51 protein-coding genes and 1 riboswitch (2 of these 52 only partly in view) are annotated in these 56622 nt (G+C 62.9%); of the genes, 20 read left to right on the forward strand and 31 right to left on the reverse strand.

All coding sequences use genetic code 11. From position 1 onward, the window contains the following. From FCL40_RS00260 to FCL40_RS00275, 4 genes are all read left to right on the forward strand, one after another. Nucleotides 1-491, forward strand: the 3' portion of a protein-coding gene (locus FCL40_RS00260) for a TorD/DmsD family molecular chaperone (RefSeq protein WP_136850190.1). Its footprint begins 103 nt before the window's first position; the window shows 491 of its 594 coding nt (coding positions 104-594); the start codon falls outside the window, past its left edge; its stop codon occupies nt 489-491. Nucleotides 492-550: 59 nt separating this feature from the next. Continuing rightward, the gene (locus tag FCL40_RS00265) at nt 551-1513 is read left to right on the forward strand and encodes a formate dehydrogenase subunit gamma (RefSeq protein WP_136850192.1); all 963 of its coding nucleotides are present in this window, start codon (nt 551-553) and stop codon (nt 1511-1513) included. A gap of 134 nt (nt 1514-1647) precedes the next feature. Beyond that, the gene (locus tag FCL40_RS00270) at nt 1648-2709 is read left to right on the forward strand and encodes a porin (protein ID WP_205729072.1); all 1062 of its coding nucleotides are present in this window, start codon (nt 1648-1650) and stop codon (nt 2707-2709) included. A 156-nt stretch (nt 2710-2865) separates the two neighbouring features. Then, nucleotides 2866-3486, forward strand: a complete 621-nt coding sequence (locus tag FCL40_RS00275; RefSeq protein WP_136850196.1) for a cupin domain-containing protein — start codon at nt 2866-2868, stop codon at nt 3484-3486. Nucleotides 3487-3581: 95 nt separating this feature from the next. Here FCL40_RS00275 and prpF read toward each other — a convergent pair whose 3' ends face one another. The 8 genes from prpF to FCL40_RS00315 all read right to left on the reverse strand — a co-directional run bounded on the left by prpF (nt 3582) and on the right by FCL40_RS00315 (nt 13947). Then, complete coding sequence (gene prpF, locus FCL40_RS00280; RefSeq protein ID WP_136850198.1) at nt 3582-4772, reverse strand: 2-methylaconitate cis-trans isomerase PrpF; 1191 nt, start codon at nt 4770-4772, stop codon at nt 3582-3584. Between the two features lie 60 nt (nt 4773-4832). Continuing rightward, nucleotides 4833-7445, reverse strand: coding sequence for a Fe/S-dependent 2-methylisocitrate dehydratase AcnD (gene acnD / locus FCL40_RS00285; protein ID WP_136850200.1), 2613 nt, complete (start codon nt 7443-7445; stop codon nt 4833-4835). A 67-nt stretch (nt 7446-7512) separates the two neighbouring features. Continuing rightward, on the reverse strand, nt 7513-8637 hold the full coding sequence (prpC, locus tag FCL40_RS00290; RefSeq protein WP_136850202.1) for a bifunctional 2-methylcitrate synthase/citrate synthase: 1125 nt from the start codon (nt 8635-8637) through the stop codon (nt 7513-7515). A gap of 42 nt (nt 8638-8679) precedes the next feature. Next, nucleotides 8680-9564, reverse strand: a complete 885-nt coding sequence (gene prpB, locus FCL40_RS00295; RefSeq protein WP_136850204.1) for a methylisocitrate lyase — start codon at nt 9562-9564, stop codon at nt 8680-8682. Then, complete coding sequence (locus FCL40_RS00300; RefSeq protein ID WP_136850206.1) at nt 9561-10235, reverse strand: GntR family transcriptional regulator; 675 nt, start codon at nt 10233-10235, stop codon at nt 9561-9563. Before FCL40_RS00300 ends, prpB begins: the two co-directional genes overlap by 4 nt. Before the next feature lie 285 nt (nt 10236-10520). Then, nucleotides 10521-11459: an acyltransferase gene (locus tag FCL40_RS00305; RefSeq protein WP_136850208.1), complete on the reverse strand. Its 939-nt coding sequence runs from the start codon at nt 11457-11459 to the stop codon at nt 10521-10523. A gap of 3 nt (nt 11460-11462) precedes the next feature. Continuing rightward, complete coding sequence (locus FCL40_RS00310; RefSeq protein ID WP_136850210.1) at nt 11463-12350, reverse strand: acyltransferase; 888 nt, start codon at nt 12348-12350, stop codon at nt 11463-11465. Between the two features lie 79 nt (nt 12351-12429). Next, nucleotides 12430-13947 carry a YifB family Mg chelatase-like AAA ATPase gene (locus FCL40_RS00315; protein WP_136850212.1) on the reverse strand — a complete coding sequence of 506 codons (1518 nt, stop codon included), beginning with the start codon at nt 13945-13947 and terminating at the stop codon, nt 12430-12432. 409 nt (nt 13948-14356) lie between these two features. Between FCL40_RS00315 and ilvC the strand changes: the two genes are divergently transcribed. The 9 genes from ilvC (at nt 14357) to FCL40_RS00360 (ending at nt 27391) form a co-directional block, all read left to right on the forward strand. After that, the gene (gene ilvC, locus FCL40_RS00320) at nt 14357-15355 is read left to right on the forward strand and encodes a ketol-acid reductoisomerase (protein ID WP_136850214.1); all 999 of its coding nucleotides are present in this window, start codon (nt 14357-14359) and stop codon (nt 15353-15355) included. A gap of 4 nt (nt 15356-15359) precedes the next feature. After that, a complete protein-coding gene (gene ilvG, locus FCL40_RS00325) occupies nt 15360-17012 on the forward strand; it encodes an acetolactate synthase 2 catalytic subunit (protein WP_136850216.1) in 1653 nt (550 codons plus the stop codon). After that, nucleotides 17009-17260: an acetolactate synthase 2 small subunit gene (gene ilvM, locus FCL40_RS00330; protein ID WP_136850218.1), complete on the forward strand. Its 252-nt coding sequence runs from the start codon at nt 17009-17011 to the stop codon at nt 17258-17260. Before ilvG ends, ilvM begins: the two co-directional genes overlap by 4 nt. 11 nt (nt 17261-17271) lie before the next feature. After that, nucleotides 17272-18249 carry a branched-chain amino acid transaminase gene (locus FCL40_RS00335; protein ID WP_205729073.1) on the forward strand — a complete coding sequence of 326 codons (978 nt, stop codon included), beginning with the start codon at nt 17272-17274 and terminating at the stop codon, nt 18247-18249. Nucleotides 18250-18266: 17 nt separating this feature from the next. Then, on the forward strand, nt 18267-20102 hold the full coding sequence (gene ilvD / locus FCL40_RS00340) for a dihydroxy-acid dehydratase (RefSeq protein ID WP_136850222.1): 1836 nt from the start codon (nt 18267-18269) through the stop codon (nt 20100-20102). Beyond that, nucleotides 20102-21640 (forward strand): threonine ammonia-lyase, biosynthetic, encoded by a 1539-nt coding sequence (gene ilvA / locus FCL40_RS00345; protein WP_136850224.1) that lies wholly within the window; start codon nt 20102-20104, stop codon nt 21638-21640. The genes ilvD and ilvA overlap by 1 nt, the downstream gene beginning before the upstream one ends. 277 nt (nt 21641-21917) lie before the next feature. Beyond that, on the forward strand, nt 21918-23000 hold the full coding sequence (locus FCL40_RS00350; protein WP_136850226.1) for an efflux RND transporter periplasmic adaptor subunit: 1083 nt from the start codon (nt 21918-21920) through the stop codon (nt 22998-23000). A 9-nt stretch (nt 23001-23009) separates the two neighbouring features. Further along, the gene (locus FCL40_RS00355; RefSeq protein ID WP_136850228.1) at nt 23010-26081 is read left to right on the forward strand and encodes an efflux RND transporter permease subunit; all 3072 of its coding nucleotides are present in this window, start codon (nt 23010-23012) and stop codon (nt 26079-26081) included. A 191-nt stretch (nt 26082-26272) separates the two neighbouring features. Further along, nucleotides 26273-27391 carry a pyridoxal-phosphate-dependent aminotransferase family protein gene (locus FCL40_RS00360; RefSeq protein ID WP_136850230.1) on the forward strand — a complete coding sequence of 373 codons (1119 nt, stop codon included), beginning with the start codon at nt 26273-26275 and terminating at the stop codon, nt 27389-27391. 61 nt (nt 27392-27452) lie between these two features. Here the strand turns inward: FCL40_RS00360 and FCL40_RS00365 are convergent, their stop codons facing one another. Both FCL40_RS00365 and FCL40_RS00370 read right to left on the reverse strand, forming a co-directional pair. Further along, nucleotides 27453-28382 (reverse strand): alpha/beta fold hydrolase, encoded by a 930-nt coding sequence (locus FCL40_RS00365; protein WP_169306952.1) that lies wholly within the window; start codon nt 28380-28382, stop codon nt 27453-27455. A 50-nt stretch (nt 28383-28432) separates the two neighbouring features. Beyond that, nucleotides 28433-28738, reverse strand: a complete 306-nt coding sequence (locus FCL40_RS00370) for a DUF1244 domain-containing protein (RefSeq protein ID WP_136850234.1) — start codon at nt 28736-28738, stop codon at nt 28433-28435. A 118-nt stretch (nt 28739-28856) separates the two neighbouring features. On the opposite strand from FCL40_RS00370, the gene FCL40_RS00375 reads away from it, so the two are divergent. Beyond that, complete coding sequence (locus FCL40_RS00375) at nt 28857-29663, forward strand: alpha/beta fold hydrolase (protein WP_169306953.1); 807 nt, start codon at nt 28857-28859, stop codon at nt 29661-29663. 41 nt (nt 29664-29704) lie between these two features. Here the strand turns inward: FCL40_RS00375 and FCL40_RS00380 are convergent, their stop codons facing one another. Next, complete coding sequence (locus FCL40_RS00380) at nt 29705-31447, reverse strand: DUF885 domain-containing protein (protein ID WP_136850238.1); 1743 nt, start codon at nt 31445-31447, stop codon at nt 29705-29707. A 299-nt stretch (nt 31448-31746) separates the two neighbouring features. Between FCL40_RS00380 and add the strand changes: the two genes are divergently transcribed. Further along, nucleotides 31747-32751, forward strand: a complete 1005-nt coding sequence (add, locus tag FCL40_RS00385) for an adenosine deaminase (protein WP_136850240.1) — start codon at nt 31747-31749, stop codon at nt 32749-32751. 49 nt (nt 32752-32800) lie between these two features. Here the strand turns inward: add and hemN are convergent, their stop codons facing one another. From hemN to FCL40_RS00405, 4 genes are all read right to left on the reverse strand, one after another. After that, a complete protein-coding gene (hemN, locus tag FCL40_RS00390) occupies nt 32801-34216 on the reverse strand; it encodes an oxygen-independent coproporphyrinogen III oxidase (RefSeq protein WP_136850242.1) in 1416 nt (471 codons plus the stop codon). Between the two features lie 282 nt (nt 34217-34498). After that, on the reverse strand, nt 34499-35017 hold the full coding sequence (yihI, locus tag FCL40_RS00395) for a Der GTPase-activating protein YihI (protein WP_136850244.1): 519 nt from the start codon (nt 35015-35017) through the stop codon (nt 34499-34501). A gap of 36 nt (nt 35018-35053) precedes the next feature. Beyond that, the gene (locus FCL40_RS00400; RefSeq protein ID WP_136850246.1) at nt 35054-35689 is read right to left on the reverse strand and encodes a class I SAM-dependent methyltransferase; all 636 of its coding nucleotides are present in this window, start codon (nt 35687-35689) and stop codon (nt 35054-35056) included. A gap of 811 nt (nt 35690-36500) precedes the next feature. After that, nucleotides 36501-37130 carry a c-type cytochrome gene (locus FCL40_RS00405; protein ID WP_136850248.1) on the reverse strand — a complete coding sequence of 210 codons (630 nt, stop codon included), beginning with the start codon at nt 37128-37130 and terminating at the stop codon, nt 36501-36503. Nucleotides 37131-37301: 171 nt separating this feature from the next. Between FCL40_RS00405 and yihA the strand changes: the two genes are divergently transcribed. Beyond that, nucleotides 37302-37928: a ribosome biogenesis GTP-binding protein YihA/YsxC gene (gene yihA, locus FCL40_RS00410; protein WP_136850249.1), complete on the forward strand. Its 627-nt coding sequence runs from the start codon at nt 37302-37304 to the stop codon at nt 37926-37928. A gap of 757 nt (nt 37929-38685) precedes the next feature. Here yihA and polA read toward each other — a convergent pair. Continuing rightward, nucleotides 38686-41430, reverse strand: coding sequence for a DNA polymerase I (gene polA / locus FCL40_RS00415; RefSeq protein WP_136850251.1), 2745 nt, complete (start codon nt 41428-41430; stop codon nt 38686-38688). Nucleotides 41431-41890: 460 nt separating this feature from the next. Between polA and elbB the strand changes: the two genes are divergently transcribed. Further along, complete coding sequence (gene elbB, locus FCL40_RS00420) at nt 41891-42547, forward strand: isoprenoid biosynthesis glyoxalase ElbB (protein ID WP_136850253.1); 657 nt, start codon at nt 41891-41893, stop codon at nt 42545-42547. A gap of 169 nt (nt 42548-42716) precedes the next feature. On the opposite strand, the gene FCL40_RS00425 is transcribed toward elbB, so the two are convergent. The 3 genes from FCL40_RS00425 to FCL40_RS00435 are packed head-to-tail and all read right to left on the reverse strand — an operon-like array spanning nt 42717 to nt 44465. Beyond that, nucleotides 42717-43148, reverse strand: a complete 432-nt coding sequence (locus FCL40_RS00425) for a GNAT family N-acetyltransferase (RefSeq protein WP_136850255.1) — start codon at nt 43146-43148, stop codon at nt 42717-42719. A 7-nt stretch (nt 43149-43155) separates the two neighbouring features. Continuing rightward, complete coding sequence (locus tag FCL40_RS00430) at nt 43156-43800, reverse strand: HD domain-containing protein (RefSeq protein WP_136850257.1); 645 nt, start codon at nt 43798-43800, stop codon at nt 43156-43158. Then, nucleotides 43800-44465, reverse strand: a complete 666-nt coding sequence (locus FCL40_RS00435; protein WP_136850259.1) for a 7-cyano-7-deazaguanine/7-aminomethyl-7-deazaguanine transporter — start codon at nt 44463-44465, stop codon at nt 43800-43802. Before FCL40_RS00435 ends, FCL40_RS00430 begins: the two co-directional genes overlap by 1 nt. A 263-nt stretch (nt 44466-44728) precedes the next feature. On the opposite strand from FCL40_RS00435, the gene moeA reads away from it, so the two are divergent. Next, complete coding sequence (moeA, locus tag FCL40_RS00440) at nt 44729-45979, forward strand: molybdopterin molybdotransferase MoeA (RefSeq protein ID WP_136850261.1); 1251 nt, start codon at nt 44729-44731, stop codon at nt 45977-45979. Continuing rightward, entirely contained in the window at nt 45979-46725 is a 747-nt protein-coding gene (moeB, locus tag FCL40_RS00445; RefSeq protein WP_136850263.1) for a molybdopterin-synthase adenylyltransferase MoeB, read from the forward strand. The genes moeA and moeB overlap by 1 nt, the downstream gene beginning before the upstream one ends. A 60-nt stretch (nt 46726-46785) precedes the next feature. Here moeB and FCL40_RS00450 read toward each other — a convergent pair whose 3' ends face one another. The 10 genes from FCL40_RS00450 to moaA all read right to left on the reverse strand — a co-directional run bounded on the left by FCL40_RS00450 (nt 46786) and on the right by moaA (nt 52727). Beyond that, the gene (locus FCL40_RS00450) at nt 46786-46953 is read right to left on the reverse strand and encodes a YqaE/Pmp3 family membrane protein (protein ID WP_136850265.1); all 168 of its coding nucleotides are present in this window, start codon (nt 46951-46953) and stop codon (nt 46786-46788) included. Between the two features lie 42 nt (nt 46954-46995). Next, a complete protein-coding gene (locus FCL40_RS00455; RefSeq protein ID WP_136850267.1) occupies nt 46996-47655 on the reverse strand; it encodes a TIGR01621 family pseudouridine synthase in 660 nt (219 codons plus the stop codon). A 74-nt stretch (nt 47656-47729) separates the two neighbouring features. Further along, nucleotides 47730-48548 (reverse strand): ATP-binding cassette domain-containing protein, encoded by an 819-nt coding sequence (locus FCL40_RS00460; protein WP_136850269.1) that lies wholly within the window; start codon nt 48546-48548, stop codon nt 47730-47732. Nucleotides 48549-48550: 2 nt separating this feature from the next. Beyond that, on the reverse strand, nt 48551-49237 hold the full coding sequence (gene modB / locus FCL40_RS00465) for a molybdate ABC transporter permease subunit (protein ID WP_205729065.1): 687 nt from the start codon (nt 49235-49237) through the stop codon (nt 48551-48553). Beyond that, complete coding sequence (gene modA, locus FCL40_RS00470; protein WP_136850271.1) at nt 49221-49964, reverse strand: molybdate ABC transporter substrate-binding protein; 744 nt, start codon at nt 49962-49964, stop codon at nt 49221-49223. The genes modB and modA overlap by 17 nt, the downstream gene beginning before the upstream one ends. 2 nt (nt 49965-49966) lie before the next feature. Continuing rightward, on the reverse strand, nt 49967-50419 hold the full coding sequence (gene moaE, locus FCL40_RS00475; protein WP_136850272.1) for a molybdopterin synthase catalytic subunit MoaE: 453 nt from the start codon (nt 50417-50419) through the stop codon (nt 49967-49969). Nucleotides 50420-50421: 2 nt separating this feature from the next. Continuing rightward, nucleotides 50422-50670: a molybdopterin synthase sulfur carrier subunit gene (moaD, locus tag FCL40_RS00480; RefSeq protein WP_028107929.1), complete on the reverse strand. Its 249-nt coding sequence runs from the start codon at nt 50668-50670 to the stop codon at nt 50422-50424. Nucleotide 50671: 1 nt separating this feature from the next. Then, nucleotides 50672-51157 carry a cyclic pyranopterin monophosphate synthase MoaC gene (gene moaC / locus FCL40_RS00485; protein WP_136850274.1) on the reverse strand — a complete coding sequence of 162 codons (486 nt, stop codon included), beginning with the start codon at nt 51155-51157 and terminating at the stop codon, nt 50672-50674. Then, the gene (gene moaB, locus FCL40_RS00490) at nt 51154-51681 is read right to left on the reverse strand and encodes a molybdenum cofactor biosynthesis protein B (RefSeq protein WP_136850276.1); all 528 of its coding nucleotides are present in this window, start codon (nt 51679-51681) and stop codon (nt 51154-51156) included. Before moaB ends, moaC begins: the two co-directional genes overlap by 4 nt. Before the next feature lie 65 nt (nt 51682-51746). Further along, the gene (gene moaA, locus FCL40_RS00495) at nt 51747-52727 is read right to left on the reverse strand and encodes a GTP 3',8-cyclase MoaA (RefSeq protein WP_136850278.1); all 981 of its coding nucleotides are present in this window, start codon (nt 52725-52727) and stop codon (nt 51747-51749) included. Further along, nucleotides 52716-52849, reverse strand: a riboswitch (molybdenum cofactor riboswitch). Its footprint overlaps the gene before it by 12 nt. A gap of 210 nt (nt 52850-53059) precedes the next feature. Here moaA and FCL40_RS00500 point away from each other — a divergent pair. After that, entirely contained in the window at nt 53060-54691 is a 1632-nt protein-coding gene (locus tag FCL40_RS00500; protein WP_136850280.1) for an electron transfer flavoprotein-ubiquinone oxidoreductase, read from the forward strand. Between the two features lie 57 nt (nt 54692-54748). Here the strand turns inward: FCL40_RS00500 and FCL40_RS00505 are convergent, their stop codons facing one another. Both FCL40_RS00505 and FCL40_RS00510 read right to left on the reverse strand, forming a co-directional pair. Then, nucleotides 54749-55801 (reverse strand): GGDEF domain-containing protein, encoded by a 1053-nt coding sequence (locus tag FCL40_RS00505; protein ID WP_136850282.1) that lies wholly within the window; start codon nt 55799-55801, stop codon nt 54749-54751. A 4-nt stretch (nt 55802-55805) separates the two neighbouring features. Then, nucleotides 55806-56622, reverse strand: the 3' portion of a protein-coding gene (locus tag FCL40_RS00510; protein ID WP_136850284.1) for a PfkB family carbohydrate kinase. The gene runs 29 nt beyond the window's last position; only the last 817 of its 846 coding nucleotides appear in the window; its start codon lies beyond the right edge, outside the window — the gene reads right to left on this strand; its stop codon occupies nt 55806-55808.

The raw sequence follows: 56622 nt of genomic DNA on the forward strand, positions 1-56622 counted from the left end.
ATCTCGAGGCCGGTGAAGGCAACGATGCGTTGCTGTCCGAGGCGCGCCGCCATCTGGAGGCGCCCATGGAGTTGGAGTGTGACTTCAACCGCATGTGTATCGGGCCGACTCGCCTGCTGGTGCCGCCCTATGAGTCCGTCCACCGCGCCAGCGGCCGGCAGATCAACACCGAAGAGACCGTGGCGGTGGCTGATTTCTATCAGCACATCGGCCTGGTGATCGACGAGAAGTTGAGCGAGCCGGCGGACTTTATCGGCAATGAGCTGGAGTTCCTCTACTGCCTGGAGGCCCTGGCCCATCAGCACCGCAAACAGGGCAACGATGACACCGTCGCCGAGCTCGAGGCGCTGGCCGGGGAGTTCCTCGACAAGCACCTGGGCACCTGGTACCAGGCCTTCACCGACGGCATGCGCGAGCACGCCCAGCTGGAGTTCTGGCGCCTGTACGCGGTGGCGCTGCATCAGTTCCTGTCATCCCGAATAACTCATTAATTTCCCGGGGAGGAGACTCCCCGCCTGTAAGGCGCCGGTTTGGCTCCTAAGGATATGAGATGAAACGTTTTATTGCTTTACTTCAGATGGTGCTGGTGGCGGCGTTCGCCGGCCAGGCCGTGGCCGCGGAAAAGGCCCAGCTGCAACCCCAGCAGTGGCAACCCATCCAGGAGATCACCATCGCCGGTGACATCCCTGAGCTGCGTGGCATGCCGGTCTCTCCGGACCTGCCTGTGGTGAACCCTGCCGTCAACGAAGGCTACCTGCAGACCCTGTCCCCCGCTTCCTACTGGGCCGATCTGCTGACCTACTCCTTCTTCGGCATGATCGCCCTGCTGGCGCTGTTCGTGATGATCAACGGCAAGTCCAAGCTGCACGGCGGCTTCTCCGGCAACAAGGTTGACCGTTGGAGCGGCATGGACATCTTCGTTCACTGGCTGGGCGGCATCGCCTGTCTGCTGCTGATCATCACCGGCCTGATCATGGGTGCCGGTCGCTTCCTGCTGGAGCCCAACATGGGCGTCAGCCACTGGGTCGGCGTGATCAACACCTCCGTGTCCCTGCACGATATGATGGCCTGGCCCTTCATCATCGGTTGGGCGGTGATGGTGCTGAAGTGGCTGCCTAAGCAGCTGCCTGAAGCCTGTGACGCCGCCTGGTTCGCCAAGGCCGGTGGTTACCTGAACTTCGGTCCCTTCAAGGGTCAGCACCCCGACGCGGGCTTTGCCAACGCCGGTGAGAAGCTGTGGTTCTGGACCTTCGCCATCTGCGGCGCCCTGATCGTGGGTTCCGGCCTGGTGATGATGTTCCCCAGCCTGGTGGAGACCAAAGACGCGTCCAACCTGAGCCTGGTGCTGCACCTGGTGAGCGCGGCCATCATCGGCGCCTTCGCCGTGGTCCACATCTTCATGGCCACCGTGATGTCCGAAGGCGGCATGGAGTGCATGGTCACCGGTAAGTGTGACGAGAACTGGGCCAAGCAACACCACAACCTGTGGTTCAAGCAGGTCAGCAACTCCTAAGACGATACCGGGGGCGCTAGCGTCCCCGGTCTCTCCCGGCCCCACCCGGGGCCGATTCATTGAATTTGAGCCGTCCACCTCTCCCCGCGAGCAGGTGCGGTCCCGTAGTACCTAACGGATAGAGAATAATGACAATGAACACCAAGATGACTCTGATTGCCGGCGCCGTTGCCGCCCTCTCTTTCAATGCCCTGGCTGCCGACTCCCTGGAGGAGCAGGTTCGCGTTCTGTCTGAGCGTGTCCAGCAGCTGGAGCAGCAGGGCCCCCAGGTGGCCGAAGGCACCACCTTCAACCTGTATGGCAGCCTGCGCCCCACTTTCAACTACCTGGAGTCCGGTGATGACTCCAAGTGGGACGTGCATGACGCCCTCTCCCGTGTTGGCATCAAGGCCACCACCGAACTGAGCAATGGCTGGGTAGCCATCGCCCAGGGTGAGTGGAGCGTGGATATCTCCCACAACGGTGACTTCGGCAAGGCCCGCCGGGCCTACGTGGCCCTGGCCACCCCTTACGGTCAGCTGGGCATCGGTAAGCAGCGTCCTGCTCAGTACACCCTGGTGGCCGAGTACGTGGATATCTTCAACCACGGTAACAGCCCCTTCGCCTATGACGCAGAGAGCCCCTTCTTCGTCGACAACTTCGTGACCTACAAGCTGGAGAAGATGGGCTTCACCCTGATGGCCGGCGCCCAGATCAGCGGCGACAAGGGTGACGACAACGCCGACCTGGTGAACGTGGGTCTGGGTTACGACCTGGATGGCCTGCACCTGGGTCTGGGGTACGTGGCCGCCGATCGCCTGGATGGCAGCAACCAGGTGATCGGCGACGACAACACCCTGGGTGGGGTGGTGGCCTACAGCTTCGACAATGGCCTCTACCTGGCCGCCGCCTACCAGGACAAGGACTACAACCTGGACGGCGCCGCCGACCGCAGCGGCAGCACCCTGGACACCGCCCTGGCCTACCCCTTCGCCGATCACTATAGGGTGAAGCTGGGCTACTTCATCTTTGATGATGGCGTGAAGGGCATCAGCAGCAACGACTACGACGGCTACAACACCACCCTGGAGTGGCAGGCCGCCAGCAACCTGCGTCTGCACGTCGAATACCTGGTCAAGGACTTTGATAACGCCGACAAGGACAGCTCCATCGCTGTCGGTATGCGTTACGACTTCGACATGGGCTGGAACTTCTAAGTCCAGCGGCTCACCCCTGTGAGGGCCAGTTTTCCCGGCAGGTCCTCTCACTTTTCACCATCCCCCCTTCAGGGCGACCTTCGGGCCGCCCTTTTTTGATCCTGGCCGTCACCGCGGCGATACTTAAAAGATCGGCCTGCTGCTAAGGAGAGAGTGATGCTGCCGCTGAATATGGCCTTCGACAAGCCATTGGTGATCGATACCCGGACGTTGCCCTGGCAGGCGTCCCCCTCGCCCGGAGTCTGGCGCAAACGGCTGGAGTGCGTGGCCGAAGAGCTGGGGCATGTGACCAGCCTGGTGCGCTACGAGCCGGGCAGCCGTTTTCCCAATCACGGCCATCCCGCCGGTGAGGAGTTGCTGGTGCTGGAGGGGGTGTTCAGCGACGAGAGTGGCCACTTCGAGGCGGGCAGCTACCTGCGCAATCCGCCGGGCAGCGGCCATGCCCCGGGCAGTGAACCCGGTTGCGTGCTGCTGGTGAAGCTGTGCCAGTTTGCCGAGGATGACGGTCAGTCGCTGGTGATCCCCGGCCTGCTGGGGTCTCCCAGCCGAGAACTGCACCGCCATGGTGCGGAGCGGGTGTGCTGGTTCCGGCTGCAGCCCGGTGAGGATCTGCCGCCCCAGCCCTTCTCCTGTGAGTTTTTCCTGGTGGATGGCGCCCTTGAGGGGCCGCGACATCGACTATCCGGCGGCCACTGGTGCCGCTTCCCCGCCGGGGTATGCCCGCCGCTGCGCGCCAAGCAACCCAGCTTGGTTTGGCTGAAGTCAGGCCACTTTTAACCACAGACAACCACCGGTTTCCGAAGCGCCGCTGGCGCGGCCCGGGGAGAGAAAAAGCCCGGCGGTGGCCGGGCAGAGATTGGGAAGGAAGTGGTTTACAGGGTGTCGCCTGGGACCCGCACCCAGCCCTCCATCAACACCCGGGCGCTACGGCTCATGATGGCCGAGTCCACCCGCCATTGGCCCTGCTGCCGGCTGGCCTTCGCGCCCACCTTGAGGGTGCCCGAGGGGTGGCCGAAGCGGACGAAGCTGCGCTCGCCGCCGCCGGCGGCCAGGTTCACCAGGGTGCCGGGGATGGCGGCGGCGGTGCCGATGGCCACCGCCGCGGTGCCCATCATGGCGTGGTGCAGCTTGCCCATGGAGAGCGCCCGCACATTGAGGTCGATGCTGTCGGCGCCGATCCCCTTGCCGCTGGAGGCGGTGTAGCTCTTCGGCGGGGCGACGAAGGCGATCTTGGGGGTGTGCTGGCGGGACGCCGCCTCGCTCACCTCCCTGATCAGTCCCATCTTCATTGCGCCGATGGCCCGCAGCGCCTCGAACCGTTCCAGGGCGGCGGGATCGCCGTTGATCGCCTCCTGCAGTTCGGTGCCGTCGTAGCCCAGGGCCTCGGCATTGAGGAACAGGGTGGGGATACCGGCGTTGATCAGCGTCGCTTCAAGTTTGCCCCCGGCGACCAGGGACTCGGGCACCTCCAGGGTGTCCACCAGGTTGCCGGTGGGGAACATCGCCCCGTCGCCGTCGGCGGGATCCAGGAAGCTCACCTCCACCTCGGCGGCAGGGAAGGTCACCCCATCCAGTTCGAAGTCGCCGGTCTCCTGCACCTGGCCGGCGGTGATCGGCACCCTGGCGATGATGGTCTTGCGGATGTTGGCCTGCCAGATGCGCACGGTGGCGATGCCGTTGTCCGGAATCCGGGTCGGGTCCACCAGGCCGTTGCTGATGGCGAAGGCGCCCACGGCGGCGGTGAGGTTGCCGCAGTTGCCGCTCCAGTCGATGAAGGGCTTGTCGATGGCCACCTGGCCAAACAGGTAGTCCACGTCGTGGTTGGCCTGGGTGCTCCTGGCCAGGATCACCGTCTTGCTGGTGCTGGAAGTGGCTCCGCCCATGCCGTCGGTGTGCTTGCCGTAGGGATCGGGGCTACCGATCACTCTCAGCAGCAGGGCATCCCGGGCCGGACCCGGCTGCTGGGCAGCCTCCGGCAAGTCGGTGAGGCTGAAGAACACCCCCTTGCTGGTGCCGCCGCGCATGTAGGTGGCGGGAACTCTGATTTGCGGTGGAAACGCCATGGTTTCTCCTTGACTTGGGAGGGCGGTCAGGCCGCCCTCCTGCGGTTGTTCAGGCCGGACTCAGCTGGCCGCTTCCGAGGCCAGGAAATCCTTGGCGAAGCGCTGCAGCACGCCGCCGGCCTCATAGACGGACACCTCCTCGGCGGTGTCCAGACGGCAGGTGACCGGCACCTCCAGGGTGTCACCGTCGGCACGGTGGATCAGCAGCGCCAGGGTGGCCCCGGGGGTGCGCTCGCCGACGACGTCGTAGACCTCGCTGCCATCCAGCCCCAGGGTCAGTCGGGTGGTGCCCGGTTTGAACTCCAGCGGCAGCACGCCCATGCCCACCAGGTTGGTGCGGTGAATGCGTTCGAAGCCCTCGGCGACGATCGCCTCCACCCCGGCCAGACGTACCCCTTTGGCGGCCCAGTCACGGCTGGAGCCCTGGCCGTAGTCGGCCCCGGCGACGATGATCAGCGGCTGCTTGCGATCCATGTAGGCCTCGATCGCTTCCCACATGCGGGTGACCTGACCCTCCGGCTCGATGCGGGCCAGGGAGCCCTGGCGGATCTCACCCTGCTCATCCCGAACCATCTCGTTGAGCAGCTTGGGATTGGCGAAGGTGGCCCGCTGGGCGGTGAGGTGATCACCGCGGTGGGTGGCGTAGGAGTTGAAGTCCTCCTCCGGCAGGCCCATCTTCGCCAGGTACTCGCCGGCGGCAGAGCTGGCCAGGATGGCGTTGGAGGGGGAGAGGTGATCGGTGGTGATGTTGTCACCCAGCACCGCCAGGGGGCGCATCCCCTTGAGGCTGCGCTCACCCGCCAGCGCGCCCTCCCAGTAGGGGGGGCGGCGGATGTAGGTGCTCATGGGGCGCCAGTCATACAGGGGGTTGTTCTGTTCGCCGTAGTCGACGCTGAGATCGAACATCGGCTCGTACACCTTGCGGAACTGCTCCGGCTTCACATACTGGCCGACGATGGCGTCGATCTCCTCGTCCGAAGGCCACAGCTCCTTGAGGGTCACCGGCTTGCCCTGGGAGTCATGGCCCAGTACATCCTGTTCGATATCGAAGCGCACCGTGCCGGCGATGGCGTAGGCCACCACCAGCGGTGGTGACGCCAAAAATGCCTGCTTGGCGTAGGGGTGGATGCGGCCATCGAAGTTGCGGTTGCCGGAGAGCACCGCGGTGGCGTACAGGTCTCGATCGATGATCTCCTGCTGAATGGCGGGATCCAGGGCGCCGCTCATGCCGTTACAGGTGGTGCAGGCGAAGGCGACAATGCCGAAACCCAGCTTCTCCAGCTCCGGCAGCAGCCCCGCCTCCTCCAGGTAGAGTTGGGCCACCTTGGAGCCGGGGGCGAAGGAGGACTTCACCCAGGGTTTGCGCACCAGTCCCAGTGCGTTGGCTTTCTTGGCCAGCAGGCCGGCGGCCACCACGTTCCTGGGGTTGGAGGTGTTGGTGCAGCTGGTGATGGCGGCGATGATCACCGCGCCATCGGGCAGTTTGCCCTCGGCTTCCTCCGCCTGGGCGGCGGCCAGATTGCCGGCGATGCCGCGTTCGGCCAGATCCGCCGTGGGCAGGCGGCGGTGGGGGTTGGAGGGGCCGGCCATGTTGCGGCAGACGCTGGAGAGGTTGAACTCCAGCACCCGCTCATACTTCGCCCCGGTCAGGTCGTCGGCCCACAGGCCGGTGGTCTTGGCGTACTGCTCCACCAGCTTCACCTGCTCCGGATCCCGGCCGGTGAGGGTCAGGTAGTCCAGGGTCTGCTGGTCGATGTAGAACATGCCGGCGGTGGCGCCGAACTCCGGGGTCATATTGGAGATGGTGGCGCGGTCGCCGATGGTGAGATCCGCCGCGCCGTCGCCGAAGAACTCCAGGTAGGCGGACACCACCCGCTGCTTGCGCAGGAACTCGGTGATCGCCAGCACGATGTCGGTGGCGGTGATCCCAGGTTGGCGCTTGCCGGTCAGGCGCACGCCGACGATCTCGGGCAGGCGCATCATCGAGGCGCGGCCCAGCATCACGTTCTCCGCCTCCAGTCCGCCGACGCCGATGGCGATCACCCCCAGGGCGTCCACATGAGGGGTGTGGCTGTCGGTGCCGACACAGGTGTCGGGGAAGGCGACGCCGTCGCGGCACTGGATAACCGGGGACATCTTCTCCAGGTTGATCTGGTGCATGATGCCGTTTCCGGCAGGGATGACGTCGACGTTCTTAAAGGCGGTCTTGGTCCACTCGATGAAGTGGAATCTGTCCTCGTTGCGGCGATCCTCGATGGCGCGGTTCTTCTCGAAGGCGTCCGGATCGAAACCGGCATGCTCTACCGCCAGGGAGTGGTCGACGATCAGCTGGGTGGGCACCACCGGGTTGACCTTGGCGGGGTCGCCCCCCTGATCGGCGATGGCGTCCCTCAGGCCCGCCAGATCCACCAGGGCGGTCTGGCCGAGGATGTCGTGGCACACCACCCGGGCCGGATACCAGGGGAAGTCCAGGTCGCGCTTGCGATGGATGATTTGGGTCAGGGCGTCGGTGAGGCTGGCGGGATCGCAGCGGCGCACCAGTTGCTCCGCCAGTATCCTGGAGGTGTAGGGCAGGGTGGCGTAGCTGCCGGGGCTGATGGCCTCCACCGCGGCCCGGGTGTCGAAGTAGTCGAGGCCGGTGCCGGGCAGGGGTTTACGGAATTCTGTGTTCATAGTCTCTACCCAATGAGTGAAATTTGGGCCGCCGGGCGGCGGCCCACTGGGCTGGCTTTTTGCCCGCTTAGCGCTGGTTCAGCTCAGGTACGCTGCGGGGCTCCTCACCGACGTAGTCCGCACTGGGGCGGATGATGCGGTTGTTGGCCCGCTGCTCCATCACGTGGGCGGCCCAGCCGGTAAGGCGGGAGCAGACGAAGATGGGGGTGAACAGCTTGGTGGGGATCCCCATGAAGTGGTAGGCGGAGGCGTGGAAGAAGTCGGCGTTGCAGAACAGCTTCTTCTCCTGCCACATCAGATCCTCGCAGGCCACGGACACCCGGTAGAGCCGATCGTCGCCGAACTCGTCGGCCAGCTTGGCGGACCAGCCCTTGATGATGGCGTTGCGGGGGTCGGATTCCCGGTAGATGGCGTGGCCGAAACCCATGATCTTCTCTTTGTGGGTCAGCTTACGCTTCAGGGTGTCCACCGCATCCTGCTCATCCTTCATCTCCTGGATCAGCTCCATGGCCGCCTCGTTGGCGCCGCCGTGCAGCGGACCGCGCAGGGAGCCAATGGCGCCGGTGATGCAGGAGTGCATGTCGGACAGGGTGGAGGCACACACCCGGGCGGTGAAGGTGGAGGCGTTGAACTCGTGCTCGGCGTAGAGAATCAGGGAGACGTCCATCACCTTGGCGTGCAGTTCACTGGGGGCCTTGCCGTGGAGCAGCCTCAGGAAGTGGGCGCCGATCTGCTCGTCCTCGGTCTCGGTGACGATGCGCACGCCGTCGTGGCTGTAGCGGTACCAGTAGCAGATGATGGAGGGGAAGGCGGCCAGCAGGCGGTCGGCCATCTCACTCTGCTGGTCGAAACTCTCCTCGGTCTCCAGGTTGCCCAGCATGGAGCAGCCGGTGCGCATCACGTCCATCGGATGGGCGTTGGCGGGGATCTGTTCCAGCACCGTCTTCAGCGCCTGGGGCAGTCCGCGCAGGTTCTTCAGCTTCTGGCGGTAGGCGGCCAGCTCCTCGGCGTTGGGCAGGTGGCCCTTGAGCAGCAGATGGGCCACCTCTTCGAAGCTGACCTTGTCTGCCAGCTCGGCGATGTCATAGCCTCGGTAGGTGAGGCCGGTGCCGGACTTGCCAACGGTACACAGGGCGGTTTCGCCGGCGCTCTGGCCGCGGAGGCCTGCGCCTCCAAGTGCTTTATCTACCATGATTTTTTCCTTCTCTCCTGAAGTTGCTCTATCAGCTGCGGGTTACGCCTTGCTGTCGGCGAACAGCTGGTCCAGTTTCTGCTCGTAGTCGTGATAGCCGAGGAACTTGTACAGATCCGTGCGGGTTTGCATGTTGTCCAGCTGGCTGCGCTGGTGGCCGTCGAGCTTGAGGGTTTCATACACCTTGAGGGCGGCGGCGTTGGCGGCGCGGAAGGCGGACAGGGGGTAGAGCACCATGTCGGCACCGGCCTCAAACAGCTCCTCCTTGCCAAACAGTTCGGTCTTGCCGAACTCGGTCATGTTGGCCAGGATTGGCGCACTCACCTGGGCCCTGAACTGACGGTAGTGATCCAGTTCGGTCAGCGCCTCGGCGAAGATCATGTCGGCCCCGGCGTCCAGGTAGGCCTGGGCGCGCTCGATGCCGCTCTCCAGCCCCTCGACGGCTACGGCGTCGGTGCGGGCCATGATGACGAAGTTGTCATCGCGGCGGGCGTCCACGGCGGCCTTGATGCGGTCGCACATCTCCTCGATGCTCACCACCGCCTTGTTGGGGCGGTGGCCGCAGCGCTTCTGGGCCACCTGGTCCTCCATGTGCACCGCGGCCACCCCGGCGCGCTCGAACTCGCGGATGGTGCGGGCGATGTTGAAGGCGCCGCCCCAGCCGGTGTCGATGTCCACCAGCAGCGGCAGATCGGTGGCGGCGGTGATGCGGCTGGCGTCGGTGACCACATCGTTCATGGAGGTCATGCCCAGATCCGGCAGGCCGAAGGAGGCGTTGGCCACCCCGGCGCCGGAGAGGTAGAGGGCCTGGTGGCCGCTCTGCTCGGCCATCAGGGCCATGTAAGCGTTGATGGTGCCGACAATCTGTAGGGGTTTGGCGTTGGCTACGGCGTCGCGGAAGCGCTGGCCTGGGGTTGGGGTGGTCATCCTGAAATCTCCTCCATTTGGTTTCTCAAAACCCGCTCGGTGTTGGCGCGGCCGGACTCGATGTGGCGGCGCATCAGCAGGGCGGCTAGCTCGCCATCGCCGTCGGCGATGGCGTCCAGAATTCTTCGGTGTTGGGCCAGGGCCTCCATCGGTCGACGGCCGCTGCTGCACCGGTTTCGGTACATCTGCAGCAGGTGGTAGAGGTCGTCGGTCAGGGTGTGGATCAGGGTTTGATTGCCACTGGCGTGAATGATGCCCAGGTGAAAGTCGATGTCGTCAAACAGGGCGTAATCGCCGTTTTGGTCGGTGAACACCTTTTCCTGGCGTTTGAGCAGCAGTTGTAGCTGGGCCAGCTGGCTGGCGCTGATGTGGCTGGCGGCCAGTCGGCAGGCCATCGCTTCCAGCTCGGCCCGTACCTGGTAGAGATCACTCAGCTCCTCCGGGGTCAGTTGGGCCACCCTGGCGCCAACATGGGGGGCCTTGACCACCAGTCGGCGGCGCTCCAGTTTCTGCAGCGCTTCACGAAGAGGTCCACGGCTGACGCCATAACGGGCGGCCAACTCTTGTTCGTTGATCTTGCTTCCGGCGCTGATCTCTCCCTGGACGATGGCCAGCTGCAGCTTGTGAGCCAGCTGGTCTGCCAGGGTCAGTGGACGTTGGGGTTCGCTCATGATCAAAAAAGCACCAAGTGAGACATGGGTCACAGCTTGCGTGCTAATCGATGCTTTGTCAACAATGTGTTAACTTAGACGTTAGTGTAATCTAAGTGGCGCCCTGCGAGGTTTTGTTGTTTAACTGTATGATTTATAGGTATTTTTGTTGGTGGGTGATCGTATTGAGAATCAACATGGGAAATGTTTATCTCCGCCTTATTGTCAACAACATGGTCGGTTGTCGACAATAGCACGGAATCACAAAGGGCTCCCCCGGGGAGCCCCTCCTGATCATCTTCGATGCTATTTGGGCGCCAGGGCCCGATAGAAGCCGCGAGCGGAGGCGTGTTGCTGAAGCACTTGCTCGATCCTGTCGTCCTTCTCCTGCCACAGCTCGTTGAGCCAACGCTGGAACTCCACCCGGTACTGCTTATCCTGATCGTAGTCGCCCTGGGGCACCTGGGAGATGGGCAGCACCCGGACATCGACGGTGATGGTCTCCAGCTCGCCCCCCAGCAGGGAGGCCATGATCTGGTCCCGGGCACCGGGGTAGACGATGGTCAGATCCACCACATGGCGGAACTGATCGCCCAGGGTGGCCATAGCGAAGGCGATACCGCCGGCCTTGGGCTTGAGCAGGTAGCGGTAGGGACTGCGCTGCCGTTTGTGCTTCTCCGGGGTCAGCCGGGAGCCTTCGATAAAGTTGATCACCGAGGTGGGCATATCGCGAAACTTGGCGCATGCCCTGCGGGTGGTCTCGATATCCTTGCCCTTCAGCTTGGGGTTCTTGGCCACCTGAGACTTGGAGTAGCGGCGCATGAAGGGCATATCCAGAGCCCAGCAGGCCATGCCCATCAGCGGGACGTAGATCAGCTGATGCTTGAGGAAGAACTTGAGCATCGGGATCCTGTCTCTCAGCACGATGGAGACCACGAAGATATCGGCCCAGCTCATATGGTTGGAGAGCACCAGATACCAGCCCTGGGTCGAGAGCTGGTCATCCAGGCCGGTGATGTTCCAGCGGGTGCGGGTGGTCAGGCCGAAGATGGCGTGGTTGAGTACCACCCAGCATCTCATGCAGCCGTTGGCCATCGCCGACAGCTTGAGTCGCACCGCCTTGATGGGCAGCAGCAGCCTCAGCAGCGCCAGCATCAGAATCAGGCTGCTCCAGAGCGCTATGTTCAACGCCGCCAGGGTGGCGTTGATCAAAAACAGCACGGGGCTGGGAAGAAAGTTCAACATAGTCTATCGGTGTTCGTCGTTGCCGCAGCGGGCCAGTTGCCGCTGCTTCTCATGCCACAGGCCGTTGAGCCATTGCTGGAACTCGGCCCTCTGTTCGGGGGAGTCGTAGCCGATGTCGTGGAGCTCCTCCAGGGAGTGCTGATCCACGCTGACCCGGATCTCCGGCACCCGGCCACAGAGATAGTCCCAGAAGCTGGGGGCGCCATCCGGGTAGTAGATGGTGACATCCAACATCTGCTGTAATCTGGGTCCCATGGCGTCTAGGGTAAAGGCTAATCCGCCCGCCTTTGGTCTGAGCAGTTGGGGAAAGGGGGAATTCTGCCTCTGCCGCTTGGTCTCTGTAAAGCGGGTTCCCTCGACGAAGTTCATGATGGCCACCGGCGAGTTCTTGTACTTTTCGCAGGCTTTCTTCGTGGTTTCAATGTCTTTTCCCTTCATATGCGGGTTCTTCTTCAGATACTGGCCGGAGAAGCGGCGCATAAAGGGAAAATCCAGTGCCCACCAGCACAGTCCGATGACAGGTACGAAGATCAGCTCCCATTTGAGGAAGAACTTGATAAAGGGGATGCGGCGATTGAACAGCCTCTGCAGAACCAGGATATCCACCCAGGACTGATGGTTGGAGATCACCATATACCATTGCCTCGGGGAGAGCTCCGGCAGTGAGTCCACCACCATGCGGCTGCCGCTGAGCACCGCCTGATTCAGGTTGTTGATGCTGATCCAGGCAGTGGCGCACTGATCGGCGGCCCAACTGCAGGCGCGCTTCAGTGACGCGATGGGCAGCAGCTTCAGAATCCCAAGGATGAAGACGACGGGAAACCAGAACAGGGTGTTCAGAACATACCCAAAAAAGGCCAACAGGCCACGTACAGTGCTCAACAGATCCATCCGTAACACAGGCTAAACTTGGGGATATGTTAAACAGCTCTGACCAGTGTCTCAAGGCGGATCTGTTCCGCTGACCGCACTACAGCGGTCTGAGCCGAGCCATCAGCTTGTCCATGGCGCGGAAACCGAAGGCTTGGGCTACATGGGCGCGGGTGACGGTGCCGCCGCCCTCCAGGTCCGCCAGGGTGCGGCTGACCCGGAGGATGCGGTGGTAGGCGCGAATCGACAGGCCCAGCCGGTTGAGGCCCTGTTCGGCGAAGGCGGCCGCCTCCGGCACGATACCGACCTCGCCGGCCAGTGCCGAGGCGGGCAACCGGGCGTTCAGTGTGCCCTGACGGGACAGGGCGCGCGTCCTGGCGGCGATCACCCGGGCCCTGGCCTGTTCGGTGGTCACTCCCTGGAGGGGCTGGCGGGTCAGTTCTCCCGGGGCCAGCCTAGCCACCTCCACCGTCAGATCAAACCTGTCCAGGAAGGGGCCGGAGAGCCGACCCAGGTAGCGACGTATCTGCTCCGGGGTGGAGCGGCTGTGGGGACCGGTGTCGCCACAGGGGCTGGGGTTCATCGCCGCGATCAGCTGGAAACGAGCCGGATAGGTCAGCTTGGCGGCGGCGCGGGAGATTACCACCTCGCCAGACTCCAGAGGCTCCCTCAGGCTGTCCAGCACCGAACGGGGAAACTCGGGCAATTCGTCCAGGAACAGCACCCCATGGTGCGCCAGGGAGATCTCCCCCGGCTTGGGCTGGCTGCCGCCTCCCACCAGAGACGCCGCCGAGCTGGAGTGATGGGGGGCGCGAAACGGCCGCTGAAGCAGTCGAGACGGCGCCCTGGGCAGGCCGGCGACCGAGTGGATCGCCGCCACCTCCAGGGCCGCGTCCACCTCCAGTGGTGGCAGCAGATCGCACAGCCGGCTGGCTAGCATGGTCTTTCCCGTGCCTGGCGGCCCCATCAGCAGCAGGTTGTGGCCACCGGCGGCGGCGATCATCAGCGCCAGCTTCCCCTGCTGCTGGCCAATCACCTCACCCAGGTCCCGGTCCGAATCTGCATCGGGCTGTCGGACGGAAGAGGGGGTGACCCTGGTGAACGTCCGTTGTCCCAGCAGGGAGGCGATCAGCAGGGGCAGGGTGGGGGCCGTGACGGCATCGAGGCCGGGCACCAGCTGCAGCTCATCACTGCCCCTCTCCGGCACCACCATCTGGTGGCGCGCTCTCTTGGCGGCCAGGGCCGAGGGCAGCAGTCCGGCGCACGGCATGATCTCTCCAGACAGTGACAGTTCTCCGAAAAATTCCCGATTATCGGCGCATGTTTGCGGAAGTTGTCCGGAGGCGCACAGAATCCCCAGGGCGATGGCCAGATCGAAGCGCCCCCCCTGTTTGGGCAGCTCTGCCGGAGCCAGGTTGACGGTGATCCGTCGGGCGGGGAACTGGAAGCCGCCGCTGCTCAGTGCCGCCCGAACCCGCTCCCTGGATTCCCGGACCGAGGCCTCCGGCAGGCCCACAAGGGTGAAGCTGGGCAGGCCACCGCCCAGGTGCACCTCCACCCGGATCTCTGGGGCGTCCATCCCCAGTTGGCCGCGGGTGAGAACTTGAGCCAGAGCCATAAATTGCCTCCCTGCAATCGCTTGGTTACCTCAATTCTAGCGCCTTCCCGGCGAACACTGCGTTTGACATATTTGGTTACATTTCTAATTTTCTCACAAATGGAAAATTTTCTTTGCATCGTTAATTTGGGTGTGCTAATTCTAAATAAGCTTAAATTTCGACCTGGCCGCCAGACAGGCTGGCGAGGTCACCCGAGAAAGAGAAAGAGACGTAGGAATCGAACCGATGATGCCTGTAGCCCTGAACCTAGTACTAGTCGTGGTCCTGACCGTGGTGATTATTATCACCGGCGGGGGAACGCGTTTGGTTCGGGCACAAGCAGCCTAAACGTCAACCAAACACCCACCCCCCGCACCGAAAGGTCCGGGGGGTTTTTTTTTACCCTGTAGTCCACGGAGAGAAGCAACCATGACCCAGATGTATCACCAAGCTGACGCCAACCCGAGTTTGTTGCAAGGCAAGACCGTCGCCGTCCTCGGCTATGGCAGCCAGGGCCGCGGCCAGTCCCTGAACCTGCGCGACAGCGGCGTGAATGTTGTCATCGGCCTGCGACCCGGCGGTGCCAGCTGGAAACAGGCGGAGGAGGAGGGCTGGCAGCCTGTGCCCTTCGCCGAAGCGGTGCGCGATGCCGATATCGTCATGGTGCTGATCCCAGATATGGCCCAGGCGGACTGCTACAAGGAGCATATCGAGCCCAACATCAAGGAGGGCGCCATGCTGATGTTCAGCCACGGCCTGAACGTTCACTACGGCATGATCGAGCCCGCCGCCAACATCGATGTGGCCATGGTGGCCCCCAAGGGGCCTGGCTACCTGGTTCGCACCGAGTATGAGAAGGGTGCAGGGGTTCCCTGCCTGATGGCGGTACACCAGGATGCGACCGGTTACGCCCATGCCCGGGCGCTGGCCTACGCCGACGCCATCGGCGGCACCCGCGGTGGTGTGCTGACCACCAACTTCAAGGAGGAGACCGAGACCGACCTGTTCGGTGAGCAGGCGGTGCTGTGTGGCGGGGCGGTGGCCCTGGTGCGCAAGGGCTGGGAGACCCTGGTGGAGGCGGGCTATCAGCCGGAACTGGCCTACTTCGAGTGCCTGCATGAACTGAAGCTTATCGTCGACCTGCTCTACGAGGGCGGCATCTCCCGCATGCATGAGTTCGTCTCCGACACCGCCGCCTACGGTGCCCTGACCCGGGGTGACCGCATCGTCGATGATCGCGCCAAGGAGACCATGAAGCAGGTGCTGGCGGAGATTCAGTCCGGTGAATTCACCCGTCAGTGGGTGGAGGAGTACAAGTCAGGCAGCACCAACTACCGAGCCGCCCAGAAGGCGGAGTGTGAGCACCCCATCGAGAAGGTGGGTGCGGAACTGCGCAGCCGCATGAGCTGGTTGAATCGAGGAGAGTAAGCCGATGATCAGCGGAGCGGAAGCAGTCATTCGTACATTGGAAGGATTCGGGGTGGATACCGTATTCGGTTATCCCGGCGGTGCCATCATGCCCGTTTACGATGCCATGCTCGACTCGTCCGTCAACCACACCCTGACTCGTCATGAGCAGGGGGCGGCCTTCGCCGCCATTGGTTATGCCCGTGCCTCTGGCAAGACCGGGGTGTGTATCGCCACTTCGGGTCCGGGCGCGACCAACCTGTTGACCGCCTTGGCGGACGCCTACATGGATTCCGTTCCGCTGGTGGCCATTACCGGCCAGGTGCCCACTGCGGCCATCGGCACCGATGCGTTCCAGGAGATCGACGTGCTGGGCCTGTCACTGGCCTGCACCAAACACAGTTTCCTGGTACGCCATGCCGACGAGCTGTGCGACACCCTGCAGCAGGCGTTTGCCCTGGCTGCCGAGGGGCGGCCCGGTCCGGTACTGGTGGACATTCCCAAGGACATTCAGCAGGGGATGGTGGAGTACCATCCCCCGCTGACCGCCCACAGCAACGACAGTGTCGGCATCGGGGATTTTCCTCTGGAGCAGGCGCACAAGATGCTGAAGGCGGCCAAGCGTCCGGTGCTCTATGTGGGCGGTGGCGTTGGCATGGCCGGCGCGGTGGAGGAACTGCGTCAGTTTATCGCCACCACCGGCATGCCCTCGGTGGCCACCCTCAAGGGGATCGGTGCCGTGGCGCCGGGTACCCCTGGCTACCTGGGGATGCTGGGGATGCACGGCACCAAGGCGGCCAACATGGCAGTGCAGGAGTGTGACCTGCTGATCGCCGTCGGTGCCCGATTCGACGACCGGGTGACCGGCAGGCTGGATACCTTCGCCCCCGACGCTCAGGTGATCCACCTGGACATCGACCCGGCGGAGTTCTCCAAGCGCAAGGCGGCTCACCTGAGCCACAGCGCCGGTCTCAGGCAGGTGCTGCCGGCACTGGCGATGGAGCTGGATTGTGGTGACTGGTGCCAGCGGTGCGACGAGCGCAGCCGCAAGTGGGCGTTCAACTACGACGCCCCCTTCGAGGGGATCTTTGCCCCCAGGTTGCTCAAGACCATCTCCGAGCGCCTGCCCAGAGGCAGCACCGTCGCCTGTGATGTGGGGCAACACCAGATGTGGGTGGCTCAGCACATGAGCTTCGACGGCCCGCAGACTCATCTCTCCAGTGCCGGCCTGGGCACCATGGGTTTCGGCCTGCCAGTAGGCATCGGCGCCCAGTTTGCTCACCCGGACGAGACGGTGCTGGTGGTCTCCGGAGACGGCTCCTTCATGATGAACTGTCAGGAGCTGACCACCATCAAGCGGGCCAAGCTGCCGCTGAAGATCCTGCTGCTGGACAACCAGCGGCTGGGGATGGTGAAGCAGTGGCAGGAGCTGTTCTTCGAGGAGCGCTACAGCGAGACCAACCTGTCCGATAACCCGGAGTTCGTTGCCATGGCGGCGGCCTTCGACATCCCGGGGGCCCACATCTGGCGGGAAGATCAGGTGGAGGAGGCCCTGGAGAAATTGTTAAACAGCGATGGACCCTTCCTGTTGCACGTGTCCATTTCCGAGAAAGAAAACGTCTGGCCTCTGGTTCCGCCCGGGGCATCCAACAGCGATATGATGGAGAAGCAGTCATGAGTCAGCATACCTTGTATATCGAGATGAATCCGGCGCCAGAGGTTTTGGAGCGAGTACTGCGGGTGACCCGCCACCGTGGCTTTACCGTGTGTCACATGCACATGAGCAGCATGGACCGAAAGGCCAACATTGCGGTGACCGTCGACAGTGACCGTCCCATCGAACACCTGACCCGTCAGCTGGACAAGCTGTACGACGTAAAGAATTGTCGCCTGGAGATCTCCCAGGCGCGCCTCGCCAACGGCTAACTAAGGAGCACATTGTGAGCCAAGCGGACTTTATCTGGTTTAACGGCAAGATGACGCCCTGGCAGGATGCCCAGGTCCACGTTCTCAGCCATGCCCTGCACTACGGCTCCTCGGTATTCGAGGGGATCCGTGCCTACCATACCCCCAGGGGACCGGCGGTATTCCGCTTGCAGGAGCACATCCAGCGGCTGTTTGATTCCGCCAAGATCTACCGGATGCCCATCCCCTATACCCAGGCGGAACTGGAGCAGGCTTGCCGCGACACCATCGTCGACAACGGCCTGGACAGCGCCTATATCCGTCCGCTGGCATTCTACGGCCACGTCGGCCTGGGTCTGAACGTGCCCCCCGGCAGCCAGGCCGAGGTGATCGTCGCCTCCTTTCCCTGGAACGCCTACCTGGGTGAAGAGAGCACCCAGCAGGGGGTGGACGTGTGCATCTCCTCCTGGAACCGGCTGGCGTCCAACACCATGCCGACTGGCGCCAAGGCCGGGGGCAACTACCTTTCCTCCCAGCTGATCTCCGGTGAGGCCAAGCGCCACGGCTACGCCGAGGGGATCGCCCTGGATGTCAATGGCCAGATCTCCGAAGGGGCCGGCGAGAACCTGTTCCTGGTGAAGAACGGCGTGCTGATCACCCCGCCGGTGACCGCCGCCATCCTGCCGGGGATCACCCGGGACACCATCATCACCCTGGCCCGGGATGCCGGCTACCAGGTGAAGGAGGAGGCGATCGCCCGCGAAGCCCTCTACCTGGCCGATGAGATCTTCATGACCGGCACCGCCGCCGAAATCGTGCCGGTTCGCTCCGTCGACGGCATCCAGGTGGGCGAGGGTCAGCGAGGCCCGGTCACCGCCGACATGCAAGCCGCCTTCTTCGGTCTGTTCAGCGGAGTTACCGAGGACAAGTGGGGCTGGCTGGACTACGTCAGCGAAGAGCAGGAAAACAAGCAGGAGTTTGCCGCCTGTACCACGGCAAAAGTGTTGTAAGTAATAAGGGTAGAACAATGCCGAAACTGAGATCAGCGACCTCCACTTCGGGTCGGAATATGGCGGGGGCCCGCGCCCTCTGGCGGGCCACAGGTATGACGGATCAGGACTTCGGCAAACCCATTGTTGCGGTGGCCAACTCCTTTACCCAGTTCGTGCCTGGCCATGTTCACCTCAAGGAGATGGGGCAACTGGTGGCCGGCGCCATCGAGGCCGCCGGCGGGGTGGCCAAGGAGTTCAATACCATTGCCGTGGATGATGGCATCGCCATGGGCCATGGCGGCATGCTCTACTCCCTGCCCAGCCGGGAGTTGATCGCCGATTCGGTAGAGTACATGGCCAACGCCCATTGTGCCGATGCCCTGGTGTGCATCTCCAACTGTGACAAGATCACCCCGGGGATGCTGATGGCCTCCCTGCGCCTCAATATCCCGGTGATCTTCGTCTCCGGTGGTCCCATGGAGGCGGGCAAGACCCGGTTGTCGGAGCAGCTGATCAAGCTGGATCTGGTGGACGCCATGGTCCAGGCCGCCGATCCCAACGTCTCCGACGAGCAGGCGGAACAGCTGGAGCGCAGTGCCTGCCCCACCTGCGGGTCCTGTTCCGGCATGTTCACCGCCAACTCCATGAACTGCCTGACCGAGGCCCTGGGCCTCTCCCTGCCGGGCAACGGCTCGATGCTGGCCACCCACAGCGATCGCCAGCAGCTGTTCCTGGAGGCGGGTCGGCGCATCGTCGACCTGTGCCGTCGCTGGTACCAGGAGGAGGATGCCACCGCCCTGCCTCGCGGCATCGCCACCCGCGCCGCCTTTGCCAACGCCATGGCCCTGGACATCGCCATGGGCGGTTCCACCAACACGGTGCTGCACCTGCTGGCGGCCGCCCAGGAGGCGGAGGTGGATTTCACCATGGCCGACATGGACGCCCTCTCCCGCAAGGTGCCCCAGCTGTGCAAGGTCGCCCCCTCCACCCCGGAGTACCACATGGAGGATGTCCATCGGGCCGGAGGCGTCATCGGCCTGCTGGCGGAGCTGGCCCGTGGCGGCCTGCTGGACACCAGCGTACCCCATGTGGCCGGGGGCACCCTGGGGCAGGTGCTGGAGCGCTACGACATCAAGGGCACCACCGAGGAGAGCGTTCTGGAGTTCTACCGCGCCGGTCCCGCCGGGGTGCGTACCACCCAGGCGTTTTCCCAGTCCTGCCGCTGGCCGGAGCTGGATGACGATCGCCAACACGGCTGTATCCGCTGCCTGGAGCATGCCTACTCCGCCGAGGGCGGCTTGGCGGTGCTGTCCGGCAACCTGGCCCCCAACGGTAGCATCGTGAAAACCGCCGGGGTGCCGGACGATTGCCTCACCTTCACCGGTCCCGCCCGGGTCTACGAGAGCCAGGAGGCGGCGGTGGCCGGCATCCTCGAGGGCGAGGTACAGGCCGGTGAGGTGGTGGTGATCCGCTACGAAGGGCCCAAGGGCGGACCCGGGATGCAGGAGATGCTCTACCCCACCAGCTACCTGAAATCCATGGGGTTGGGGCAGAAATGCGCCCTGATCACCGACGGCCGCTTCTCCGGCGGCACCTCGGGCCTTTCCATTGGTCACGTCTCTCCCGAGGCGGCCAGTGGCGGAGTGATCGCCCTGGTGGAGAGTGGCGACACCATCAGCATCAACATCCCCCAACGCACCATCGCACTCGAGGTGGATGAGCTGACTCTGACCGAGCGTGCGGCCACCTGCAGCTACAAGCCGCAAAACCGCCAGCGCCAGGTGAGTCCGGCGCTGAAGGCCTACGCCATGCTGGCCACCAGTGCCGACAAGGGCGCGGTGCGGGACCTGTCCAAACTGGAGGCATGCTGATGGCGGCCCTGCCCAAGCCTCAGGCTCAGGACCTGGCCCAGGAGTACCTGCGCCGGATCCTGATGGCGCCGGTGTACGACGTGGCCAGGCTCACCAGCCTGGATCCCCTGCCCAAACTGAGTCGGCGCCTCGGCGCCCAGGTGTGGCTGAAGCGGGAGGATCAGCAGCCGGTACACTCCTTCAAACTGAGGGGCGCCTACAACTGCATCCATCAGCTGTCGGAGCCCAGGCGTGCCTGCGGCGTGGTGGCGGCCTCCGCCGGGAACCACGCCCAGGGGGTGGCCCTCTCCGCCAGCCGCCTGGGGATTCGGGCGGTGATCGTGATGCCGGCGACCACACCGGAGATCAAGGTGGAGGCGGTGCGCGGCCATGGTGGTGAGGTGGTGCTGTTCGGTGACAACTTTGATGCCGCCTACGGTCACGCCCGTGAGTTGGCCGACAGTCAGGGGCTGACCCTGATCCCTCCCTTCGACGACTCGGCGGTGATAGCCGGCCAGGGCACCATCGGCCAGGAGCTGCTGCAGCAGCAGCGTCAGCTGGATGCGGTGTTCGTGCCCGTCGGCGGCGGTGGCCTGGTGGCCGGGGTGGCCGCCTACATCAAGGCGTTGGCCCCCCACATCAAGGTGATCGGCGTCGAACCCGAAGACGCCGCCTGTCTCAAGGCCGCCCTGGACGCCGGCTACCCGGTGACCCTGGAGAGGGTGGGGCTGTTTGCCGACGGAGTGGCGGTGAAACGCATCGGTGAGGAGCCGTTCCGGGTGGCTCAGCAGTGCGTGGATCAGGTGGTCACCGTCAGTACCGATGAGATCTGTGCGGCGGTGAAGGATATCTTCGAAGACACCCGGGCCATCGCCGAGCCCGCCGGTGCCCTGGCCCTGGCTGGTTTGAAGCGCTATCGCGAAGGGCGTGAGGGCGATGAGAGGTTGGCTGCCATTCTTTCCGGTGCCAACGTCAACTTCCACAGCCTGCGCTACGTCTCCGAACGCTGCGAGCTGGGTGAGGGCAAGGAGGCGGTGCTGGCGGTGACCATCCCGGAGAAGAAGGGCAGCTTCCTGCGCTTCTGCCAACTGCTGGGACAGCGCTCCATCACCGAGTTCAACTACCGGCTGGCGGGCAGGGACAGCGCCAACATCTTCGTCGGGCTGCGCATTGCCGATGCCGAGGAGCTGGCCAGAATCCGCGAGAAACTGAGCCGGGAGGGCTATCCTCACGAGGACCTGTCCCAGGATGAAACCGCCAAACTGCACGTGCGCTACATGGTGGGCGGGCAGCCCCCCGAGCCGGTGCGCGAACGTCTGTTTCACGTGACCTTTCCCGAGCACCCCGGAGCCCTGCTGCAGTTCCTGCTGCGACTGGGGCAGCGCTGGAACATCTCCCTGTTCCACTACCGCAACCACGGGGCCGCTTATGGTCGGGTGTTGATGGGGCTGGAGTGCGCCGTCGAAGGGGACGCCGAACTGAGCCGGTTCCTGGCGGATCTGCCCCTGGATTGCCGCGAGGTCACCGATTCCGCGGCCTACCGTTACTTCCTCGGCTAGGAGGGCCTCCAGCCAATCCGTGCCTGGCCACAGCGCCGATCCCACCCAGATGGGGTCGGCGCCATCTCACATACCCTTTTCCCCGAACCCACTCCATACTGAGGAGGGCTGCGTGATCCATGTCACCATTCATACACTTGGTTACATTCGTCTCTTGGACATACATACGTGTATGTCTGTAAGCTTCGCTCAGTTTAAATTGGGTCAGTGGGCTCGGGTTAGCCTGAGGGCCACTGAATAGGCTAGGCCGGCGAAGTCGGCCACAAGGAGTCCGGGAATGTTCAAGCGCTTTGTCTTGGTTGTGGGGGGACTGCTGATGATCCTGGCGATCATCGGCGGCATCAAGTTCAAACAGATTCAGCAGGGGATGGCCAGGCTGGAAAACTATGCGCCGCCTCCGGCCACCATCTCGGTGGTAGAGGCTAGGAGCGAGAGCTGGCGTCCCCAGGTGGCCAGCGTCGGCACCCTGAACGCCATTGAGGGGATCGAGCTGGCCGCCGAGGTGTCCGGTACCGTCGACGGCATTCTGTTCCAGAGTGGCCAACAGGTGGCGGCGGGGCAGCTGTTGATCACCCTCAACGACGATGTGGAGCAGGCCAACCTGCTGAGCTACCAGGCCCAAGCGGAGCTGGCGGCGATCAAGTTCAAGCGCAGCGAGGGGCTGTTCCGCAATAACAACATCTCCGAGACCGACTACGATCAGGCCAGTGCCGACCTCAAGGTGGCCAACGCCAACGTGGCACAGACCCGGGCCACCATCGCCAAGAAGAACATCCGTGCGCCCTTCACCGGGGTGCTGGGGATCCGCAAATTCTCCATGGGGGAGTACATCAAGAACGGCGATGCCCTGGTGACCCTGCAGGATACCCGTTCTCTCTACGCCGACTTCTCGGTGCCCGAGCAGTACCTGCCCCAGCTCTACACCGGCCAGGAGGTGGTGTTCCGCGTGTCGGCTGCGCCCGACAAGGAGTTTCGCGGCCAGGTGATCGCCGTGGAAGCCAAGGTGGACGAGAAGACTCGTAACATCGCCATCCGCGCCAAGGTGCCCAACGAGTCCGGTGAACTGCACCCCGGGATGTACGCCGACATCCGCCTGCTGATGCGCGACACCCTGACCCCCATCGTCGTCCCCAGCACCGCCGTGGCCTACAGCCCCTTCGGTGACGCGGTGTTCGTGGTGGAAAACAACGATGAGGGGCAGCAGGTGGCGCGGCGCATCTATGTGCAGGTGGGCGAGCAGCGGGGCGACTGGGTCTCCATCCTCAGTGGCCTGGAGGCGGGGATGCAGGTGGTCAATGCCGGTACCTCCAAGCTGGAGAACGGCACTGCGGTGACCATCTCCAATGCCGTCGAACTCTAAGGGCCGCCCATGAAGTTTACCGATATCTTTATTCGCCGCCCGGTGCTGGCGATCGTGCTCAACCTGCTGCTGCTGGTGTTCGGTGCCCGGGCCCTGATGGACATGCAGGTGCGCCAGTATCCGGATATGGAGATTGGCCAGATCAACGTCACCACCGTCTACCCCGGTGCCAACGCCGAGCTGGTGCAGGGGTTTGTCACCCAGCCGATCCAGGAGGCGATCTCCTCCGCCGAGGGGATCGACTACGTCACCGCCAGCTCCAAGGCGGGTGTGTCCACCATCTCGGTGTTCCTCAACCTGGGGTATGACGCCAACACCGCCATGGCGGAGATGCTCACCAAGCTCAACGAGGTGCAGGGGCGACTGCCTCAGAGCATCAATGATCCGGTGATCGCCAAGAGTGTGGCCGGCGGCGGCGCCATCATGTACCTGGCCTACTTCAGTGACACCATGAGCGGGGTGGAGATCACCGACTACCTCAAGCGGGTGGTACAGCCCAAGTTCACCGAAGTTGAGGGGGTGGCGGAAGCCCAGCTCTATGGAGAGAAGGAGTTCTCCATGCGCATCTGGCTGGATCCGGTACGGATGCAGGCCAACGGCGTCACCGCCGAACAGATCAACCAGGTGCTGACCCAGAACAACTTCCAGTCTGCCGCCGGTGAGGTGCGTGACAGCTACACAGTCACCTCGGTGCGGGCTTCCACCTCGCTGCAGGATGAGGCCTCCTTCGGCAACATCACCGTCAAGAGCGAAGACAACGCCGTGGTGCGCCTGCGGGACGTGGCCCGTATCGAGCTGGCGGCCAAGTCGGAGAAGGTGCAGGGCCTGTTCAAGGGCACTCCGGCGATCTTTGTCGGCATCACCACCACCCCGGAAGCCAACCCCCTGGATGTGGCCAAGGGCGTATACCAGGTGCTGCCCGAGATCGAGCGAAACCTGCCGGACGGCCTGAACCAGGTGATGAACCACGACTCCACCGAGTTTATCCAGGAGTCCATTGATGAGGTGCTCTCCACCCTGGGCGAGGCGGTGGTGATCGTGGTGATCGTGGTGTTCCTGTTCCTCGGTTCGCTGCGCAGCGTGATGATTCCCATCGTCACCGTTCCCCTCTCCCTGGTGGGGGTGGGGCTGGTGATGCTGGGCCTGGATTTCTCCATCAACCTGCTGACGCTGCTGGCGTTGGTGATGGCCATCTCCCTGGTGGTGGATGATGCCATCGTGGTGGTGGAGAACGTCCATCGTCACATCGAGGAGGGACTCTCCCCGGTGCGGGCCGCCGTGGTGGGAGCCCGGGAGATCGCCATGCCGGTGATCGCCATGACCATCACCCTGGCGGCGGTGTACGCGCCCATCGGTTTCATGGGCGGCCTGACCGGCTCGCTGTTTACCGAGTTCGCCTTCACCCTGGCCGGCGCGGTCCTGATCTCCGGTTTCATCGCCCTGACTCTGTCGCCGATGATGGCCAGCAAGCTGCTCAACAGGGAGGACCTGCACAAGCCCTTTCCCCAGTTCCTGGACCGTCTATTCGACCGGGTGAAGGAGGGGTACCAGGGGATCCTGGCGCAGGTGGTGGGCCACTACAAGTCGGCCATGGTGACCGCGGCGGTGCTGCTGTTCGCCGCCATCGGTGCCATGTTCATGATGACCCAGTCGGAACTGGCGCCGGATGAGGATCAGGGCTATCTGTTTAACATCGCCAGCGGCCCGGATAACGCCAACGTCAACTACGCCGTGGCCTATGGCCATGAGTTTATCAACATGGCTTCCCAGTACCCCGAGTACAACATGGCCCTGGTGTTTGCCGGTTACCCCAGTGAGAGTGGCTTCTTCTCGGTGCTGGGTCTCAAGCCCTGGAGCCAGCGGGAGCGCAGTCAGATGGCGATCCAGCCCCAGGTGCAGCGCGATGCTAAGCGGATCGCCGGCCTGGAGATCTTCAGCGTCAATCCGCCGGCCCTGCCAGGCGTGGCCTCCGGCCTGCCGGTCAATTTCGTGGTGACCACCACCGCGGATCACGCCACCCTCAACGAGGTGATGACCAGGCTGAAGCGGGAAGCGGAGCAGAGTGGCCTGTTCATGGTGGTCAACAGCACCCTGAAGATCAACAAGCCCCAGGTCCACATCGAGATCGACCGGGAGAAGGCGGGTCAGCTGGGGATCTCCATGCAGACCATCGGCAGTGTGCTCTCCACCCAGCTGGGGGATTTCCGCACCAACTACTTCGATATCCAGGGGCGCAGCTACGAGGTGATCCCCCAGGCGGATGCGCCCTACCGCGCCACCGCGGATCGCATCGCCGATCTCTATGTCAGCAGCAACACCGGCGCCTCCATCCCGCTCTCCACCGTGGTGACGGTAAAGGAGGAGGTGATCCCCAATGCCCTGACCCAGTTCCAGCAGCTGAACTCGGCCACCCTGGAGGCGATGCCCATGCCCGGTGCCGCCACCATTGCCGATGCCCACACCTTCCTCAAGGCCAAGCTGCAGGAGATTGCGCCTAAGGGCTACGCCTACGACTTCGGCGGCCAGAGCCGACAGTTTGAGACCGAGGGTGGTGCCCTGTACGTCACCTTTGCCCTGGCCCTGGTGGTGATCTTCCTGGTGCTGGCGGCCCAGTTCGAGAGCTGGCGGGATCCTGTGGTGGTGTTGGTGACCGTGCCGTTGTCGATCTTCGGCGCGATGATTCCCCTGTTCCTGGGGGCGGCTACCCTCAACATCTACACCCAGGTGGGTCTGATCACCCTGGTGGGCCTGATCTCCAAGCACGGCATCCTGATCGTGGAGTTTGCCAACCAGCTGCAGCGCACCGGTAAGGACAAGGCGGAAGCGGTGATTGAGGCGGCGGCCCTGCGTCTTCGCCCCATCCTGATGACCACCGCGGCTATGGTGCTGGGGGTGATGCCTCTGGTGCTGGCCTCCGGTGCCGGTGCGGTTTCCCGCTACAACATCGGTCTGGTGATCACCGTGGGCTTGTCCGTGGGCACCCTGTTCACCCTGTTTGTGGTGCCGGTGATGTACTCCCTGCTGGCCAAGACCATCAGCGTGGAGGAGGAGCAGGCGATGCTCCAGGAGACCCGTGCCTAGGGCCGGGAAATGAACCTGACTTTGACGAGTCCTGGCCACCCTTCGGGGTGGCCTTTTTTTGCGGGCCGCAGGGGGGCGACGGCAGCGGGCGTTTAAAACGGCCAAATACCTTGGTCCTATACCCAGCCCTGTTAAAGCGTGCTAACTTGGGATATTCGTTTGTGTTAAGGCCAATTAGCAGGAAGGTCGCCATGTCGTTCAAGCCGTTCAACCCTCCTTCCCGGACCCTGATGGGCCCCGGGCCCTCCGACGTCCATCCCCAGGTGCTGCAGGCCCTGGGCAAGCCCACCGTGGGTCATCTGGATCCCAGCTTCATCGCCATGATGGATGAAGTGAAGGCGCTGCTTCAGTACGCTTTCCAGACTCAGAACCCCTTTACCATCGCCGTTTCCGCCCCAGGCAGCGCCGGCATGGAGACCTGCTTCGTCAACCTGGTGGAACCGGGCGAGAAGGTGATCGTCTGTCGCAACGGGGTGTTTGGTGAACGGATGCGCCAGAATGTGGAGCGTCTCGGCGGCGAGGCGGTGGTAGTGGATGACGCCTGGGGCACCCCGGTGAGCGTCGACAAGGTGGCGGCGGCCCTCGAGGCCCATCCTGACGCCAAGTTCCTCGCCTTTGTCCATGCGGAGACCTCCACCGGCGCCCTGTCCGACGCCAAGGCGCTGTGTGCCCTGGCCCGGAAGCATGATTGCCTCTCCATTGTCGATGCGGTCACCTCCCTGGGCGGGGTGGAGCTGAGGGTGGATGAGTGGGGCATCGATGCCATCTATTCCGGCAGTCAGAAGTGCCTCTCCTGTGTCCCTGGGATCGCCCCCGTCTCCTTCTCGCCGAGGGCGGTGGCCAAGCTGGAGGCGCGGCAGACTCCGGTGCCCAGTTGGTTCCTGGATCAGACTCTGGTGATGGGCTACTGGAGCGGCACCGGCAAGCGCAGCTACCACCACACCGCCCCGGTCAACAGCCTCTACGCCCTGCACGAGGCCCTGCGCCTGCTGCATGAGGAGGGCCTGGAGAACGCCTGGGCCCGTCACGCCAACATGCACCAGAAGCTGAAGACCGGGCTGGAGAGCTTGGGCCTGAGCTTCGTGGTCGACGAGGCCCACCGCCTGCCTCAGCTCAATGCCGTCTACATCCCGCAGGGAGTGGACGACGCCGAGGTGCGCGGCCAACTGCTGAACCGCTTCAACCTGGAGATCGGCGCCGGCCTTGGGGACCTGGCCGGTAAGGCGTGGCGCATCGGCCTGATGGGGCACGCCGCCCGGGAAGAGAACGTCACCCTGTGCCTTGGCGCCCTGGAAGAGGTGCTGAGCTAGCAACCGGGCAGGAACGAAAGAGGCGCCCTCGCAGGCGCCTTTTTTATGGCGGCTTTGAGGACTAGTGCTGATCCAGCCACTGGGTCAGAGCGTCCATTACTTGATCGCGGATGGCGGGGATCTCCGCCACCAGTTCGTGACGGGCATCGGGCAGGGTGAGCATCTTCAGGGCCGGACTGCTGGCCACCGCCTTGGTCATCACCAGGTTGTCCACCACGGTGTCGGCGCCCGCCTGCATCACCATGGTTGGGGTGCGTAATCTGTCCACCTGTTCCAGAATCCGATCCATGGCCTGGAGGGACTCCAGCAGCCAGTGATTGGAGGGTGAACCCAGCTGCAATTGAGGCACCTGCTGATGCAGATCCAGCAGTACTTGGTAGCGATCGGCATCCTGGGTCATCTCGTTGTCTTCGAACGGCACCGGCTGGTAGTCGGTGCCCCCCGGTATGTAGCCAGGCGTCCCCCGGGTCCGGTTCCACCAGGCCAGGGCAGCGATCACCGGCTCCAGGGCCCAGCGGGGGCCGGGCAGGCGGATGCCGTACATGGGGGCGAAGAACACTGCCGCGTTGAAGGTCTCAGGATGGCGCAGCATATAGAGGGTACCGACGGCACCGCCCATGGAGTGGCCCACCAGGTAGAGCTTGCCCGGCTTGGTTGGCAGCACCACCTCTGTCAGGAAGGTGTGCATATCCTCCACGTAATCGTCGAAGCGCTGTACATGGCCCAGAAAAGGGTTGTCGGTAAGCCGGTCAGAAAACCCCTGTCCCCTGTGGTCCCAGATGTAGACCTCCAGACCCGCTTGCAGCAGATCTCGCACCAGGGTCTCATACTTGAGGTAACCTTCGGTGCGGCCGCTGGCGATTACCACCGCACCCTTCGGGCTTTCCGGAGTCAGGTGGGCGTAGTGCAGAGTCACGCCGTCGACGCCGGTGAAGGTCCCCAGATCCGCGTGTTGCCACAGGGAGGCAAAGGCCGTTGCCGGTTGAGTCATAACGATTCCCATCAGAAGCAGAAAGCGGGCTAGCATAGTAGGGGTAAAGGCTATTGGGAAGCCTTGGCCTGCTGGCGGGCGTCAAAGGCGGCCAGCTGCTCCGGCGTGGCGGGCTTCTGATACTTGTCCTTCCAGCTGTCGTAGGGTTCGCCGTAGACCCGTTCTCGGGCCTGGTCGTAATCCACCTCTTCGCCGCGCGCCTTGGCTTCGGCCATATACCACTTGGCCAGGCAGTTGCGGCAGAAATCCGCCAGGATCATCAGGTCGATGTTCTGCACCTCCTTGTGGTTGTCCAGGTGGTTGAGCAGGCGGCGGAAGGTGGCGGCTTCGATCTCGGTCTGGGTCTGTTGGTCCATAGTGTGTCGTATCTCCTTAGTGGCAGCCAAAAAGCCAGTGTACTCCCATCGCGGCCACTATAGTATCCGCCGGGTGCAGTTGCTACTCTGGTACGACCGCCCGATACGGAGAGATCTCTTGAAGTTTGAACACTTTGGCCAGGGGAGTCCCACCCTGGTCTTCAGCCATGCCAACGGTTTTCCCCCGGCCACCTACCGCCGTCTTTTCCAGGCCTGGGGCGGTGCCGTGGATGCCCCCCTGCTCAAGCCCCTGACCACGACGGTGGATGAGGCGGCCAGTGACACCTGGTGGCGTATGGCAGAGGAGCTGGCCGACTGGCTGGAGAGCCAGCCCGAGTCCAGGCTTCTGGCAGGCCATTCCATGGGGGCGGTGGTCAGTTGCCTGGCGGCGATGCGTTGTCCCGAGAAGGTCGCTGGGCTGATGATGCTGGATCCGGTCTTTCTCCCCACCCGCTGGTTGGCCCCCATGCGGCTGATGCCGAAACGATTCAAGGTGAAACAGCCGCTGGTGGCCAAGACCCTCAGGCGCCCACACCAGTTTGATGATCACCGAGGGGCGTTCCGGTTTCACCGGAGCAAGCGGGTGTTTTCCGGCCTGGACGATCAGGCGCTGACCGATTACATCCATGCCGCCTTCGAACCCAATGAGCAGGGGGTGGCCCTGAGATACAGCCGGGAGTGGGAGGCCCACATCTACCAGACCGCCCCCTGGATCTGGCCGAGGCTGCGCCGGCTTAAGGTGCCGACCCTGGTGATCCGCGGCGGCAACAGCGACACGGTGACCCCGGCCAGCTGGGCCCGCATCGGTCGCCTCTGTCCGGAGGCCGAGCGGATCGAACTGCCGGAGTGTGGTCACCTGCTGCCCATGGAGAAGCCACGGGAGGTGGCCGCGCTGATGCGAGGTTGGGTGGCGCACCGGAGCTAGCCCCGAAAGCGCTGTTCCGGGCCGGCGGTTCTCCGGTTCGGCTAGCCCCTCTGGCGGGCCGTCCACCGGCGAACCTGGCGCTCCAGCTGGGCCAGGGGCACCGAACCGTTGGCCAGCACCGTGTCGTGGAATCCGCGAAGATCGAAGCGCTCTCCCAGGGCCTGCTCCGCCTCGTGACGCAGGCGCCACAGGGTCAGTTCGCCCATCTTGTAAGAGAGGGCCTGCCCCGGCCAGGAGATGTACCTGTCCACCTCGGTGGTGACGTTGTGCAGGGAGAGGGCGGTGTTGTCGGCCATGAAGTCGATCGCCTGTTGGCGGCTCCACCCCTTGGCGTGGATGCCGGTATCCACCACCAGCCGGCAGGCGCGCCACATCTCGTAGCTGAGCCGGCCGAAGTCGGCGTAGGCGTCCTCATAGTAGTCTCCCTCCACCCCCAGCTTCTCCGCGTACAGGCCCCAGCCCTCACCGAAGGCGCTGATGTAGTGGTAGCGGCGCAGCGGGTGCACCTCCCCGAGCTCCCGGGTCAGGGCGATCTGCAGGTGGTGGCCCGGCACCGCCTCGTGCAGGGTCAGGGCCGGCAGGGCGTACAGCGGCCGCTTGTCCAGGGCGTAGGTGTTGACCCAGTAGTATCCTGGTTGATGCTCGCCGCCGGGACCGGAGTAGCGGCCGGTGGTGTACTTGGGGGCGATCTCCGCCGGCACCGCCATCACCCCATAAGGGGTGCGGGGCAGTTTGCCGAAGAACCGGGGCAGCATGGCGTCGGCCTGCTTGGCCAGCCAGGCAGCTTGGCGCAGCAGCTGCTCCGGAGTGTCGGCATAGAAGCGGGAATCGGTGCGCAAGTAGGCGAGGAAATCGGCGAAGCTGCCGTCGAACTCCAGCGCCCGGATGATGGACTCCATCTCGGTGCGGATGCGGGCCACCTCCTCCAGCCCCAGCCGGTGCACCTGGTCGGGGGTCATCGCCAGGGTGATGAAGTGGTTTACCCGGTTGGCGTAGTACTCGCCACCCTCGGGCAGGGCCGCGGCGGCGATGCTGGTGCGGGCGGCGGGACGATACTCATTGACGAAGAAGGCCAGGTAGTCGCGGTAGGCAGGCAGCACCTGCTCCCGCACCGCCTTGAGGCCGGCGGCCCTCAGGGCCGGGGTGTCGGCCAGCGTTTCGGGCAGGGTGGTAAAGGGACGGTAGTAGAGGCTGTCGTCGGCGTTGTCGGGCAGGTAGGCCTCGATGGAGGACTCGAATCCGCTGAGGACCACCTTGGGCTGGGTGTAGCCTAGGCGCATCCCCTCGCGCATCCAGTGGATCTGCTGCTGGAACAGGGTCGGCAGGGCCGCCAGCCGGGCAAGGTAGGCCTCGGCCTCCCAGGTGTCGGATAGGGTCAGGCCGGTGGCGATGGCAGCCACCTCGTTGTGGAAGCCCCCCTCGGCGGTCAGCGGCATCAGGTGTTCGTGGAAGCGGTAGCCGTCGGTGCGGTTCTCGAGGATGCCGGTGAGGATCGCCAGATTCACCTGCCCCTGTTCACTGAGAGTCGCCGCGTCCACCTGGCGGGCCCGGGCCAGCAGCGCCAGGTCGGCCTGATAGGCCTGGGCCAGGGCCGCAGGACTGTGGTCATCCAGCATGGCCAGGGCAGCCCGGTCGCCGAACTGGGCGGCCATCTGCGGCGACCGGGCCAGCCGTTGCTGCCAGGCCTGGTCCATCAGTTGGGTGACTCGTTCATCGGCGGAGGGTGGCTGGAGGCCGGCGCAGCCCGCCAGTGCCAGGACCGCCCCGAGAAGCCAGTTTTTCATGATCCTATCCCTATGTTGATGTTCGCTTTTTAATTATTCTTAGGCCGTGTTGACCTTTGCTGAAGACTTTTGCGCCTGCTGAGTCAGCCAAGATGTGGGAGGTATGCTCCAAATACACCGGCGTCCAGCAGGAACAGGCACCCTTCGGGGGCGGCCTGACGACAGTCACGCTGTGTCGTTCGATGTTGACCTAGGCCCACTAGGCCAGCCATCGAACTCCTTAACGGCGCCTTCATTCTAAACAGAGTACCCGGGGATGTTGTGTCCAAATCACATCCCTTTACCAAAAAGAGAGACCCATGATTGACCAAGGCATACTCCTGACCGACCTGCACCGTCATCTCGATGGCTCGGTGCGCCCGGAAACCGTGCTGGACCTGGCCCGCCGCTTCAATGTAACCCTGCCCGCCTACGAGATGGAGGCCCTGCGTCCCTACCTGCAGGTGATCAACCGCTGCCCTTCGGTGGAGGCGCTGCTGGCCAAGCTGGATTACCAGGTGGCGGTGCTGGGGGACCTGTACGCGGTTAACCGGGTGGCCTATGAGAATGCCCTGGATCTGGCCGCCAACGGGGTGGATTATGGTGAGCTGAGGTTCTCCCCCGCCTACATGGCGGGGCCACACTCGCTACCCCTGCAGGGGGTGGTGGAAGCGGTGATCGATGGGGTGGCCCGGGGTGCCCGGGACAGTGGCATCATGATCAACCTCATCGGCATCCTTTGCCGCGGTGATGGCCCCGACGCCTGTCAGCGCGAGCTGGACGCCATCCTCAGCCAGCGGCAGCACTTCGTTGCCTGTGACCTGGCGGGGGATGAGGAGGGGTTCCCGGGAGAGCTGTTCGTCGATCACTTCAAGCGGGTGCGGGACGCCTACCTCAATGTCACCATCCATGCCGGTGAACCCGGTCCGCCCGCCTCCATCTGGCAGGCGGTCACCGAGCTTGGCGCTACCCGCCTGGGCCATGCCACCACCGCGGCTGAGGACCCGCGCCTGCTGGTGCACCTCAGGGATCATGGCATCGGAATTGAGTCCTGTCCCACCTCCAACGTCCATGCCAACTCGGTGGCCGATTATCAGGAGCACCCGATCCGTACCTTCGTCGAGCAGGGGCTCAAGGTGTGTCTCAACACCGACGACCCCGGGGTGTCCGCCAACTCCATCCCCTTCGAGTACCGGATGGCCAAGGAGCGCATCGGTCTGAGTGACGCCCAGCTGCGCACCATCCAGCAAAACGGTGCCGAGCTGGCGTTCATCTCCGACAGCGACCGCCAGGCGCTATGGCAGAGGAAGCGGGCACGAGGTTAACGGATACAAAAAAGGGTCGCCGCGGCGACCCTTTTCTATTTGTGGACGATCAGATCACCCGGGAGAACTGCTGCTGGCGGGCCTTGTCGCGCAGGTAGCGGTCGAAGCACATGCAGATGTTGCGGATCAGCAGGCGTCCCTGGCCGGTGACTTCGATGCGGTCATCGCTCAGGTGCACCAGGTCATCTTCGATGAAGGGCGTGAGCAGCTTCTGGTCCTCTTCGAAGTACTGGTTGAAGTCGATGTTCCACTGCTTCTCGATGGCGGTCTTGTCCAGCTGGAAGTGGCAGATCAGTTGCTTGATCACCTCACGGCGGATGAAGTCGTCGGTCTCCAGGCCACAGCCCTTGATCATGGCGTGCTCGTTGGCATCCATCGCCTCGTAATAGGCCTTGAGGTCTACCGCGTTCTGGGCGTAGGCCTTGCCGATGTTGGAGATGGCCGAGGCGCCCAGGCCCAGCAGGTCGGCGTCGGGCTGGGTGGTGTAGCCCTGGAAATTCCGGTGCAGTTTGCCTTCGTTCTGCAGGCGCGCCAGCTCATCCTCGGGCTTGGCGAAGTGGTCCATGCCGATAAACTGGTAGCCGTAGCCCATCAGGGTGTTGATGGAGTTCTCCAGGATCTTCAGCTTCTGGTGCGGCGTGGGCAGATCCTCCTCCTTCAGCTTGCGCTGAGCGGCGAAGCGGTGCGGCAGGTGGGCGTAGTTGAATACGCTCAGACGGTCCGGATCCAGATCCTTCACCCGTTCCAGGGTCTTGGCGAAGCTCTCCGGGGTCTGGTGAGGCAGGCCGTAGATCAGGTCGATGTTGGTTGAGGTGAAGCCCAGCTCGCGGGCACGGCCGATGAGATCGAAGATGAACTGCTCATCCTGCTCTCGGTTGACCGCGGCCTGCACCTCCTTGTTGAAGTCTTGTACCCCCACGGAGATGCGGTTGAAGCCCACCTCCTTGAGCACCTCGAGGGTGTCCAGCTCGATCTCACGGGGGTCCACTTCGATGGCGAACTCACCCTCATCGGCGAAGTTGAACTTCTCCTTCAACAGGGCCACCAGTCGGCGGATCTGCTCATGGCTGAGGAAGGTGGGGGTGCCGCCGCCCCAGTGCATCTGGGTGACGGTGTACTCCTGGAACAGCGGGGCGCGGGCGTTGATCTCACGCTCCAGATAATCCAGGTACTGGTCCGCCTTGTGGGCGTGACGGGTGATGATCTTGTTGCAGCCGCAGTAGTAGCAGAGCTTGTGGCAGAAGGGAACGTGGATGTAGAGGGACAGGTTGCGCTTGTCCGAATCCTGAATCGCTTCCCGCAGGTGCTGGTCGGTGTAGTCCTTATGAAACTCCACTGCGGTCGGGTACGAGGTGTAACGGGGGCCGCTGTAGTTGTATTTTTCAATCAGGGCCTGGTTCCAGCTAATCTTATCCTGCACTGCGTTCTCTCCTGCGGCATCAGTGAGCCGTTGCTGTTGCGGCATCCCGAGGTCTGATTGCGTTGCGGTGACTCAACGGGAGCAATAGTTAATGTGCATTATGCACACTTTTAAGCGCCTTGCCTTTGATCCGTGACCCAAATTCACCCCTCGGGGCTGGCCAGTGCTGTTAGGCTGTGTTGGGCGGTGCTGATAGTTAAACCGCGTTCCCTGGCTAAGGTTCCCGGATTGTCTCAGGAACGTGAGCTTGGCCACAGCCTGGCCCCTGCCGGCGCCACCTCGGCACCGGTGGATACAGCAGGGCCCGGTGTCTGCCGGGCCCTGAGATTACTCTTTGTAGTCGTCCAGCAGATCGCTGCCGGATTCGAAGCGCCTCATCAGATCCTGCTCCGGATCGGTTTGTTGCTCCTGCTCCTCGGACTCCTCCGCCTCGATACCCAGTTGCGCCATCAGTTGCTCGATGCGGTCCAGTTTGCCGTCGAGCCACTGCTGATCCTCGGCGGAGAGCACCTCTTCCCGGTCCAGACGGTCCAGCAGGGCGTTGAGGCGCGGCAGGTTCTCCAGCTTCTCCAGTTCCTGCTCCGGGGAGAGGGGTTTGGCCTTGGGGGCTTCGGCCTGTGGGGCCTCCAGGGAGATGGGCTTCTTGCTGCCCAGGCGGGGATCCCCGGGCTCCTGAGGCCGACCGACCCGCAGCTTGGACTTGGCCGAACCCTCGTTCTGGCGGGAGCCTGCGGCCTTACCCTTGGCGCCTTTGCGCTTGCCCTCGTGACCGGTGCCCTTCTCGGTCCGGGTCTGTTGCCGTGGTCCGTGGACGTTAATCTTGCGGGATTTCTTCTTTCTCGTCATCGTTTGCCTCCAGAGTGGGCGGCAGGTTATACCAGATTATGCCGTTTTTTGCAGCAACACGACGTCATTGCCGATGAATTCTAGCGTCAGTCCATCCCGTTCGGCCAGATAGCTGAAGGTCGCCTGGCTGAAGAAGCTAACGTGGGTGGGGTCATTCTTGTAGTGCCAGTTGGCAAAGGCCTGCTTGTCCTTGACCAGTTTGGTCATCAGGGCCAGGGTCCCGCCGGGACGGACCAGGCCCAGCAGCAACGGCCACTCCCGGCCGGGGCGGTAGAAGTGCTCTATCGCCTCGGTGCAGGTGACAAAATCATAGTGTTGACGCAGCGGGGCTCGGTCCGGGAAGAAGTAGGGATCATAGATGGCCATGCTGTGCCCCGCCTCCTCCATCATCAGGGAGAGGGTTGGACCGGGGCCGCAGCCGAAGTCCAGCCCCTGGCTGCCCGGCGCCAGGCGCTGAATCAGCGGCTGGCTCACCCGGGAGAGGAAGCGACGGTAGCCCTGGTCGGCCGGATCATTTTGATGCTGATCGTATTGCTGTTTCTCGGCGGTCGGCGGCAGCAGGGCATTGGGATCGGCAAACACCAGATGGCACCTGGGGCACTGAAAGTAGTAACGCCTCTTGTCCTGATGGTAATGGTGGGTCTGAGGGTTCTGGCAGAGGGGGCAGTGCATATGGGGTCCTGGGGCCAACAAGGAGGCCCTAGTATAAGAGCAACGCGGGTTGCTGGGAACTGGCTCTGGTGATCTTCCACGGTGAGCCCCAGCCCAGATCCAAGCCGGGCATTGTTCAGCAGAACTCGGCGATAAAAAAGGCAGCAGAGTTGCCTCTGCTGCCTGGTAATGGGGTGTCTGTAGACACTCTCTCATTCGGGTATTCAGGCAATCCATACCTGCGATGTGACTTTCCCGGTCTAGTTCCGTCTTGTTTTTACTGCTTCCGTGCGGCTTTTCTCGTTATCGGCCAATCCTGGCGCTTTGTTATTCTTCCTGAAGGTCTTCCATAACAACGCTAATGTCATCGTCCTGACGACAAGCATCTTCCTGACGTAAGACAACCATCCTTGTTGAACCTAACTGCCGGTCCCTTTGCCCAGGCTCTCCGGCCTGTTTCTTCCTGAAGAGTTTCCGTTCCAACGCCCAACTCCTTGGGCGATTTCCCTATTTTTTCGGTAACACTCCGGTTCACCGAATTCCTCTCCTTTGGATGCCCCATACTCTACTTAATTTGAGCTGGATCGCAACTTTTTTTGCGTTTTTGTTACCGCCGCTAGTGATTGTTAACAGCGCAATTGATTGATCTATTGGGTGTTGAAGGGGGTTTTCCAGATAAAATCACCTAAATCTCTTAAGGTGACAATGGCAAATCTCTTACAAGGGGAAATGCACAGCTGCGATGCGCCATCTGTGATCCAGGCCCGTCTGGAGTGGATGTTAAAAAGGCGAGCGTCACGCTCGCCTCTTGGGGGACACCGCCAATCCGGAATTATTTCAAGCTGGAGATATACTGGCTCAGCAGGGTGATATCTTCGTCGCGCAGGTTCTTGGCGACGCCGCTCATCATGCCGTTCAGGTCGTTGGAACGGATACCGCTGCGGAACTTCTCCAACTGCAGCTTGATGTAATCCGGGTGCTGGCCGGCCAGATTGGGGTAGCCGGCCAGGTTCATCCCCTCCCCCTTGGGGCCGTGACAGGCGGCGCAGGCGGTGATCTGGCGCTGGGCGTCGCCACCCATATACAGCTTCTCACCCTGGGCCCGGGTGGCCGCGTCCACTTGGGCACCGGCGGAGATGGTTTGGGAGGCGTAGAAAGCGGCGACGTCCGCCATCTGCTCTTCGTTCAGTGTCATGACCATGCCGGCCATGATGGGATCGTTACGCCCCTCTTTGCCGCCGCTCATGGCACCCTGCTTGAACTCCTTGAGCTGCTTGAGCAGGTACCCTTGATGCTGGCTGGCCAGTTTGGGGTACATGGGGACCAGGCTGTTCCCGTCCATGCCGTGGCAGGCGAGACAGGTGGTAGAGGCAATTTGCTGACCTTTGGCTTCATCTCCCTGGGCCTGAACAGTACCGCTGAAAGCGGCGAGCACAGAAAGTGTTAGTGCTAATTTTTTCATGGTGTTCCAACTTTTATTTGCGTGGCTCGTTCTTTCCCTGTCCAGCCTCGCCCCGTGATAGACTAGTGGGGAGGCTCGCGGATCGCATTTTACACTAATTTGTCGTCAGATCTAAAAATTTGGCTTAATGTGACCCAGAGCAACCTTGTTAATCATCTATGGAGATCCTAAGTGAGCGATACCGCCATCGATTTTCGCCGCGCCAAGTACCTGCTCAGTGCGCCTGATATCAGTTTTCTGCCGCCGGATACCGGAATCGAGGTCGCCTTTGCCGGACGCTCTAATGCGGGAAAATCCAGTGCCCTCAATACCATGACCGACCAGAAGGGCCTGGCGAAAACCTCCAAGACTCCCGGCCGGACTCAGATGATCAACCTGTTTGAGGTGGCCGAGGATCGCCGTCTGGTGGATCTGCCCGGTTATGGCTTCGCCCAGGTTCCCCTGGAGATGAAGAAGAAGTGGCAGAAGGCCCTGGCGGAGTACCTGGAGAAGCGCCGCTGCTTGCGGGGCGTGGTGGTAATGATGGACTGCCGTCATCCGCTGAAGGATCTGGATGCCAACATGGTGCGCTGGTCGGTGGCCGCCGACCTGCCAGTGCTGGTGCTGCTGACCAAGGCGGACAAGCTGAAGCAGGCGGCCAAGCAGAAGACCTTGCGGGACGTCAAGGCGGAGCTCACTGAGTTTGGCGGTGAGATCAAGGTGCAGCTGTTCTCCTCCCTGAAGGGCACAGGCCGGGGGGAGGCCATCGCCCATATCGGCCGTTGGCTGGATCCCCAGGAGGAGTCGGTTGCCGAGTAACGGGGACCCAGGGTCAGGAGAGGCGCTCTGCATGGGCGCCTTTTTTGTGTCTTCTCTGGGCTCTGAGCCCGGAAAAGAAAAAGCCGGCGACGAATAACCATCACCGGCGTGTAAAAAGCTCAATTGGGGAGAAGCTTTTTCAACGATAACAAGACGAGAGTCGCCCGGGCTCAAGGTCCGGGGGACGACCCTTCGGGAACATCATAGCGCCGTCACCGACAAAACTAAAGCTTTTACTCTAAATTGGGCTGGGCGAAAAATGCACGGCGAACGCCATAACTTGAAGAAAAATTTCAGGTGCAGAAAAGAAAAAACCCCGATGACAGATGTCATCGGGGCGCCATAAATTTTGGCTGATCGCTAGGAGCGATCGAATAAGGTTTGTTAAGATAGAACATCTTACCTCTGTACCCTACAGACGAAAGCATAGCCAACCAGGTTGCCCGATAAAAGCGAATTCAGTGTCAGAAGGGGATTTTTGTGATCCGGATCGACAAAAAGCTTCAGCTTCCACAGTTTTTGATCCGATAACTACATAAAGTCTCATTATCCATCCGTTTACCTTACCCGGTTTCAGTCTCAAAAGACTGGCAAAGTGTGATCGGCGATCCATCGGCCGATCGGACACGGCGATCCTGCCGGCAGAGTATGATGAGTTTTGGAACTGGATGGGGCAGTGAATTCTGATACGTCACTTACGGTAAACCGCCAAAAAAGGGGAGCATGTTGCTCCCCCTGGGCGTAAGGTTACCGCAGCTCAGTGCGCTTCGTCCCAGTTGTCACCAATCCCGGCCTCGGCGATCAGCGGTACGTCCAGTTGGGCGGCGTCGGCCATCAGCTGGCACAGGGCCTGGCTGTGGGATTCGGCCTGCGCCTCCTTGACCTCAAACACCAGTTCGTCGTGGACCTGCATCAGCATGCGGATCTCATCGCCGTCCTGCTTGGCCAGGTAGCCGGCGACGCTGATCATCGCCCGCTTGATGATGTCGGCGGCACTGCCCTGCATGGGCGCATTGATGGCGGTGCGTTCGGCCGCCTGCTGGCGCATCTTGTTGCGGGCGTTGATGTCTGGCAGATGCAGGCGTCGGCCAAACAGGGTTTCCACGAACTGGTTGTCGTGGGCCTGCTTGCGGGTGTCCTCCATGTAGCGCCTGACCCCGGGATAGCGGTCGAAGTAGACATCGATGTACTGCTGGGCCTCCCCGCGGGAAATGTGCAGCTGTTTGGCCAGGCCGAAGGCGGACATGCCGTAGATCAGGCCGAAATTCACCGCCTTGGCGCGCCGGCGCTGCTCGGTGGTCACGTCGTCGAAGGGGACGCCGAACACCTCGGCGGCGGTAGCCCGGTGCACGTCCTTACCCTGTGCGAAGGCTTCCAGCAGTCCCTTGTCCTGGGAGAGGTGGGCCATGATGCGCAGCTCGATCTGGGAGTAGTCGATGGCCAGCAGCTTGTACCCTTGCGGGGCGATGAAGGCCTGGCGGATGCGTCGCCCCTGTTCGCTGCGGATGGGGATATTCTGCAGGTTGGGATCCGAGCTGGAGAGTCGGCCGGTGGCGGTCACCGCCTGGTGATAGGAGGTGTGCACCCGGCCACTCGGCTGGACCAGCAGCGGCAGCTTGTCGGTGTAGGTGCTCTTGAGCTTGGCCAGGCTGCGGTGTTCCAGGATCAGCTTGGGCAGCTCATAATCCAGGGCCAGGTCCTGCAGCACCTCCTCGGCGGTGGAGGGGGCCCCCTTGGGAGTCTTCTTCAGTACCGGGTATCCCAGTTTGTCGAACAGGATCTGCTGCAACTGCTTGGTGGAGGAGAGGTTGAAGCTCTCTCCGGCCAGGTCGTGGGCCTGTTGCTCCAGGGCATCCAGCAGATTGGCAATCTCGGTGGACTGCTGATGCAGCAGATCGGTATCCAGCAGTACGCCCTGGCGTTCGATGGCGGACAGGATCGGCACCAGCGGCATCTCGATGTCGCGGAACACCCGGTGGCATCTTTCCAGCTCCTGGAGGCGCGGCAACAGGTGCTGGTGCAGCCGCAGAGTGATCACCGCGTCCTCGGCGGCATAGTGCGCGGCCTGTTCCAGGGGGACCTGGTTGAAGGTCTTCTGCTTGGCTCCCTTGCCGGCGATCTCCTCGAAGTGCACCGTCTTATGACCAAGGTACTTCAGTGCCAGATCATCCATGTTGTGCCTGCCGGCGGTGGAGTTAAAGCAGTAGGACTCCAGCATGGTGTCAAACTCCACCCCCTGCAGGCTGATGCCGTGGCGGGCCAGCACCGAGATGTCGTACTTGAGGTTCTGCCCCACCTTCTTGAGGGAGGCATTCTCCAGCAGAGGCTTTAACCTGGCCAGCACGGTGTCCCTGTCCAACTGCTGGGGTGCGCCCTCGTAGTTGTGGGCCAGGGGCAGGTAGGCGCCCAGATCCGCCTCCACGGCGAAGCTGAGGCCCACCAACTCCGCCTCCATGTAGTTGAGGGAGGTGGTTTCGGTATCCAGGGCGATCAGTTCCGCCTTCTGTAATTTGTCCAGCCACTGGGTCAGCTGGCCCTCCGTCAGGATGGTTTCGTATCGGAATTCATTGGATTTGGAAGCGGGCTCCTCCTCCGAATCCGGTGCGGCGCCGTTGCCGGCACCATCGAGCACTTCGCCCAGCCAGCGGCGGAACTCCATCTCGCCGTAGAGCTTCGCCAGGGCATCCCGGTCGGGGGCGATCACCTTGAGGTCGCCGGTGGACAGACTCAGGGGCACATCCAGCTTAATGGTGGCCAGCTGATAGCTGAGGAAGGCTTCCCGTTCATTCTCTCGCAGCTTCTTGGGCATGGTCTTGGCGCCGCGGAAGCCGAGGGTCGCCACCGCGTCCGGGTCGCCATAAATGGCGTCCAGGCCTCCGATCCCCTGCAGCATCGCCAGGGCGGTCTTTTCGCCCACTCCCGGTAACCCGGGGATGTTATCCACCTTGTCACCCATCATCGCCAACAGGTCGATGATCAGCTCTGGTCCCACACCAAACTTGGAGACCACCCCGTCGGGATCCATTACGGTGCCGGTCATGGTGTTGATCAGGGTGATGTTGTTGGTCACCAACTGGGCCATATCCTTATCGCCGGTGCTGATCACCACCCGATGACCGGCCTGTTCCGCCTGCTTGGCCAGGGTGCCGATCACATCATCGGCCTCGACTCCGTCCACCATCAGCAGCGGCAAGCCCATGGCCTTGATGATGTCGTGCACAGGCTGGATCTGGCTGCGCAGGTCGTCGGGCATCGGTGGCCGGTGGGACTTGTACTCCGGATAGAGATCATCGCGGAAGGTCTTGCCCTTGGCGTCGAACACCACTGCCATATGGCTGGGGTTAAACTGGCGAATCAGGCTGCGCAGCATGTTGACCACCCCATAGACCGCCCCAGTGGGTTCGCCCTTGGAGTTGGTCAGGTGCGGTGGCGCATGGTAGGCACGATAGAGGTAGGAGGAGCCGTCGACGAGGATCAGTGGGTTTTCGGGTAGCTGGGCCATGTGGATGTTTTGCTTTTGAAAGTGAGGGGTAAGCATGCCACGAGTACCCGGAATTCGCTAGGGTGAAGAATATTTTCCACAGAGTTGTCCACAGAGTGAAAGGGAGACGGATCGTGTGGATAACTCTGTGCGTTTCTTGGAAAAAAGGGGGATCGCACCAAAATTCGATCGAGATCAAGGATTTGGGATAATTTATTTTAATTCATATGCTTACAGAAATGATCTGCGGCGATCCTGGCCAAAGATCCTGCAAAACCTGGTTTGTGGATATTGCTATTCGAAACAGGTTTGGCAGAGGATACACTGGAGGGCGTAAGTAACAGCGGCAATGCCATCCGACATCTGGCGAAATAAGTTAGCACAAAAAATCGCCGTGTATAGAGATCGGTGTTAACAAGTTTGCAATATTTGGCTATATGGAAGTGTTTTTTTAGTCTCATGAGGAATAAGGAAGGAAACCATGAAGAGGATCGCGGTACTGCTCAGTGGCTCGGGTGTGTTTGATGGCTCGGAGATTCACGAATCTGTGCTGGCGCTGCTGGCCATCCAGGAGAAGGGCGCTACTTATCAGTGTTTTGCTCCAGACAGGACTCAACTGCATGTGGTCAACCACCTGACCGGCGAGGTGGCCGAGGGGGAGAGCCGCAACTGCCTGGTGGAGGCGGCGCGCATCGCACGGGGGGAGATCCTGCCCATCACCCAGCTCCATGCCGCCGACTTCGATGCCCTGGTGGTGCCCGGAGGCTTTGGCGCGGCCAAGAACCTGTGTGATTTTGCCCTCTCCGGCAGTGAGTGCCAGGTCAGTGATGACGTGATGGCGGTGGCCCTGGCGTTCGCCCAGGCGGGCAAACCCTGCGGCTACCTGTGCATCGCCCCCATGATGTTACCGCGAATCTATGGCGAAGGGGTGCAGGGCACCATCGGCAACGACCATGACACCGCCTCGGCGTTTAACGCCATGGGGGGGCGGCATGTGGAGTGTGCGGTGGAGCAGATCCACGTGGATGTCGATCACAAGGTGGTGACCACTCCGGCCTACATGCTGGCCAAGAGTCTGCCTGAGGCGGCGGCGGGGATCCGCGCCCTGGTTTCCCAGGTGATAAAGCTGTGCTATTGAGCCGTTCCCGGGCTCAGAAAAAAATGGGCCGGCAACCTGGTTGCCGGCCTAATACCGTGTGAGCAATGCAGTGAGCGAAAACAGCCACCCTGAAGTTCGGAGGCTAAAGTTGGAACGCCATCAAATAATAACCATTCTCATTTGCATTGCAAGTGCTCGCAGGGAGTTTTTATAAACTTTTTTCCAGAAGGATGCGGTAATCCAGGGGGGTATCGCTGGCCTTCTGCATATCCACCAGGTGGTAGCCTTTGCCCAGCAGCATCCGCAGCATCTCGGGGTAGCGGTTGCGGCTCTTCACCTTGATCAGGCCATAGCCCTGTGTCTGGGCCCACTCCTCCTGGGCGCGAAGTAGGGTCTTGGCTACCCCCTGGCCCCTGAACTGCGGCAGGACCGCGCCCAGCCAGGAGTAGAACTCCTGTTCGTTAAGGGCATAGCCCACCTTGAATCCTGCCGCCTTGCCCTCCAGTTCGGCGATCTGGATCAGGTGAGCCGCGCCACCCAGGCGTTTGTCATACTCCTCCCTGGGGTAGGGGGTATCCAGTTCCGGGACCTGCGCCACCAGAGCCATCACTTCGTCGATTGTGCCTTCACGCCAGTTCATAGGTCTATCACTCCGGTAGTTCAGATTGCAGTTGTTGAATAAAGCCTTCCATCCAGCGCCAGCGGCGGTCGCCCTCACGCTGACCCGCGTCGGTCTTCAGCTGGCCGGCCAGGTGCTGAAGCTTAACGTAGAAGTGGTCCAGGCAGTAGCGGTTGTCGTCATACTGCCGCCCCCGGGCAAAGGGATCGTCGCCGTGGTAGAGGGCGCTCTGCCACTGGCCACCGAGCATCAGGCAACGGGCGGTGCCGATGGCGCCCAGGGCATCGAGGCGATCGGCGTCCTGCAGCACCCGCGCTTCCAGGGTCTGGGTCTCCAGACCGGCGCTCCAGCTGTGGCTGGCGATGGCGTGGTGAATGGGTTCGAGCAACTCCGTCGGATAGTGACGTTCGGCCAGCCAGGCCACGGCGGCATCGGCGCTCAGGATGGAGGCCTGGCTGCGGCGCGGATCCCGCTTGTCGATGCTGACGCAGTCGTGCAGCAGTGCCGCCGGCAGCAGGATGTCGGGGTCGGCGCCCTCCTCCTGGCCCAGTTGCCGGGCGCTGGTAAAGACCCGGAGGATGTGATCCAGATCGTGGGCGGCATCGCTCTGATGGGTGGTGAGCCAATCCAGGCCCTGCTGCTTCAGTGATTCAGTGAAATGCCGTGGTGTCATCAGGCTAAGTGTCTCTCGGTGGTGACGGACGACATCAGGATGCGGTCCGACAGGAATCTCAGCAGAACGCCGTAGGCGGGCAAGAACAGTCCAAGGCTGATCAACAGTTTGAAGCCATAATCCACGCTGGCGATCTCCGGCCAGTGCTCCGCCATAAAGGGATCGGAGCTGGCATAGAATGCCACCGAAAAGAACACCAGGGTATCGATCAGGTTCCCAAAAACGGTGGACGCTGCCGGCGCGACCCACCAGGCTTTCATCTGCCGCAGCCTGGCAAACACCTTGATGTCCATCAGCTGGCCGAACAGGTAGGCGGCGAAGCTGGCGAAGGCGATGCGGGCGACGAAGGTGTTGAACTCATGCAGCCCCTGGGTGCCCTGGAACCGTCCTTCGAAGAACAGCACCGACACCAGGTAGGAGGCCAGCAGCGCCGGCACCATGGCGCCAAAGATGATCCGTCGGGCCGGGGCGGCACCGAAGATGCGGACAGTCAGGTCGGTGGCCAGATAGACGAAGGGGAAGCTGAATGCGCCCCAGGTGGTGTGCAGGCCAAAGATCTGAAATGGAAGCTGGACCAGGTAGTTACTGGCAGTGATTACCACAATGTGGAAGCTGATCAGAATGATCAGGGCGCGCTTTACCTGCGCCGGGGTCAGTTGCAACATCATCGACACCTTTTTGGTCTGCGGGGTGAGGGAACCCGGGAAAGTTGTGACTCGGCCGGTCTGTGACCGGGGGGCGCAGATTATAGCCGGGCCGGCACAAAAAACAAGGGGAATGCCGTGTGCACCCGCCGGTCGTTGCTGGAGGCGTTTGCGCCAATGTCAGCGCAAATTTGCGCCAGCGCAGGCGAACATACCCGACTGGATCAATAGGTTTATCCGGGGGCCGATGGCATAATGGGCGCCACTATGGCTCAAGAGGCAAGATGATGGCACAGCAGGACTGTTGCAGCCAGCCGGGGCTGATGCTTCCGGCCGAGGCACTGGAAAAGATGTATGCCGCCTGCTCTCCCCTGAACCGGGTGGAGGAGGTGGCTCTGGAGGAGGCCGTGGGCCGGGTGTTGGCGGAGGATATCTGCTCACTGATCGACCTGCCGGCCTTCGATAACTCCTCCATGGATGGCTATGCCGTGCGTGCCGCCGAGGTGGTGAAGGGCCAAACCCTGACCATCGTTGGCAAGGCGTTTGCGGGTATCCCCTTCGACGGAGAGATTCCTGCCGGGGCCTGTGTGCGCATCATGACCGGCGCCCCCCTTCCGCCGCAGATGGATGCCATCATCATGCAGGAGGAAGCCGACGTCGAGGGGGACCAGGTCAGCTTCAAGGTGGAGGTGTCTCCAGGATTTTTCGTTCGCCACCGTGGCAGCGAACTGACCCGGGGGCAGAAGGTGCTGTCCGCCGGCACCCGGGTCGGGGCCGCCGAGATCGGCGTCCTGGCCACCGCCGGCCATGGCCGGGTCAGGGTGCACCAGCCCATTGTCGCGGCGCTGTTTTCCACCGGTGACGAACTGGTGGCCCCGGGCCAGTCCCTGAAGGCGGGCCAGATCTACGACTCCAACCGTCACGCCCTGCGTACCATGCTGACCGGGATGGGGGCCGAGGTGATCGATCTTGGGGTGATTCCCGATGATCTGGAACAGGTGCGGGACGCCTTCCGTCGCGCCGATGAGTTGGCGGACGTGGTGGTCACCTCTGGGGGCGTATCGGTGGGGGAAGCCGATTTCATCAAGGTGGTGCTGGACGAGATGGGCAGCATCAACTTCTGGAAGCTGGCGATCAAGCCAGGAAAACCCTTTGCGTTCGGCAAACTGCCCAACTCCTGGTTCTGCGGTTTGCCCGGAAATCCGGTCTCCTCGATGGTGACCTGCTATCAGTTGGTGCAGCCGCTGTTCAAGCATCTGGGCGGAGAGCTGCGTCACCAGCCTCTGACCCTGACTGCGACCCTGACCGACAGCATTCGCAAGAAGCCCGGCCGCCAGGAGTACCAGCGTGGCATCTTAAGTCGAGACGAGCAGGGACAGCTGCAGGTGTGTACCACCGGAGCCCAGGGGTCGGACATGACCACCTCCATGAGCCGGGCCAACTGTTTTATTGTCCTGCCCAGGGAGGCCGGTGGCCAGGAATCCGGCGCCCGGGTGACGGTGGAACCCTTCAACCAGGTTCTGGGAGGCGTGTAATGGAGATCCTGTCCGACAAGGAGCTGATGCGGTACAACCGTCAGATCGTGATTCCCGCCTTTGACATCGATGGCCAGGAGGCGCTGAAACAGGCGCGGGTGCTGGTGATCGGCGTCGGCGGCCTGGGCTGTGGCGCCGCCCAGTACCTGGCGGCCGCCGGTATCGGCCACCTGACCCTGGTGGACTTCGATGAGGTGGAGAGCCATAACCTGCAGCGACAGATTCTCCATACCGATGCCCGGGTGGGGATGAATAAGGCCGAGTCCGCCAAGAGCGCCATTGCCGAGCTCAACCCCTATGTGGAGGTGTCGGTGATCACCGAGTGTCTTGAGGATGACGCCCTGGCGGCCCAGGTGGCGGATCATGGCCTGGTGCTGGATTGTACCGACAACCTGGATACCCGTAACCAGCTGAATCGAATATGTTTTGCAGCCAAGGTGCCGCTGGTGTCCGGGGCGGCGATCCGCATGGAGGGGCTGGTGACCGTGCTCAACTACGCCGATGACCAGCCCTGTTACCACTGCTTCTCTGCCATGTTCGGCGACCAGCAGCTGACCTGCGTGGAGAGTGGCATCCTGTCTCCGGTGGTGGGTCTGGTTTCCAGTATCCAGGCGACCGAAGCGATCAAGCAGATCGCCGGCATGGGCAAGCCCCTGCATGGGCGGATGCTGATGGTAGATGCCATGACCATGCAGTTTCGCGAGATGAGGGTGCCGAAGATGCCCGGCTGCAGCGTCTGCGGCTAGGGCCGCGACCCCATCAACAAGAGGGCCTCAGGGCCCTCTTTGTGTTTTGGTGTGGTGCCTCTAGCGCCGGTTGACCACCCACAGGGCGTGGAGGATGCCGGGAAGATAGAACAGCAGGCACAGCAGGATGTTGAGCAGCAGCGGGCCGCCCATTCCCCGGTGCAGGAACACCGCCACCGGAGGCAGCAGGATGGCGATGACACTGAGCAGGAGTTTGTCTTTATCCATCGGTTTTCCTTAGCGTTATCACTGGAGTCAGTATAACGTGATTTACAGGGGAGGGGTGTCCAGCCACTGCTGAAGCCGCTCAAGCAGATCGGTGGCCAGGTAGGCGTCGCCCCGCTCGGGCCGGGCCTGGAACTCGAAGGCGGCTCCCCGGAACTGGAATGCCAGGCTCAGGGCATGCAGGTAGGTGCGGTCTGCGTCGCTGCCACCGTAGAGGCGGTCTCCCAGGATGGGGGCGCCCAGGCTCTTGAGGCTGACCCGGATCTGATGGGTCTTGCCGCTCAGGGGGCGCAGAAGAAAGAGCCGCCTCCCCCCGCCCAGGCTGGCGCTGACAAACTGGGTGCCGGCGGGGGTCCCTTCCCCCTCCCGAGCCAGCTTCCAGGCACCCCGGCGGGCCTTGACGATGTGCCCCCGCACCCAGCCCTGCTTTTTCTTGGGCTTACGGTCGGACAGTGCTAGGTAGCGTTTCTCCACCCGGTGTTCGGCGAAGGCCTGGCTGAGTTCGGCGGCAGCCTCCGGTGAGGTGGCCAGCAGCAGCACCCCGGAGGTGGGGGTGTCCAGGCGGTGGACCGGGTAGAGCTTGATCCCCAGCTGCGCCTCCAGTCGCACCACCAGGCCGGGTTGGCCATCCTGGCTGTGGAAATGCACCGCTTCGGGTTTGTTGATCACCACAAAGTGAGGATGTTGATACAGAACTGGGATCATCGGCATAGGGTCTAGGGGGATGGTGGCGCCAGTGTACCAGAAGCGAGGCGGCAGGGCTTGCCGCCGGCCATCGGCTACTCTGTCGAGCCACTCCGCAGCCAGCGGGGCTCGGACACCAGTCCCACCACCTGGCCCGCCTCCAGTTCGGGAGCGTGCTCCGCCAGGGTCAGAGTCAACTGACGGGTCGCCGGGTCGTAGTGGGTCACCTCGGCGTGGCCACGGCGCTTGGGCAGGCGCTGGCCCACTTCGTCCGTGGGACCGACCGCATCGATGCACCCCGGGCCCATCAGGATCAGCGGGTCACACAGGCTCAGGGTCTCCGACACCGAGTGGCTGATGTAGACCATGGGGAAGGGGGTGGCGCTGTCATTGAGAAATCCCATCAGGTGCTGGCGGCTGGCAAAATCCAGCGCCGCCAGGGGCTCATCCAGCAGCAGAATCTTGGGGGCCGCCATCAGCGCCCGGGCGATGGCCACCCGCTGTCGCTGGCCCGCGGACAGGGAGGGGGCGGGCTTGTCCATCAGGTCGCGAATGCCGCAGCCGTCGATCACCTTCTGCAGGGGGATCACCTTGTCCCGGGCCTGGCGCTTGGCCAGCTCCAGGTTGCCGCGCACCGTCAGGTGGGGAAACAGCCGGCTGTCCTGGAACACCATGCCGATGCGCCTCTGCTCCGGCGGCAGGAAGATCCCGCGGTCGCTGTCCTGCAGCACCCGTCCATCCAGTTCTATTCGCCCCTCCAGGGTGCGGTTGAGGCCGGCGATGGCCCGCAGCAGGGTGGTCTTGCCCACCCCTGAGGGGCCAAACAGGCCGGTTATCCCAGCCATCTGCAGGTCGCACTTGGCGTCGAATTGGAACTGGCCCAGGTGGCCGTGAAGATCGAAACTCAGAAGCATGATTACCAGTATCCCCAGCGCCGTTCATTCTGTTGCAGGAAGCCGTAGATAAACACCAGCAGCGCCATGGATAGGGCCAGCAGGCCGCCCGCCAGCATGTGGGCCTGGTCGTAGGCCAGGGCCTCCACATGTTCAAACAGGGCGATGGAGATCACCTGGGTTTCGCCCGGGATGTTGCCCCCGATCATCAGTACCACGCCAAACTCACCCAGGGTGTGGGCAAACCCCAGCATCGCCGCCAGCAGGAAGCTGCGCTTGGTCATGGGGAACACCACGTAGTGAAACCGCTTCCAGCGTCCCATTCCCAGGGTGGCGGCGGCTTCCAGCTCGCCGGTTCCCATGGTGACAAATCCGGACTGCAGTGGCTGCACCACGAAGGGCAGGGAGTAGATCATCGAGCCGATCACCAGGCCGGCGAAGGAGAACGCCAGGGAGTGGCCGAACAGACCCTCAAACATCGCCCCGACGGAGTACTGGGGGGAGAAGGCCAGCAGCAGGTAGAAGCCCAGCACCGTCGGAGGCAGCACCAGCGGCAGGGCCACGATCGCCTCCACCATGGGACGGAGGCGGGAGCGGCTGTGGGCCAGCCACCAGGCCAGGGGCGGGCACACCAGGATCAGGCTCAGGGTGGTGATCGCCGCCAGCTTGAAGGTGACCCACAGGGCCTCGAGGTCAGCGCTGGGCAACATGGGCGCTCACCTGGTAGCCGGCGTCGGTCAGCAGCCGCTGCTGGCGGTTGAGGTAGTCGAGCAGTTGCTGCGCCAGCTGCGGGTTGGTACTGCGTCTGAGCACCACAGCCTGCTGTTCCAGGGGGGCATGGTAGTGGTCGGGCACCACCCAGTAGTGGTGGGGATCCACCTCGGCGCTGCGCAGTTGGGACAGGGCCACCAGGCCCGCCTGAACATTGCCGCTGTCTACATATTGGTAGGTCTGGAGGATGTTGCTGCCGGTCACCAGCTTGCCCTTGAGCTTGGGCACCAGCCCCAGCCGCCCCAGAACATCCCGGGCGGCGGCGCCGTAGGGCGCCAGCCTGGGATTGGCGATGGCCAGCTTGGCCTGCCACTGGGCCAGGCTCTGTTCGCTGGGTTCGCCGCTGCGTTGCCAGTAGGCCAGCTGGCCGATGGCATAGGTGACCCGGCTGCCGGGCAGGATCTTCTGCTCCTGCTCCAACAGTTGCGGCCGGTGGCTGTCGGCAGCCAGGAACAGATCGAAGGGGGCGCCATGCTGGATCTGGGTGTAGAGGGCGCCGGTGGCGCCGGAGGAGATGCGCACCCGGTGGCCGGTCTCCGCTTCGAAGCGTTCGGCCACCTTGGAGAGGGTGTGGGCGAAGTTGGCAGCCACCGCCACCTTGAGTTCGTCCGCAGAGGCGGAGAACACCGTCAGTACCATCAGGGCAACTGCCAGGATTCGCGTCATGATTACTGCTCCTCGCGCCACATCTCGGCGGCCTGCTGATCTGAGTCCTTGGCGTCCACCCAGTGGGCGTCGGCCTCGGTGACCTCCTTCTTCCAGAAGGGGGCGCGGGTCTTGAGGAAGTCGATCAGGTATTCGCAGGCGGCGAAGGCGGCCTTGCGGTGGGCGCTGGAGACGCCGATGAAGACGATCTGGTCGGAGAGCTCCAGCGGGCCGACTCGGTGGAGGATGGTGACCTGATCCAGGGGCCAGCGTTCGCGGGCCTCCTGCTCGATCTGGGTCAGCACCGCTTCGGTCATCCCGGGATAGTGCTCCAGCACCATCCGGGTGACCCCCTGGTTGTCACCGAAATCGCGGACCTTGCCGACGAAGGTGACCACGGCGCCACAGGCGGGGTTGTCCGCCAGTCTGGCGTACTCCCGGCCGACGTTGAAATCTTCGGTTTGCACCCGGTTCATGGCTAGCCTCCGGTTACCGGTGGGAAGAAGGCCACCTCGTCGCCATCCTCCAGTTCCACCTGCCATTGGCTCAGGGTCTGATTGACCGCCACCAGCAGGTTGTCGGAACCCAGGGCCTGCTGCCACTTGTCACCCTGGGCCGCCAGGAAGGTGCGCAGGCTGTTGGTGGTCATGGCGTGCTGGTACTCCAGCTCGATCTGATCGACGCCGATCACTTCACGAACCTGGGCGAAAAACAGAACCTTAATCATCTTATTCCTCATCAATCTTAAAGTGACCGGACTTGCCGCCTCGCTTTTCGAGCAGCCTGACCCCGTCGATGACCATATCCTTCTGCACCGCCTTGCACATGTCGTAGATGGTCAGTGCGGCCACCGAGGCAGCGGTCAGGGCCTCCATCTCCACCCCGGTCTGGCCCGCCAGCTTGCACAGGCTGCGGATGCGCACCAGATCGCTTTCCGGTTCCGGCAGGATATCCAGCTCCACCTTGGTCAGCATCAGCGGATGACACAGGGGGATCAGACTGGAGGTCTGCTTGGCGGCCATGATGCCGGCCACCCGGGCGGTGGCGAACACGTCGCCCTTGTGGTGGCGCCCCTCGACGATCATTGCCAGGGTCTCCGGGGCCATGCGCACCAAGGCTTCGGCGCGGGCCTCACGTTCGGTGACGCTCTTCTCGGTCACGTCCACCATGTGGGCCTCGCCCTTGGGGTTGATGTGGGTAAATTCGCTCATCACTCGGCCTCAACCGGTTTCAGATGGGTGACGAAGTTGCAGGGCTTGTGGGTGCTGTCCAGCTGCTCCACCAGGATCTTGTTCCAGCCGGTACGGCAGGCGCCGGTGGAGCCGGGCAGGCAGAAGATGGCGGTGCGGTTGGCCATGCCGCCGATGGCACGGGACTGCACGGTGCTGGTGCCCAGCTCGGTGAAGGTGATGTGGCGGAACAGCTCGCCGAAGCCTTCGATCTGCTTGTCGAACAGCGGGGCGACTGCCTCCGGGGTGGAGTCGCGCTCGGTGAATCCGGTGCCGCCGGTGGTGATGATCACCTGGACGTGATCGGAGGCGATCCACTCGGAGAGCACGGCGCGAATGTGGTACTTGTCATCCTTGATGATGCGGCGATCCGCCAGCTTGTGGCCCGCCGCCAGCAGGGCGTCTTCGAGGAATTGACCTGACTTGTCGTTGTCGAAGCTACGGGTGTCGGACAGGGTCAGAACCGCGATATTCAGGGGTACGAAATTGGCTTGTGAAAGGTGTCCCATAATGGTGTTTCTCGCTTAATTGTCAGGGCGGTGGCCCTTGAGCATCAATCCTTGGTGTGTTCGGTTCAACCGCCGATGGAGGCCAGGTGCTGGGTTACCCCGGTTAGGCCCTGGTGCAGTTGATGGGTTGCCCCCTTGAGCCTGAGTTGCTCATGGAGGCGGGCAATAAGCTGAGGCTGGTGGTCATCGTGACCCAGCAGGTCGCGCAGTTCAATGCCGCACTCGGTAAACAGGCACAGGTGCAGCTTACCGATGGAGGAGACCCGCAGCCGGTTGCAGGTGGCGCAGAAATCCTTGGCATAGGGCATGATTAGGCCGATGCGACCGGCGTAGTCGGGGTGGATGAAGTTCTGGGCGGGGCCGTCATCCGGGCCCCGGGGGTCTTCACGCCAGCCCTGGGCCAGCAGCTGTTGCTTGATCACCTGGCCGGAGACGTGGTGTTTCTGGAAGTAGTCCTGGCCCAGGCCGGTCTCCATCAGCTCGATGAAGCGGATGTCCACCGGACGACGGCGGATGTAGTCGAGGAACTGGGGCAGCTGCTGGGCGTTGAGATCCTTGAGCAGCACCACGTTGATCTTCACCCGGCGATAGCCGGCGTCCAGGGCCGCTTCGATACCGTCCAGTACCAGTTGCTGGCGGCCGTCGCCGGTGATCTGGCGGAACAGGCCCTCGTCCATGCTGTCCAGGGAGACGTTGATCTGGCTCAGGCCCAGATCGAACCAGCGCTGGGCGTTGGCGGCCAGGCGATAGCCGTTGGTGGTGGTGGCCACGGTGTTGACCCCGGGGGTATTGGCGGCCAGCTCGATCACCTGGGAAAAATCCTTGCGCATGGTGGGCTCACCGCCGGTAATGCGGATCTTGCGGGTGCCCACCTGGGCAAAGGCGGTGATTACCCGGCGGATCTCATCCAGGGTCATGAAGCGGGGTTTTCCGTCGGGGCGGTAGCCGTCAGGCAGACAGTACTGACACTTGAAGTTACAGGCGTCGGTAATGGACAGACGAAGATAGTGAAATTCCCGCCCGAAGCGGTCGTGCAGCTCAGTCATGTGTCACCTTTCCAAACACGGGAGGTAGCGCGATTTCTCACAGCTACCCTGGTGGCTTAGTTGCCACGGCCTGGGAACCATATGGTCACTTAGGTCATCCAGGCTCGGTCACAATTTTGTGTAAGTGTAATCCAAGCTTCCCTTATTCAACAATGTGGCGGGATCACACTTCGGCGCTCAGTCCGAATCATTTTTCCCCTTTCCGCTCCCTTTTTCGGCAACTGGTAGGATTTGCTGTTGCCGTTTTTTCAGTCAAACAATCGTTTAATTTACCGTCTTTTGCAGTAAGCTAGGCGGGTTAGGGAGATAGATAACGACAAAGGACTAACAGGATGGAACGCGAATCAATGGAATTTGACGTGGTCGTTGTTGGCGCCGGACCCTGCGGGCTGGCCAGCGCGATCCGCCTCAAGCAGCTCAATGACGAACTCAACGTCTGCGTGGTGGAGAAGGGGGCCGAAGTGGGCGCCCACATTCTCTCCGGGGCGGTGTTTGAACCCAGGGCGCTGGATGAACTGATGCCCGACTGGCGCGACAAGGGCGCGCCGCTGACCACAGAAGTCACCGGGGACGACATCTACCTGCTCAAAGCAGATTCTGCCCGGCAACTGCCCGGTGCCCTGGTGCCCAAGACCATGCACAACCAGGGCAACTACATCATCAGCGTGGGCAACCTGTGCCGCTGGCTGGCGGAGCAGGCGGAGGCCGTGGGGGTGGAGATCTACCCGGGTTTCGCCGCCGCCGAGCTGATCATCGAGGATGAGGTGGTCAAGGGGATCCTGACCGGCGACATGGGGGTTGGTGCCGACGGGCAGCCCAAGGACAGCTATATGCCGGGGATGGAACTCAGGGCCAGGTACACCCTGCTCAGCGAGGGGTGCCGGGGCCATCTGGGCAAGCAGGTCATTGCCCGCTACCATCTGGATGCCGACGCCGATCCCCAGCATTATGGGATCGGTTTCAAGGAGATCTGGCGGGTGCCGGCCGAGCAGCATCAGCCTGGCAAGGTGGTGCACACCGCCGGTTGGCCCCTCGACGGCGAAGGCAGCGGCGGCGGCTACCTGTATCATGCCGACAATAACGAGGTGTGGGTCGGGTTGATCATCGATCTCAACTACACCAACCCCCATCTCTCTCCCTTCGAGGAGTTCCAGCGTTACAAGACCCACCCGGTGATCGCCCAGTATCTGCAGGGCGGGGAGCGCACCAGCTACGGTGCCCGGGCCATCACCAAGGGGGGGCTCAACGCCCTGCCGAAACAGCACTTCCCCGGCGGCTTGCTGCTGGGGTGCGACGCCGGCACCCTGAACTTCTCCAAGATCAAGGGTACCCATACCGCCATGAAGTCTGGGATGCTGGCTGCGGACACCGTCGCAGCTGCCCTGGACAGCGGTGATCAGGGCGGCGGCGATCTGGCCGGCTATGCCACCCGGTTCGAAGCCTCCTGGCTCTATGAGGAGCTCTACGCCGCCCGCAATTTCGGGCCGGCCCTGCACAAGTACGGCGCCCTGATGGGGGGGGCCTTCAACTATCTGGATCAGAACTGGTTCGGCGGCAAGCTGCCGCTGACCCTGCACGACACCAAGGTGGACCATCTGGGGATGGAGAGCGTGGCCCAGGCCAGGATCATCGACTACCCCAAACCGGATGGCAAGCTCAGCTTCGACCGCCTCAGTTCGGTATACCTCTCCAACACCTTCCATGAAGAGGATCAGCCCTGCCACCTGAAGCTGACCGATGACAGCATCCCCATCCGGGTTAATCTGGCCCAGTTCGATGAGCCGGCGCAGCGCTACTGCCCCGCCGGCGTATACGAAGTGGTGGAGGAGCAGGGGCAGACGCGGTTTGTCATCAATGGCCAGAACTGCATCCACTGTAAGACCTGCGACATCAAGGATCCCAGCCAGAACATCACCTGGGTGGTGCCCGAGGGGGGCTCGGGCCCCAACTACCCCAACATGTAGCGCCCCTCTGGGCGGCGAGACGTCGAGGCCCGCAACTGCGGGCCTTTTTTGTCCCTTTCAGGCCAGTACGTAACGGTTGCGCCCCCGGGCCTTGGCCAGCTTTAGGGCGGCCCTGGCCGCCTGCAGCAGACTTCGGTCGTCCTGGCCCGGCTGCCACTGGGCCACTCCGGCGCTCAGGGTCAGCCGGGCGCTGATGGGGGAGTGGTCATGGGGCAGGTTGGCTTCCGCCAGCTCCCGGCGCAACTGCTGCAGCAGTCGCTTGGCGCCGCTCTTGTCGGTGGCGGGCAGCAGGATGGCAAACTCGCCGCCGCGGTAGCGGGCGATGACATCGGTTTGGCGGCGGCTGCAGTGGAGCATCAGCTTGGCCAGGGAGATCAGGGTTTCATCGCCGGACTCTTCTCCATAGTGGCGATTGAAGGCGGTGAAATAGTCGATGTCCAGCATGATCAGGGTCAGGGGGTTGTGGGTACGCCGATTCTCCGCCACCAGCTCCCTGAGGCGCTGCTCAAGCAGGGAGCGGTTGGCGATGCCGGTGAGTGGATCCCGCCTGCTGTTGCGATTGAGCTGGTACTGCAGCCGGGCGCAGCGATGGGTCTGCTTTCTGCTCTCCTCGAACCCGCGGTTGAGCACGGTCAGGATGGCGAAGCTGAGCAGCAGCCCCCCGCCAAGCAGAATCAGGGTCTGGGCCTGGTCTGGGCGGTCCATTTTTATCAGCGCCGGGATCAGGGCCAGGGGCAGGGGCATCACCAGGCACCAGAAGGCCAAGCGGCTGGGATACAGGGTCACGCTGGCGGCGGTGAGCAGCAACAGTATGGTGGCCAGAAGCAGCGGTGGTGACAGGGTGCCGGCGACCGAGCAACTCCACAGGTGCAGGGTCACCAGGGCGCCTGAGCAGAGAGTCAGTATGGGAAACAGCCGCGCCAGGGGGCGGTCCGGCAGGGTGGGTTGCAGCAGCCACAGTGCGGTGAGGCCGAGGGGGGCCAGCCATACCAGTATCTGGGCAGGCACGGCCAGGGCCTGCACCACGGCCTGAGCAGACCCGATAACAATCAACGCCAGCAACAGCCGGCGGTGGCCCTGGAACAACACCTGTCTGGGTAGGGGTGCCATAGGCTCATCCTTGAGTGTGTTTGAGATAACTCCTTAGTTTCTCAGAGGGGATGGAGCTGGCGCTCTGCAGGGCGAAACTGGCCCAGCGGGCCGCCTGCTCCATGGCTTTGGTCAGCTCCTGACCTTTCAGTAAGCCGTCCATTAAGCCTGCCGCGTAGCTGTCACCGGCTCCGGTGGTATCCACCACCTGGGTAGGAAAGGCCGCCACTGAGAAACAACCCTTCTCAGTATAGGCGATGGCACCCTGTTCGCCCTGAGTGACGATGAAGGCTTTCAAGGTGGGACCGGCGATCTCCCGGCCAAAGCTCCACGGATCATCCACCCGGTGGGGTGCGAGGTCATCCACCGAGGTGATCAGGTAGTGGCTGGGGCGTCGGCTGAGATCCTTGGGCAACTGGGCGAACACCAGGCCCAGCCCCAGCGCCTGCTGCATCAGTTGTGGCAAGCCTTCCGCCGTGAGATTGACATAGAGGGCGTCCATGGGGCTACTGAGGCTGGGGGGCAGCAGCAGCCTGGGGCGGTTGGGGCGCAGGATGGTGCGCTCGCCATTGGGTTCCATCAGCAGTTGCAGGGGCTGGGTTGGACCGGGGTGGCGGTGCACCTGATCGCAGTGCAGGCCTAGGGTGTCGGCCTGGTCCAGCAGCCAGTCTCCCAGGGCGTCGTCTCCCACCTGGCTGAGCAGGGTGACATCGTGGCCGGCCCAGGCGAGGGCGGTGCCTGTGTTGGCCGCGCCGCCACCGATACGGCGGCCCAGATCCTCATAGTGGATGCGGGCACCGGTACTCAGGGGGCGGCTGAGGCGAAGAATCTGATCGCAGTTA

Origin of the sequence: Ferrimonas sediminicola, from assembly GCF_005116715.1 — a bacterium.
GTDB lineage: Bacteria > Pseudomonadota > Gammaproteobacteria > Enterobacterales > Shewanellaceae > Ferrimonas > Ferrimonas sediminicola.

Bases quoted from the DNA above. Each gene is read 5' to 3' on its own strand.
- FCL40_RS00265 (WP_136850192.1), top strand. From the start codon at position 551: ATGAAACGTTTTATTGCTTTACTTCAGATGGTGCTGGTGGCGGCGTTC.
- FCL40_RS00270 (WP_205729072.1), top strand. From the start codon at position 1,648: ATGAACACCAAGATGACTCTGATTGCCGGCGCCGTTGCCGCCCTCTCT.
- FCL40_RS00275 (WP_136850196.1), top strand. From the start codon at position 2,866: ATGCTGCCGCTGAATATGGCCTTCGACAAGCCATTGGTGATCGATACC.
- prpF (WP_136850198.1), bottom strand. From the start codon at position 4,772: ATGGCGTTTCCACCGCAAATCAGAGTTCCCGCCACCTACATGCGCGGC.
- acnD (WP_136850200.1), bottom strand. From the start codon at position 7,445: ATGAACACAGAATTCCGTAAACCCCTGCCCGGCACCGGCCTCGACTAC.
- prpC (WP_136850202.1), bottom strand. From the start codon at position 8,637: ATGGTAGATAAAGCACTTGGAGGCGCAGGCCTCCGCGGCCAGAGCGCC.
- prpB (WP_136850204.1), bottom strand. From the start codon at position 9,564: ATGACCACCCCAACCCCAGGCCAGCGCTTCCGCGACGCCGTAGCCAAC.
- FCL40_RS00300 (WP_136850206.1), bottom strand. From the start codon at position 10,235: ATGAGCGAACCCCAACGTCCACTGACCCTGGCAGACCAGCTGGCTCAC.
- FCL40_RS00305 (WP_136850208.1), bottom strand. From the start codon at position 11,459: ATGTTGAACTTTCTTCCCAGCCCCGTGCTGTTTTTGATCAACGCCACC.
- FCL40_RS00310 (WP_136850210.1), bottom strand. From the start codon at position 12,350: ATGGATCTGTTGAGCACTGTACGTGGCCTGTTGGCCTTTTTTGGGTAT.
- FCL40_RS00315 (WP_136850212.1), bottom strand. From the start codon at position 13,947: ATGGCTCTGGCTCAAGTTCTCACCCGCGGCCAACTGGGGATGGACGCC.
- ilvC (WP_136850214.1), top strand. From the start codon at position 14,357: ATGACCCAGATGTATCACCAAGCTGACGCCAACCCGAGTTTGTTGCAA.
- ilvG (WP_136850216.1), top strand. From the start codon at position 15,360: ATGATCAGCGGAGCGGAAGCAGTCATTCGTACATTGGAAGGATTCGGG.
- ilvM (WP_136850218.1), top strand. From the start codon at position 17,009: ATGAGTCAGCATACCTTGTATATCGAGATGAATCCGGCGCCAGAGGTT.
- ilvD (WP_136850222.1), top strand. From the start codon at position 18,267: ATGCCGAAACTGAGATCAGCGACCTCCACTTCGGGTCGGAATATGGCG.
- ilvA (WP_136850224.1), top strand. From the start codon at position 20,102: ATGGCGGCCCTGCCCAAGCCTCAGGCTCAGGACCTGGCCCAGGAGTAC.
- FCL40_RS00350 (WP_136850226.1), top strand. From the start codon at position 21,918: ATGTTCAAGCGCTTTGTCTTGGTTGTGGGGGGACTGCTGATGATCCTG.
- FCL40_RS00355 (WP_136850228.1), top strand. From the start codon at position 23,010: ATGAAGTTTACCGATATCTTTATTCGCCGCCCGGTGCTGGCGATCGTG.
- FCL40_RS00360 (WP_136850230.1), top strand. From the start codon at position 26,273: ATGTCGTTCAAGCCGTTCAACCCTCCTTCCCGGACCCTGATGGGCCCC.
- FCL40_RS00365 (WP_169306952.1), bottom strand. From the start codon at position 28,382: ATGACTCAACCGGCAACGGCCTTTGCCTCCCTGTGGCAACACGCGGAT.
- FCL40_RS00370 (WP_136850234.1), bottom strand. From the start codon at position 28,738: ATGGACCAACAGACCCAGACCGAGATCGAAGCCGCCACCTTCCGCCGC.
- FCL40_RS00380 (WP_136850238.1), bottom strand. From the start codon at position 31,447: ATGAAAAACTGGCTTCTCGGGGCGGTCCTGGCACTGGCGGGCTGCGCC.
- add (WP_136850240.1), top strand. From the start codon at position 31,747: ATGATTGACCAAGGCATACTCCTGACCGACCTGCACCGTCATCTCGAT.
- hemN (WP_136850242.1), bottom strand. From the start codon at position 34,216: ATGCCGCAACAGCAACGGCTCACTGATGCCGCAGGAGAGAACGCAGTG.
- yihI (WP_136850244.1), bottom strand. From the start codon at position 35,017: ATGACGAGAAAGAAGAAATCCCGCAAGATTAACGTCCACGGACCACGG.
- FCL40_RS00400 (WP_136850246.1), bottom strand. From the start codon at position 35,689: ATGCACTGCCCCCTCTGCCAGAACCCTCAGACCCACCATTACCATCAG.
- FCL40_RS00405 (WP_136850248.1), bottom strand. From the start codon at position 37,130: ATGAAAAAATTAGCACTAACACTTTCTGTGCTCGCCGCTTTCAGCGGT.
- polA (WP_136850251.1), bottom strand. From the start codon at position 41,430: ATGGCCCAGCTACCCGAAAACCCACTGATCCTCGTCGACGGCTCCTCC.
- elbB (WP_136850253.1), top strand. From the start codon at position 41,891: ATGAAGAGGATCGCGGTACTGCTCAGTGGCTCGGGTGTGTTTGATGGC.
- FCL40_RS00425 (WP_136850255.1), bottom strand. From the start codon at position 43,148: ATGAACTGGCGTGAAGGCACAATCGACGAAGTGATGGCTCTGGTGGCG.
- FCL40_RS00430 (WP_136850257.1), bottom strand. From the start codon at position 43,800: ATGACACCACGGCATTTCACTGAATCACTGAAGCAGCAGGGCCTGGAT.
- FCL40_RS00435 (WP_136850259.1), bottom strand. From the start codon at position 44,465: ATGTTGCAACTGACCCCGGCGCAGGTAAAGCGCGCCCTGATCATTCTG.
- moeA (WP_136850261.1), top strand. From the start codon at position 44,729: ATGATGGCACAGCAGGACTGTTGCAGCCAGCCGGGGCTGATGCTTCCG.
- moeB (WP_136850263.1), top strand. From the start codon at position 45,979: ATGGAGATCCTGTCCGACAAGGAGCTGATGCGGTACAACCGTCAGATC.
- FCL40_RS00450 (WP_136850265.1), bottom strand. From the start codon at position 46,953: ATGGATAAAGACAAACTCCTGCTCAGTGTCATCGCCATCCTGCTGCCT.
- FCL40_RS00455 (WP_136850267.1), bottom strand. From the start codon at position 47,655: ATGATCCCAGTTCTGTATCAACATCCTCACTTTGTGGTGATCAACAAA.
- FCL40_RS00460 (WP_136850269.1), bottom strand. From the start codon at position 48,548: ATGCTTCTGAGTTTCGATCTTCACGGCCACCTGGGCCAGTTCCAATTC.
- modB (WP_205729065.1), bottom strand. From the start codon at position 49,237: ATGTTGCCCAGCGCTGACCTCGAGGCCCTGTGGGTCACCTTCAAGCTG.
- modA (WP_136850271.1), bottom strand. From the start codon at position 49,964: ATGACGCGAATCCTGGCAGTTGCCCTGATGGTACTGACGGTGTTCTCC.
- moaE (WP_136850272.1), bottom strand. From the start codon at position 50,419: ATGAACCGGGTGCAAACCGAAGATTTCAACGTCGGCCGGGAGTACGCC.
- moaD (WP_028107929.1), bottom strand. From the start codon at position 50,670: ATGATTAAGGTTCTGTTTTTCGCCCAGGTTCGTGAAGTGATCGGCGTC.
- moaB (WP_136850276.1), bottom strand. From the start codon at position 51,681: ATGGGACACCTTTCACAAGCCAATTTCGTACCCCTGAATATCGCGGTT.
- moaA (WP_136850278.1), bottom strand. From the start codon at position 52,727: ATGACTGAGCTGCACGACCGCTTCGGGCGGGAATTTCACTATCTTCGT.
- FCL40_RS00500 (WP_136850280.1), top strand. From the start codon at position 53,060: ATGGAACGCGAATCAATGGAATTTGACGTGGTCGTTGTTGGCGCCGGA.
- FCL40_RS00505 (WP_136850282.1), bottom strand. From the start codon at position 55,801: ATGGCACCCCTACCCAGACAGGTGTTGTTCCAGGGCCACCGCCGGCTG.